Annotated in this window: 52 protein-coding genes (1 of these 52 running past the window's edge); 25 read left to right on the plus strand and 27 right to left on the minus strand. The window is 71.3% G+C overall.

Features of this window, described 5'->3' with window-relative positions:
- Together IO30_RS0112965 and IO30_RS0112970 are read left to right on the plus strand one after the other, a co-directional pair.
- A protein-coding gene (locus IO30_RS0112965) for a ferrochelatase (RefSeq protein ID WP_031142470.1) crosses the window boundary here: on the plus strand, positions 1 to 1137 show its 3' portion. The gene continues 21 nt to the left of window position 1, outside the view; only the last 1137 of its 1158 coding nucleotides appear in the window; its start codon lies off the left edge, out of view; it ends in the stop codon at positions 1135 to 1137.
- A gap of 56 nt (positions 1138 to 1193) precedes the next feature.
- Entirely contained in the window at positions 1194 to 1997 is an 804-nt protein-coding gene (locus tag IO30_RS0112970) for an inositol monophosphatase family protein (RefSeq protein ID WP_199921036.1), read from the plus strand.
- Positions 1998 to 2126: 129 nt separating this feature from the next.
- Here the strand turns inward: IO30_RS0112970 and IO30_RS0112975 are convergent, their stop codons facing one another.
- Positions 2127 to 2312 (minus strand): hypothetical protein, encoded by a 186-nt coding sequence (locus tag IO30_RS0112975; protein ID WP_031142473.1) that lies wholly within the window; start codon positions 2310 to 2312, stop codon positions 2127 to 2129.
- A gap of 245 nt (positions 2313 to 2557) precedes the next feature.
- On the opposite strand from IO30_RS0112975, the gene IO30_RS0112980 reads away from it, so the two are divergent.
- The 4 genes from IO30_RS0112980 (at position 2558) to IO30_RS0112995 (ending at position 6106) form a co-directional block, all read left to right on the plus strand.
- Positions 2558 to 3211, plus strand: coding sequence for a response regulator transcription factor (locus IO30_RS0112980; protein ID WP_030036265.1), 654 nt, complete (start codon positions 2558 to 2560; stop codon positions 3209 to 3211).
- A 5-nt stretch (positions 3212 to 3216) separates the two neighbouring features.
- Positions 3217 to 4476 (plus strand): sensor histidine kinase, encoded by a 1260-nt coding sequence (locus tag IO30_RS0112985; protein ID WP_031142474.1) that lies wholly within the window; start codon positions 3217 to 3219, stop codon positions 4474 to 4476.
- Positions 4477 to 4858: 382 nt separating this feature from the next.
- Complete coding sequence (locus tag IO30_RS0112990; RefSeq protein WP_031142475.1) at positions 4859 to 5155, plus strand: DUF4193 domain-containing protein; 297 nt, start codon at positions 4859 to 4861, stop codon at positions 5153 to 5155.
- 12 nt (positions 5156 to 5167) lie between these two features.
- The gene (locus tag IO30_RS0112995; protein WP_051859286.1) at positions 5168 to 6106 is read left to right on the plus strand and encodes a hypothetical protein; all 939 of its coding nucleotides are present in this window, start codon (positions 5168 to 5170) and stop codon (positions 6104 to 6106) included.
- A gap of 54 nt (positions 6107 to 6160) precedes the next feature.
- Here IO30_RS0112995 and IO30_RS0113000 read toward each other — a convergent pair whose 3' ends face one another.
- Positions 6161 to 6628 (minus strand): DUF3093 domain-containing protein, encoded by a 468-nt coding sequence (locus tag IO30_RS0113000; RefSeq protein WP_031142479.1) that lies wholly within the window; start codon positions 6626 to 6628, stop codon positions 6161 to 6163.
- Between the two features lie 58 nt (positions 6629 to 6686).
- Here IO30_RS0113000 and IO30_RS0113005 point away from each other — a divergent pair, with 58 nt between their 5' ends.
- From IO30_RS0113005 to IO30_RS0113035, 7 genes are all read left to right on the plus strand, one after another.
- Positions 6687 to 7271, plus strand: a complete 585-nt coding sequence (locus IO30_RS0113005; protein WP_031142481.1) for a PaaI family thioesterase — start codon at positions 6687 to 6689, stop codon at positions 7269 to 7271.
- Positions 7271 to 7816, plus strand: a complete 546-nt coding sequence (gene dut, locus IO30_RS0113010; RefSeq protein WP_031142483.1) for a dUTP diphosphatase — start codon at positions 7271 to 7273, stop codon at positions 7814 to 7816. The genes IO30_RS0113005 and dut overlap by 1 nt, the downstream gene beginning before the upstream one ends.
- 1 nt (position 7817) lies before the next feature.
- On the plus strand, positions 7818 to 8603 hold the full coding sequence (locus IO30_RS0113015) for a DUF3710 domain-containing protein (protein WP_031142484.1): 786 nt from the start codon (positions 7818 to 7820) through the stop codon (positions 8601 to 8603).
- 175 nt (positions 8604 to 8778) lie between these two features.
- Entirely contained in the window at positions 8779 to 11403 is a 2625-nt protein-coding gene (locus IO30_RS0113020; protein ID WP_078904660.1) for a sensor histidine kinase, read from the plus strand.
- The gene (locus IO30_RS0113025; RefSeq protein WP_031142486.1) at positions 11400 to 12086 is read left to right on the plus strand and encodes a response regulator; all 687 of its coding nucleotides are present in this window, start codon (positions 11400 to 11402) and stop codon (positions 12084 to 12086) included. The genes IO30_RS0113020 and IO30_RS0113025 overlap by 4 nt, the downstream gene beginning before the upstream one ends.
- 24 nt (positions 12087 to 12110) lie before the next feature.
- Positions 12111 to 12530: an OB-fold nucleic acid binding domain-containing protein gene (locus tag IO30_RS0113030; RefSeq protein WP_078904001.1), complete on the plus strand. Its 420-nt coding sequence runs from the start codon at positions 12111 to 12113 to the stop codon at positions 12528 to 12530.
- A gap of 3 nt (positions 12531 to 12533) precedes the next feature.
- The gene (locus IO30_RS0113035; protein ID WP_031142490.1) at positions 12534 to 13280 is read left to right on the plus strand and encodes a DUF3159 domain-containing protein; all 747 of its coding nucleotides are present in this window, start codon (positions 12534 to 12536) and stop codon (positions 13278 to 13280) included.
- Between the two features lie 101 nt (positions 13281 to 13381).
- On the opposite strand, the gene IO30_RS0113040 is transcribed toward IO30_RS0113035, so the two are convergent.
- Together IO30_RS0113040 and IO30_RS0113045 are read right to left on the minus strand one after the other, a co-directional pair.
- The gene (locus IO30_RS0113040; protein WP_031142492.1) at positions 13382 to 14044 is read right to left on the minus strand and encodes a potassium channel family protein; all 663 of its coding nucleotides are present in this window, start codon (positions 14042 to 14044) and stop codon (positions 13382 to 13384) included.
- The gene (locus IO30_RS0113045; RefSeq protein WP_031142494.1) at positions 14041 to 14709 is read right to left on the minus strand and encodes a potassium channel family protein; all 669 of its coding nucleotides are present in this window, start codon (positions 14707 to 14709) and stop codon (positions 14041 to 14043) included. The genes IO30_RS0113040 and IO30_RS0113045 overlap by 4 nt, the downstream gene beginning before the upstream one ends.
- Positions 14710 to 14918: 209 nt before the next feature.
- On the opposite strand from IO30_RS0113045, the gene IO30_RS0113050 reads away from it, so the two are divergent.
- The 10 genes from IO30_RS0113050 (at position 14919) to IO30_RS0113090 (ending at position 28955) form a co-directional block, all read left to right on the plus strand.
- Positions 14919 to 16997 (plus strand): APC family permease, encoded by a 2079-nt coding sequence (locus tag IO30_RS0113050; RefSeq protein WP_031142496.1) that lies wholly within the window; start codon positions 14919 to 14921, stop codon positions 16995 to 16997.
- Between the two features lie 100 nt (positions 16998 to 17097).
- Positions 17098 to 18429, plus strand: a complete 1332-nt coding sequence (locus IO30_RS0113055) for a class I SAM-dependent RNA methyltransferase (RefSeq protein WP_031142498.1) — start codon at positions 17098 to 17100, stop codon at positions 18427 to 18429.
- Between the two features lie 251 nt (positions 18430 to 18680).
- On the plus strand, positions 18681 to 19517 hold the full coding sequence (locus tag IO30_RS0113060) for a vWA domain-containing protein (RefSeq protein WP_031142500.1): 837 nt from the start codon (positions 18681 to 18683) through the stop codon (positions 19515 to 19517).
- The gene (locus tag IO30_RS0113065; protein ID WP_031142502.1) at positions 19514 to 20371 is read left to right on the plus strand and encodes a hypothetical protein; all 858 of its coding nucleotides are present in this window, start codon (positions 19514 to 19516) and stop codon (positions 20369 to 20371) included. The genes IO30_RS0113060 and IO30_RS0113065 overlap by 4 nt, the downstream gene beginning before the upstream one ends.
- A 2-nt stretch (positions 20372 to 20373) precedes the next feature.
- Positions 20374 to 22554, plus strand: coding sequence for a phosphotransferase (locus IO30_RS0113070; RefSeq protein ID WP_237403403.1), 2181 nt, complete (start codon positions 20374 to 20376; stop codon positions 22552 to 22554).
- 452 nt (positions 22555 to 23006) lie between these two features.
- Positions 23007 to 23243: a hypothetical protein gene (locus IO30_RS41880; RefSeq protein ID WP_051902190.1), complete on the plus strand. Its 237-nt coding sequence runs from the start codon at positions 23007 to 23009 to the stop codon at positions 23241 to 23243.
- Positions 23236 to 24534 carry an integrase gene (locus tag IO30_RS46350; RefSeq protein ID WP_209439893.1) on the plus strand — a complete coding sequence of 433 codons (1299 nt, stop codon included), beginning with the start codon at positions 23236 to 23238 and terminating at the stop codon, positions 24532 to 24534. Before IO30_RS41880 ends, IO30_RS46350 begins: the two co-directional genes overlap by 8 nt.
- The gene (locus IO30_RS0113080) at positions 24531 to 26399 is read left to right on the plus strand and encodes a hypothetical protein (RefSeq protein WP_078904661.1); all 1869 of its coding nucleotides are present in this window, start codon (positions 24531 to 24533) and stop codon (positions 26397 to 26399) included. Before IO30_RS46350 ends, IO30_RS0113080 begins: the two co-directional genes overlap by 4 nt.
- On the plus strand, positions 26396 to 28561 hold the full coding sequence (locus IO30_RS46895) for a hypothetical protein (protein ID WP_157853221.1): 2166 nt from the start codon (positions 26396 to 26398) through the stop codon (positions 28559 to 28561). The genes IO30_RS0113080 and IO30_RS46895 overlap by 4 nt, the downstream gene beginning before the upstream one ends.
- Positions 28551 to 28955: a hypothetical protein gene (locus IO30_RS0113090; RefSeq protein ID WP_031142509.1), complete on the plus strand. Its 405-nt coding sequence runs from the start codon at positions 28551 to 28553 to the stop codon at positions 28953 to 28955. The genes IO30_RS46895 and IO30_RS0113090 overlap by 11 nt, the downstream gene beginning before the upstream one ends.
- A 111-nt stretch (positions 28956 to 29066) precedes the next feature.
- Here IO30_RS0113090 and IO30_RS0113095 read toward each other — a convergent pair whose 3' ends face one another.
- Positions 29067 to 30299 (minus strand): hypothetical protein, encoded by a 1233-nt coding sequence (locus tag IO30_RS0113095; RefSeq protein ID WP_078904662.1) that lies wholly within the window; start codon positions 30297 to 30299, stop codon positions 29067 to 29069.
- An 80-nt stretch (positions 30300 to 30379) separates the two neighbouring features.
- Positions 30380 to 30694: a Ku family protein gene (locus IO30_RS0113100; RefSeq protein WP_031142513.1), complete on the minus strand. Its 315-nt coding sequence runs from the start codon at positions 30692 to 30694 to the stop codon at positions 30380 to 30382.
- A gap of 136 nt (positions 30695 to 30830) precedes the next feature.
- Here IO30_RS0113100 and IO30_RS0113105 point away from each other — a divergent pair, with 136 nt between their 5' ends.
- Positions 30831 to 31265 carry a hypothetical protein gene (locus tag IO30_RS0113105; protein ID WP_031142515.1) on the plus strand — a complete coding sequence of 145 codons (435 nt, stop codon included), beginning with the start codon at positions 30831 to 30833 and terminating at the stop codon, positions 31263 to 31265.
- Positions 31266 to 31298: 33 nt separating this feature from the next.
- On the opposite strand, the gene IO30_RS0113110 is transcribed toward IO30_RS0113105, so the two are convergent.
- The 12 genes from IO30_RS0113110 to IO30_RS46360 form a co-directional block, all read right to left on the minus strand.
- Complete coding sequence (locus IO30_RS0113110; protein ID WP_031142517.1) at positions 31299 to 31967, minus strand: hypothetical protein; 669 nt, start codon at positions 31965 to 31967, stop codon at positions 31299 to 31301.
- A gap of 279 nt (positions 31968 to 32246) precedes the next feature.
- The gene (locus IO30_RS0113115) at positions 32247 to 32702 is read right to left on the minus strand and encodes an SRPBCC family protein (protein WP_031142519.1); all 456 of its coding nucleotides are present in this window, start codon (positions 32700 to 32702) and stop codon (positions 32247 to 32249) included.
- A gap of 15 nt (positions 32703 to 32717) precedes the next feature.
- Complete coding sequence (locus IO30_RS40400; RefSeq protein WP_051859289.1) at positions 32718 to 33200, minus strand: HIT family protein; 483 nt, start codon at positions 33198 to 33200, stop codon at positions 32718 to 32720.
- Positions 33190 to 33906, minus strand: a complete 717-nt coding sequence (locus IO30_RS0113125) for a copper homeostasis protein CutC (RefSeq protein WP_031142523.1) — start codon at positions 33904 to 33906, stop codon at positions 33190 to 33192. Before IO30_RS0113125 ends, IO30_RS40400 begins: the two co-directional genes overlap by 11 nt.
- A gap of 5 nt (positions 33907 to 33911) precedes the next feature.
- Positions 33912 to 34583 (minus strand): HAD family hydrolase, encoded by a 672-nt coding sequence (locus tag IO30_RS0113130; protein WP_051902193.1) that lies wholly within the window; start codon positions 34581 to 34583, stop codon positions 33912 to 33914.
- A 40-nt stretch (positions 34584 to 34623) separates the two neighbouring features.
- Positions 34624 to 35718, minus strand: a complete 1095-nt coding sequence (locus IO30_RS0113135; protein ID WP_031142527.1) for a glycosyltransferase family 4 protein — start codon at positions 35716 to 35718, stop codon at positions 34624 to 34626.
- Positions 35715 to 36242: a dCTP deaminase gene (locus IO30_RS0113140; RefSeq protein ID WP_031142529.1), complete on the minus strand. Its 528-nt coding sequence runs from the start codon at positions 36240 to 36242 to the stop codon at positions 35715 to 35717. Before IO30_RS0113140 ends, IO30_RS0113135 begins: the two co-directional genes overlap by 4 nt.
- Complete coding sequence (dcd, locus tag IO30_RS0113145; RefSeq protein WP_031142530.1) at positions 36239 to 36769, minus strand: dCTP deaminase; 531 nt, start codon at positions 36767 to 36769, stop codon at positions 36239 to 36241. The genes IO30_RS0113140 and dcd overlap by 4 nt, the downstream gene beginning before the upstream one ends.
- On the minus strand, positions 36766 to 37752 hold the full coding sequence (locus IO30_RS0113150; protein WP_237403400.1) for a diiron oxygenase: 987 nt from the start codon (positions 37750 to 37752) through the stop codon (positions 36766 to 36768). Before IO30_RS0113150 ends, dcd begins: the two co-directional genes overlap by 4 nt.
- A gap of 20 nt (positions 37753 to 37772) precedes the next feature.
- Positions 37773 to 38828: a methyltransferase gene (locus IO30_RS0113155; protein ID WP_051902196.1), complete on the minus strand. Its 1056-nt coding sequence runs from the start codon at positions 38826 to 38828 to the stop codon at positions 37773 to 37775.
- Positions 38825 to 40057, minus strand: coding sequence for a cytochrome P450 family protein (locus IO30_RS0113160; protein WP_037893906.1), 1233 nt, complete (start codon positions 40055 to 40057; stop codon positions 38825 to 38827). The genes IO30_RS0113155 and IO30_RS0113160 overlap by 4 nt, the downstream gene beginning before the upstream one ends.
- Before the next feature lie 339 nt (positions 40058 to 40396).
- On the minus strand, positions 40397 to 40546 hold the full coding sequence (locus IO30_RS46360; protein WP_209439894.1) for a hypothetical protein: 150 nt from the start codon (positions 40544 to 40546) through the stop codon (positions 40397 to 40399).
- A 12-nt stretch (positions 40547 to 40558) separates the two neighbouring features.
- On the opposite strand from IO30_RS46360, the gene IO30_RS0113165 reads away from it, so the two are divergent.
- Entirely contained in the window at positions 40559 to 41050 is a 492-nt protein-coding gene (locus IO30_RS0113165; RefSeq protein ID WP_209439895.1) for a LuxR C-terminal-related transcriptional regulator, read from the plus strand.
- Between the two features lie 47 nt (positions 41051 to 41097).
- Here the strand turns inward: IO30_RS0113165 and IO30_RS0113170 are convergent, their stop codons facing one another.
- The 9 genes from IO30_RS0113170 to IO30_RS0113210 all read right to left on the minus strand — a co-directional run bounded on the left by IO30_RS0113170 (position 41098) and on the right by IO30_RS0113210 (position 54278).
- Positions 41098 to 42273 carry an NAD(P)/FAD-dependent oxidoreductase gene (locus IO30_RS0113170; RefSeq protein WP_031142540.1) on the minus strand — a complete coding sequence of 392 codons (1176 nt, stop codon included), beginning with the start codon at positions 42271 to 42273 and terminating at the stop codon, positions 41098 to 41100.
- 49 nt (positions 42274 to 42322) lie between these two features.
- Positions 42323 to 43873, minus strand: a complete 1551-nt coding sequence (locus tag IO30_RS0113175; RefSeq protein ID WP_031142542.1) for a SagB family peptide dehydrogenase — start codon at positions 43871 to 43873, stop codon at positions 42323 to 42325.
- Positions 43870 to 45534, minus strand: a complete 1665-nt coding sequence (locus tag IO30_RS0113180; RefSeq protein WP_031142543.1) for a SagB family peptide dehydrogenase — start codon at positions 45532 to 45534, stop codon at positions 43870 to 43872. The genes IO30_RS0113175 and IO30_RS0113180 overlap by 4 nt, the downstream gene beginning before the upstream one ends.
- An 11-nt stretch (positions 45535 to 45545) precedes the next feature.
- Positions 45546 to 47585: a TOMM precursor leader peptide-binding protein gene (locus tag IO30_RS0113185; protein ID WP_031142545.1), complete on the minus strand. Its 2040-nt coding sequence runs from the start codon at positions 47583 to 47585 to the stop codon at positions 45546 to 45548.
- Positions 47578 to 49605, minus strand: coding sequence for a hypothetical protein (locus tag IO30_RS0113190; RefSeq protein ID WP_031142547.1), 2028 nt, complete (start codon positions 49603 to 49605; stop codon positions 47578 to 47580). Before IO30_RS0113190 ends, IO30_RS0113185 begins: the two co-directional genes overlap by 8 nt.
- Before the next feature lie 172 nt (positions 49606 to 49777).
- On the minus strand, positions 49778 to 51031 hold the full coding sequence (locus IO30_RS0113195; protein ID WP_031142548.1) for a nucleotide disphospho-sugar-binding domain-containing protein: 1254 nt from the start codon (positions 51029 to 51031) through the stop codon (positions 49778 to 49780).
- A 27-nt stretch (positions 51032 to 51058) separates the two neighbouring features.
- Positions 51059 to 51943 carry an ABC transporter permease gene (locus tag IO30_RS0113200; protein WP_237403399.1) on the minus strand — a complete coding sequence of 295 codons (885 nt, stop codon included), beginning with the start codon at positions 51941 to 51943 and terminating at the stop codon, positions 51059 to 51061.
- A complete protein-coding gene (locus tag IO30_RS0113205; protein WP_051902199.1) occupies positions 51940 to 52953 on the minus strand; it encodes an ATP-binding cassette domain-containing protein in 1014 nt (337 codons plus the stop codon). Before IO30_RS0113205 ends, IO30_RS0113200 begins: the two co-directional genes overlap by 4 nt.
- Positions 52954 to 53000: 47 nt before the next feature.
- Positions 53001 to 54278, minus strand: coding sequence for a cytochrome P450 family protein (locus IO30_RS0113210; RefSeq protein WP_031142553.1), 1278 nt, complete (start codon positions 54276 to 54278; stop codon positions 53001 to 53003).
- Positions 54279 to 54427 lie beyond the last annotated feature (149 nt).

Raw genomic sequence — 54427 nt, forward strand, 5'->3', positions numbered from 1 at the left:
CCGCCCGGTGGGCCCGCCGCCCCTTACGACGCCCTGCTGCTGCTGTCCTTCGGCGGCCCCGAGGGACCCGACGACGTCGTGCCGTTCCTGGAGAACGTCACGCGCGGCCGCGGCATCCCCCGAGAGCGGCTCAAGGAGGTCGGCCAGCACTACTTCGGCTTCGGCGGGGTCAGCCCCATCAACGGCCAGAACCGCCGGCTGCTAGACGCGCTGCGCAAGGACTTCGCGGAGCACGGGCTGGACCTGCCGGTCTACTGGGGCAACCGGAACTGGGGCCCGTACCTCACCGACGTGATGCGGGAGATGGCCGCCGACGGCCGCCGCCGCATCGCCGTCCTCGCGACCAGCGCCTACGCCTCCTACTCGGGCTGCCGGCAGTACCGGGAGAACCTCGCCGACGCGCTGGCCGCACTGATGGACGACGGGGTCGCCGAGCTGCCGCGGGTGGACAAGCTCCGGCACTACTTCAACCACCCCGGCTTCGTGCAGCCGATGACCGACGGGGTGCTCGCCTCGCTGGAGTCGCTCCCCGCCGAGGTCCGCTCCGGCGCCCACCTGGTCTTCACCACGCACTCCATCCCCGAGACGGCGGCGGACGCCTCCGGTCCGGCCGAGGAGCACACGCAGGGCGGCGAGGGCGGGGCGTACGTCAAGCAGCACCTGGACGTCGCCCGGGTGATCGCCGACGCGGTACGGGAGCGGACGGGCACCGAGCTGCCCTGGGAGCTCGTCTACCAGTCGCGCAGCGGCGCCCCGCACATCCCCTGGCTGGAACCGGACATCTGCGACCACCTGGAGGCCCTGACCGCGGCCGGGGCCCCGGCCGCGGTCATGGTGCCCATCGGCTTCGTCTCGGACCACATGGAGGTCCTCTACGACCTCGACACGGAGGCGACCGCGAAGGCGGCCGAGCTGGGCCTGCCGATCGCCCGCTCGGCGACGGTGGGCGACGACCCCCGGTTCGCCGCGGCGGTCCGGGAGCTGGTGCTGGAGCGGGCCGCGGCCGAGCGGGGCGAGCCCGTGGAGCGGTGCGCCCTGGGCCTGCTCGGGCCGAGCCACGACCTGTGCGCCGTGGGCTGCTGCCCGGCCCGGGCGCCGCGTCCGGCGGCCGCGGGGGCGGACAGCCCCTACGCCTGAGGCGCGGCCCGCCGATCGGGCATGATCGACGGGACACCCCCGGAGGAGTGAGACCAGTGATCCCTGAAGAGCTGAAGGCCGAACTGCTGGAGGTCGGGCTGGAGGCGGCCCGGCTGGCCGGGGCCCTGCTGCGCGACGGCCGGCCGGCCGACCTCGCGGTGGCGGCGACCAAGAGCAGCCCGATCGACGTGGTCACCGAGATGGACATCGCGGCCGAGAAGCTGATCACCGGCCTCCTCGCGGAGCGGCGGCCCGAGGACGGGCTGCTCGGCGAGGAGGGCTCGGACGCGGCGGGGACGAGCGGGGTGCGCTGGGTGATCGACCCGCTGGACGGCACCGTGAACTACCTCTACGGCCTGCCGAGCTGGGGCGTGTCCATCGCGGCCGAGTACCGGGGCGAGACGGTGGTCGGGGTCGTCGAGGCCCCCATGCGCGGGGAGACCTGTCACGCCGTGCTCGGCGGCGGGGCGTGGCGTGGCACCGTACGCCTGGCCTGCCGGGAGGCCGCCCCCCTGGACCAGGCGCTGATCGGCACCGGCTTCGCCTACGTCCAGACCAGGCGGGCCCACCAGGCCGACGTGGCGCAGCGGATCATCCCGCTGGTACGGGACATCCGCCGGGGCGGGTCGGCGGCGCTGGACCTGTGCGACGTGGCGGCCGGGCGGCTGGACGGGTACTACGAGCGCGGGCTGAACCCGTGGGACCTCGCGGCGGGCGAGCTGATCGCCCGGGAGGCGGGCGCCCTGACCGGCGGCCGCCCGGGGGAGCCGGCCTCGGGGGACCTCGCCCTCGCGGCGAGCCCGGCGGTCTTCGCCTCCCTCCAGCCGCTGCTGGAGGAGGCCGGGGCCTGGCACGACTGACTCCGGGCGGGCCGCCGCACCGTGCCCGACGCCCGGCTCCCGCCGCCTCGCGCCGGACGTGCCGGGACCCCGGCTGCCCGAAGGGGCGGCCGGGGTCCCGGACGGATGATCAGCGTGCCAGGAGACCGGTCAGGAGGCCGGTACCGAGGCGGGTACGGAGACGGGAACGCCGTGCTCGGCGGCGAGGCGCTGGAGGTCCTCCAGCTCCGCCTGTTCCACTTCCGCGAGGAAGTCGTCGCCCGCCTCCCGGGCCTGCCTCAGGTCCGACTGCGTGGCCCTGATGCGCTGCAGGAGACCCGCGGTGAATGCGTCCATGGTGGGTTCGCCCCCTCTTCGTGGGTCGGCGGCGGCACGTGGCTCCGCCGTCAGGGAGTGGTTGGGGTGTGGTGACGTCCTCCCCGGCACCCTGGGCGCAGAAACCTCGTAGAGCCAGGGAATCCTCACTTCCGCCCCCTCCGCCCCCTACGAGTGACGCCTTACAGCCGGTTTACGGCTGAAACGGGCAGGATGGGCGGCGCACCACACGTCTGCCCTGCTGGGGCTCGGAGGAAGGAAACGACGTGCGCGTACTCGTCGTCGAGGACGAGCAGCTGCTCGCCGATGCGGTGGCCACCGGACTGCGCCGGGAGGCCATGGCCGTGGACGTCGTGTACGACGGCGCCGCGGCGCTGGAGCGCGTCGGGGTGAACGACTACGACGTGGTCGTGCTCGACCGTGACCTGCCCCTCGTACACGGTGACGACGTCTGCCGGAAGATCGTCGAGCTCGGCATGCCCACCCGCGTGCTGATGCTGACCGCGTCCGGTGACGTGAGCGACCGGGTGGAGGGACTGGAGCTCGGGGCCGACGACTACCTCCCCAAGCCCTTCGCCTTCACCGAGCTGACGGCCCGGGTGCGGGCGCTCGGGCGGCGGACCACCGTCGCCCTGCCGCCCGTGCTGGAGCGGGCCGGGATCAAGCTGGACCCCAACCGGCGTGAGGTGTTCCGGGAGGGCAGGGAGGTGCAGCTGGCGCCGAAGGAGTTCGCGGTGCTGGAGGTCCTCATGCGCAGCGAGGGGACCGTGGTCTCGGCCGAACAGCTGCTGGAGAAGGCCTGGGACGAGAACACCGACCCCTTCACCAACGTCGTGCGGGTGACCGTCATGACCCTGCGGCGCAAGCTCGGCGAGCCGCCGGTCATCGTGACCGTGCCCGGCTCCGGTTACCGGATCTGACCGGCATGGCCGCGATCCCGGCGCCACCCGCGGCGCCACCGAAACCGAACTGGGACCCCGGCCAGCCCGAGGGTCCCTTCCCTTGGCTGCGGCCGACGATCCGGATACGCCTCACGCTGCTCTACGGCGGGATGTTCCTGATCGCGGGCATCCTGCTGCTCTCGATCATCTACCTGCTGGCGGCCCAGGCGCTGCGCGAGGGCAACGCCCTGCCGTTCACGATCGTGAGCGGCGGCCCGATCCAGGTCACCAGCACCACCTGTCCCGGGCTCGCCAACGTCAACGGCAACGGCATGCTGACGAGCGAGGCCTTCCAGTCCGCGATCAGCCAGTGCGCCCTCGACCAGCGCCGGCACGCCCTGGACGACCTGCTCAGCCGGTCGCTGATGGCGCTGCTGGGCCTGAGCATCATCGCCTTCGCCTTCGGCTACGCGATGGCCGGCCGGGTGCTGTCCCCGCTGGGCAAGATCACCCGGACCGCCCGCCGGGTGGTCGGCTCCGACCTGACCCGGCGGATCGAGCTGGACGGGCCGGACGACGAGCTCAAGGAGCTCGCCGACACCTTCGACGAGATGCTCGACCGGCTGGAGCGGGCCTTCACCGCGCAGCAGAGGTTCGTGGCGAACGCCTCGCACGAGCTGCGGACCCCGCTGGCGATCAACCGGACCCTGCTGGAGGTGCACCTCTCGGATCCCGGAGCACCGGTGGAGCTCCAGCAGCTCGGCAAGACCCTCCTCGCCACCAACGAGCGCAGCGAGCAGCTGGTCGAGGGCCTGCTGCTGCTGGCCCGCAGCGAGAACCAGATAGTGGAACGCAAGCCCGTGGACCTGGCCGAGGTCGCCTCGCGCGCCATCGAGCAGGCGCGCGGCGAGGCGGAGACCAAGGGCGTGGAGATCCGCGGCGAGCGGGCCCTGGCCGTGGTGCAGGGCAACGGCGTGCTGCTGGAGCGGATCGCGCTGAACCTGGTGCAGAACGCGGTGCGGTACAACGTGCCCGACGGCGGCTGGGTGGAGGTCACCACGGAGGTCCAGCACGGCCAGGCGGTCCTCCTGGTCTCGAACACGGGTCCCGTTGTTCCCGCGTACGAGGTGGACAACCTCTTCGAGCCCTTCAGGCGGCTGCGTACGGAGCGCACGGGCAGCGACAAGGGTGTCGGGCTCGGTCTCTCCATCGCGCGCTCCGTGGCGCGCGCACACGGCGGAAGGATCCAGGCGACCCCGCGAGAGGGCGGTGGCCTCGTGATGCGTGTCACTCTTCCCTTGTGACACCTGCACGCCGTGTTCGCTGGTGGCTGAATCGGTGGTCCATGAAAATACTCGCCCCTGTGTGATCGATCACAGTGTCGAGTGTCGGCCCATGTGCGTTCAGTGACCCCGGGACGGCCGGAACGCCCGGGAAGTCCGGGTTTCCGGCCCCCCTGATGGCGGTAAATGCACGGGGTGGCGTTTGTGCAAGACGGCCCCCGGACCGTGTACGGTCCCGGTCGTCATCCCAGGCAATCGTTCCTCAGAACGTGCGGCTGGGTGTCGATTGAGTAACAGACCTTGATGTGAGGCAAAATCTCCGCCTCAGGTCGGGCACAAGTCCGGCCTCTCGCGCGTTACGTGCGCTGAGACACCGCTAACACCCAGAGGGGGAGAGCGAACAATGGCAACGGACTACGACACCCCACGCAAGACCGACGACGACGTCGACAGCGACAGCATTGAAGAGCTGAAGGCGCGACGCAACGAGAAGTCGTCCTCGTCCGTGGACATGGACGAGTTCGACTCGGCCGAGAGCCTGGAGCTTCCCGGTGCGGACCTCTCCAATGAGGAGCTGGCCGTCCGGGTCCTGCCCAAGCAGGCCGACGAGTTCACCTGCATGAGCTGCTTCCTGGTGCACCACCGCAGCCAGCTGGCACGCGAGAAGAACGGTCAGCCGATCTGCCGCGACTGCGACTGAGAGGCGTCGGCCGTGGCTGGCTCGACACCCTTCCGGAAGCGCCGCTTCCGGAAATCTGGTGAACAGGCGGAGGCGCAGGTGGCAACCACGGGCCCGGAAACGGGTCCTGGAGCCCCCGGCGTACCCGCCGTGCCCTCCGACACCGCCCCGGCGGTGCCGTCGGCCACAGAGGCCGACGAGGGGTCCCGGCACCGGTCCGGGGCTCGTCGGCTCCAAGCCGTCAAGAACGGTGTACGCAAGGGCGGCGAAGGTGCCAGGGCCGCCGCCCTGTACATCGCCGACCGGTTGATCGAGAACGCACCCCGCGTTCCGGTTCGGGACCTCGCGACCCTGCGCGCGCAGTTCCCGGGCCTCGCTCCCGATCAGCTTGCCGACAAGCTGATCGCGGGCGCCGCCAATGCCACGTCCACCGTCGGCGCGGGCATCGGCGCGGCGGCCATGCTGCCCGTTCCGCCCGCCATGCCGGCGGAGCTGGCCGCGGAGATCACCGGCGTCGCCGCCATCGAACTCAAACTCATCGCCGAACTCCACGAGGTGTACGGGCTGCGACCGCCCGGCGGCCTCAAGGAGCGCAGCCTCGCCTACCTGACCGCCTGGACGGAGGAGCGCGGGGTCGACCTGACCAAGCCCACGACGCTGAACGCGGCGCTCGGCGGTCAGATGAAGCGCGAACTGCGCCAGCAGATCATGAAGCGGATGTTCCGCAACCTGCCGAACCTCATGCCCTTCATGATCGGAGCGGCCGTCGGCGCCGTCATGAACCGCCGCGACACCCGCAAACTCGCCGAGAAGGTGCGGGAGGACCTGCGGAGCCGGTCCGTGGCCTGGGACGCACTGGGCGCCCTGCCGCCCCTGGAGCAGCCCTCCAAGCCCCTTCCCGAGGCCACCAGGGCCGCCATCGAGGGACGCGGGACCGGCGTGCTCGGCCGGTGGCCGCACAAGGACGGCTGAGGAGCCGCCCCCGTCCGTGCCGGGACGCAGCCGGCTCTCAGGCGGCCGGGCCTCTCAGGCGGCCGGGCCGGCCTTCGCCGCGAGCAGCGCCGCCCGCAGGGCCTCGGGCTCGCGGGTCGACACGTAGACGTACGGGGTCGGGTCGGCCGGGTCGGTCACCTCGACGCGCACCGCCGTCGGCACGTAGCTGCGCATGAGCATGAAGGCGCGCGTGTCCGCCTTGTAGGTGCGCCAGGCGCGCGACTCCTCCGCGTCCAGGACCTCCGGCTCGCCCAGGGCAGCCACCGGGATCCGCGCGTCCCCGGCCGCCAGCGCGCCGTTCACCACGCGCACGCGCGCGGACCCGTACGAACTCACCAGCAGCCCGGCCAGCGCCGTACCCCCGACCAGCCCGGCCAGCAGCGGCAGCGTGCCCAGCGGCAGCAGCATCAGCGCGCACGCGAGGCCGGTCAGTACGGCGATGCCCCACCAGGAGCGGGGGGCGGTCAGGCGTTCGTCGTGGTGCGCGGGGGAGAGCTGCATGCCGCCAAGCCTGCCACGAGGCGACCGGCGGGTAGCCGCGCGGGTAAGGTCTGCGGCTGTGAGTGGACGAAACACAGCGTTGACGCCCCCGGCCGACGCCACCGCGCCGGTGCGGCACCCCGACGCCCCCGCGCCCGGGGAGCTCCTCGGTGCGCACTACGAGCACTGTTTCGGCTGTGGCGAGGGCCAGTCGCACGGACTCCACCTGGAGGCCCGGGCCGGCGAGGGCGTGCGCGTCACCGCCGAGTTCACCGTCAAGCCCGCCCACCAGGGGGCACCCGGTCTCGCCCACGGCGGCGTCCTGGCCACCGCGCTCGACGAGACGCTGGGTTCCCTGAACTGGCTGCTGCGCGTCATCGCGGTGACGGGGCGGCTGGAGACCGACTTCGTGCGGCCCGTGCCCGTGGACACCGTGCTGTACCTGGAGGCCGAGGTCACCGCCGTCGCCGGCCGGAAGATCTACTGCACGGCCGTGGGCCGGATAGGCGGCCCGGAGGGCCAGGTCGCGGTGCGCGCCGACGCCCTCTTCATCGAAGTGAAGGTCGACCACTTCATCGACAACGGTCGGCCCGAGGAGATCCAGGCGGCCATGGCCGACCCGGACCAGGTCAGGCGCGCACGCGCCTTCGAGGTGAACCCCTGATGTCCCTGAACGACAACGCGAAGCGTCACGAGATCGACGTGCTGATCCGCCGGATCGACCCGGAGGTGCCGGTCCCGGCCTACGGTCACCCCGGCGACGCCGGCTGCGACCTCGTGACCACGGAGGCCGCCGAGCTGGAGCCCGGCGAGCGCGCCGTACTCCCCACCGGGGTGTCCATCGCCCTGCCCGACGGCTACGCGGCCTTCGTGCACCCCCGCTCGGGCCTGGCCGCCCGCTGCGGCCTCGCGCTCGTGAATGCCCCGGGGACGGTGGATGCCGGGTACCGTGGGGAGATCAAGGTGATCGTGGTCAATCTCGACCCGCGCGAGAGCGTCCGGTTCGAGCGTTTCGACCGCATTGCCCAGCTGGTTGTCCAGCGGGTCGAGAAGGTGCGCTTCCACGAGGTGGCGGAACTTCCCGGCTCGGCCCGGGCCGAGGGGGGTTTCGGCTCCACCGGCGGTCATGCGGCCGTGGCCGGATCCGGAGCTGGTCAGCAGGGTGGGAATGGCTACGCTTCGGTCGTAACCGACCGGGAAGGACAGTGACGTGTTCGGACGTCGCAAGAAGAACGACTCCGCCCAAGACGGCGGCGCGGCCGAGCAGGTCGTTGACGGCGTCAGCGCCGACGAGCTCGACGAGGCCGAGGGTCAGGACGGCGCTGCCAAGCCGCGCCGGGTGAACCTGCCGCCGGCTCCGCGGCCCGACGGCCCCTGGGACGTCTCCGAGGTCCTCGGGAACCCTGCCGACGGCCGGGTCGACCTGGGCGGCATCCTCGTACCCGGTGTCGAGGGCATGGAACTGCGCGTCGAGGTCGCCGGTGACGCGATCGTCGCCGCCACCGTGGTCCTGGGCGACAGCGCGGTACAGCTGCAGGCCTTCGCCGCGCCCAAGAAGGAAGGCATCTGGGGCGAGGTCCGCGACGAGATCGCCACGGGCATCACCCAGCAGGGCGGCATCATCGACGAGGCCGAGGGTCCCCTGGGCTGGGAGCTGCGCGCCCAGGTGCCCGTACCGCTGCCCGACGGCCAGACCGGCTACCAGCTGGTCCGCTTCGTCGGCGTCGACGGTCCGCGCTGGTTCCTGCGCGGCGTCATCTCCGGCCAGGGCGCGGTGCGCCCCGAGTCGGCCGGCGTGCTGGAGCAGATCTTCCGTGACACCGTCGTCCTGCGCGGCGACGGCCCGATGGCTCCCCGCGACCCGATCGTGCTGAAGCTGCCCAACGACGCCCAGATGGTGCCGGACGGCGTGCAGACCGAGGATCAGGAAGGCTCCCGCTTCGGCGGCGGCATGGGCCAGCTGGAGCGCGGTCCGGAGATCACCGAGGTCCGCTGACCTCGCACCGCCGCGCTCCCGGGCGGGGCGGACGTACGTTTTCGGCCGGTGGGCCCTCCTCCTACGGAGCGGGGCCCACCGGCCTTCGTCGTGCCCGCGTCAGGAAACCGTCAGGGATGCGCCGGGCGGCCCGTATCGGTGCGTGAACAGGGCGGACGTCCCCGAGAATGGGCGCATGGGACGCGGCAGGCTCAGGATCTATCTCGGCGCGGCGCCCGGTGTGGGCAAGACCTACGCGATGCTCTCCGAGGCCCACCGCAGGGTGGAGCGGGGCGCCGACTGCGTGGTGGGCTACGTCGAACACCACGGGCGGCCCCGCACCGAGGTGATGCTGCACGGCCTGGAACGGGTGGAGCGCAAGGAGCTCACCCACCGCGGTGCGGTCTTCACCGAGATGGACGTGGACGCACTGCTCGCCCGCAGACCCGCCGTCGCCCTCGTGGACGAGCTCGCGCACACCAACGTGCCGGGCTCGCGCAACGCCAAGCGCTGGCAGGACGTCGAGGAGCTGCTGAAGGCCGGCATCGACGTCGTGTCCACGGTCAACATCCAGCACCTGGAGTCACTCGGGGACGTGGTCGAGTCGATCACCGGGGTGCGCCAGCGGGAGACCGTGCCGGACGAGGTGGTCCGCCGGGCCGACCAGATCGAGCTCGTGGACATGTCCCCGCAGGCGCTGCGCCGCCGCATGGCGCACGGGAACATATACAAGCCCGACAAGGTCGACGCGGCCCTGTCCAACTACTTCCGCCCCGGCAACCTCACCGCCCTGCGCGAGCTCGCGCTGCTGTGGGTGGCCGACCGGGCGGACGAGTACCTCCAGCAGTACCGCGGCGAGCACGGCATCCGCTCCACCTGGCAGGCCCGTGAACGGATCGTCGTCGGGCTGACCGGCGGGCCGGAGGGGCGCACGCTCATCCGCAGGGCCTCCCGGATGGCGGCCAAGGGCTCGGGCAGCGAGATCCTGGCCGTGTACATCGCCCGCAGCGACGGGCTCACCGCGGCCTCGCCGAAGGAGCTCGCGGTCCAGCGGACGCTGGTCGAGGACCTTGGCGGAACGTTTCACCATGTGATCGGCGACCGCATCCCCGAGGCCCTGCTGGAGTTCGCCCGCGGGGTCAACGCCACCCAGATCGTGCTCGGCTCCAGCCGCCGCCGCTCCTGGCAGTACGTCTTCGGGCCCGGAGTGGGCGCCAGCGTGGCCCGTGACTCGGGACCCGACCTCGACGTCCACATCGTCACGCACGAGGAGGTCGCCAAGGGGCGCGGGCTGCCCGTGGTCCGCTCCGCCGCCCGCCTCGGACGGCCCCGCATCGTGGCGGGCTGGGTGGTGGGCGTGGTCCTGCCCGCCCTGCTCTGCCTGCTGCTCACGCACGTGGACACGGACCCCGGGCTCGCCAACGACATGCTGCTCTTCCTGGCGCTGACGGTGGGGGCCGCCCTGCTGGGCGGACTGTGGCCGGCGCTGGCCTCGGCCGCCTTCGGATCGCTCCTGCTCAACTACTACTTCGCGCCGCCGCTGCACCAGCTCACCGTGTCCGACCCCAGGAACATCGTGGCCATCGCCGTGTTCTTCGGCGTCGCCGTCTCCGTGGCCTCGGTGGTGGACCTGGCCGCCCGGCGCACCCACCAGGCCGCACGGCTGCGCGCCGAGTCCGAGATCCTCTCCTTCCTGGCCGGCAGCGTGCTGCGCGGGGAGACCGCCCTCGACGCGCTGCTGGAGCGGGTCCGGGAGACCTTCGCCATGGAGTCCGTGGCCCTGCTGGAGCGGGCGGGCGACGTCGAGCCCTGGCAGCAGGCCGCCAGCGTGGGCCCGAACCCCGTCGTCCGGCCCGAGGACGCCGATGTGGACATGCCCATCGGGGACCACATGGCACTGGCCCTGTCCGGGCGGGTGCTGCCCGCCGAGGACCGCCGGGTGCTCGGCGCGTTCGCCGCCCAGGCCGCCGTGGTCCTGGACCGGCAGCGGCTGGTCGGGGAGGCCGAGGAGGCCCGGCGGCTGGCCGAGGGCAACCGGATCAGGACCGCCCTGCTGGCCGCCGTCAGTCACGACCTGCGCACCCCGCTGGCCTCCATCAAGGCCTCCGTGACCTCCCTGCGCTCCGACGACGTGGAGTGGTCCGAGGAGGACCGGGCCGAACTGCTCGAAGGCATCGAGGACGGCGCCGACCGGCTCGACCACCTGGTGGGCAACCTGCTGGACATGTCCCGGCTCCAGACCGGCACCGTCACCCCGCTGATCAGGGAGATCGACCTCGACGAGGTGGTCCCGATGGCGCTGGGCGGCGTACCGGAGGACAGCGTGCTGCTGGACGTGCCGGAGAGCCTGCCGATGGTGGCCGTGGACCCGGGGCTGCTGGAGCGGACCGTGGCCAACGTGGTGGAGAACGCCGTCAAGTACAGCCCGGCGGGACAGGCCGTCCTGGTGGCGGCCAGCTTCCTCGGGGACCGGGTCGAGGTCCGGGTCGTGGACCGCGGGCCCGGAGTGCCCGACGAGGCCAAGGACAGGATCTTCGCCCCGTTCCAGCGCCACGGGGACGCACCGCGCGGGGCCGGGGTGGGCCTCGGCCTCGCGGTCGCCCGGGGCTTCGCCGAGGCCATGGACGGCACCCTGGCCGCCGAGGACACCCCCGGCGGCGGCCTGACCATGGTGCTCACCCTGCGGGCCGTGACCCGGGCCGCAGCCCCGTCCCCCGTAGCGGTGGACGGCGGGGGGCGCGGCGGCGGGGACGCCGCACAGACGGTAGAACGTGATCACGACCGTGATCGGACGACGCGACAGAAGGCAGGACCGCAATGACCCGGGTGCTCGTGGTGGAAGACGAGCCGCAGATCGTCCGAGCCCTCGTGATCAACCTGAAGGCGCGCAGGTACGAGGTCGACGCCGCCGCGGACGGGGCGAGCGCCCTGGAACTCGCGGCCGCCCGCCACCCCGACGTGGTCCTCCTCGACCTGGGACTGCCCGACATGGACGGGATCGAGGTGATCAAGGGCCTGCGCGGCTGGACCCGCGTGCCCATCCTCGTCCTGTCCGCCCGCCACACCTCGGACGAGAAGGTCGAGGCCCTGGACGCGGGCGCCGACGACTACGTCACCAAGCCCTTCGGCATGGACGAGCTGCTGGCCCGGCTGCGCGCCGCGGTGCGCCGGGCCGAGCCGCCCGCGGGCTCCGGCGAGGACGAGGTGGTCGTGGAGACCGATGGCTTCACGGTGGACCTCGCCGCCAAGAAGGCCGTGCGCGAGGGGCGCGACGTACGCCTCACGCCCACCGAGTGGCACCTGCTGGAGGTCCTGGTCCGCCACGGAGGCAAGCTGGTCAGCCAGAAGCAGCTGCTCCAGGAGGTCTGGGGGCCCTCGTACGGCACCGAGACCAACTACCTGCGGGTCTACATGGCACAACTGCGCCGCAAGCTGGAGGCGGACCCCTCGCATCCGCGGCACTTCATCACCGAACCGGGTATGGGATACCGCTTCGAGAGGTAGTGCGGGCGCCGGTACGCTTCCTGTATGAGTGCTGAACCGCGTCCCGGGAAGTCCGCCAAGCCGGTCAGGCCGGCGGGCCGGTTCCGCCGGATGATAGAGCGGCTGTCCACCTCGCAGGAGGAGCTGCATTCGGCGGAGCTGCAGGAGGACGCAGAGGCCGCGGGCTGCACGCGGATCTGCGACTGCCACGACCGTCAGATAGTGAAGGTGACCGGCACCCTGCGCACGGTCACCCTGCGGCCGCGGGCGGGGGTCCCCGCCCTGGAGGCCGAGCTGTTCGACGGCTCGGCCGCGCTGGACGTGGTCTGGCTCGGACGTCGCTCGATCGTGGGAATCGAGCCCGGCCGCCGCATGATCGCCTCCGGGCGCATCTCGATGAGCCATGGCCGCCGGGTGCTCTTCAACCCGAAGTACGAACTCAGACCGCTCGGACAGGAGCAGTAACCGGTGACGTCACTCGACAAACCGACCACCCCAGACCCCGCCACAGCGCCGGCCGACGACCAGAACGCGGTCACCCAGGCGGCGCTCTTCGACGCCTTCGGGGGCATCCGGGGCACCGTGGAGACGATGCTCCCCGGGCTGCTCTTCGTCATGATCTACACGATCAACAAGGACGTGAAGCTGTCCGCCATCGCGGCGGGCGCCGTCGCCGTCCTGCTGGTGATCGTCCGGCTGCTGCGCAAGGACACCGTCAAGCACGCCTTCAGCGGCGTCTTCGGCGTGGGCGTCGGCGTGGCCTTCGCCCTCTTCACGGGCAGTGCGAAGGGCTTCTACCTGCCCGGCATGATCTACGGCGCCGGCCTGGGCGTGGCCTTCACGCTCTCCGCGCTGCTGGGCTTCCCGCTGCTCGGGGTGATCCTCGGGCCGGTGTTCAAGGAGAACCTGTCCTGGCGCACCCGCAACCCGGGGCGCAAGAAGGCGTACACCAAGGCCAGTCTGGCCTGGGGGATCATCTTCCTCGCCAAGTACGCGATCCTCTTCCCGCTGTACTGGTGGGGGGACGCGACGCAGCTGGGCTGGGTCCTGATCGCGCTGAAGCTCCCGCCGATGGTGCTCGCGGTGTACTTCACCTGGGTGTTCCTGGCGAAGGCCCCGCCGCCGATCGACGTGATCGCGGAGTACGAGGCGCAGGAGGAGGCCGAGAAGGCGGCGAAGGCGGCCAAGGCGGCCACGAAGGAACCCGGCCTCTGACCGGACCGACGGCAGCGGACCGACGGCAGCACGAAGGGGGCGGGACGACCACCGGTCGTCCCGCCCCCTTCGCCGTGTCGCCGTGGGTCCGGGTGGGTCCGCTAGCGGCGGGCCTGGAGGAGGTCCTCCAGCTGCTCCTCGCGGGCCTGTGCGGCCACGAAGAGCAGTTCGTCGCCCGGCTCCAGGGTCTCCTCCGCGTGCGGGGTCAGGACCCGGTTGCCGCGGATGATCGTGACCAGCGAGGTGTCCTCGGGCCAGCTGATGTCGCCGATCTGGGTGCCGGCGACCGAGGAGTCGGGCGGCAGGGTCAGCTCGACGAGGTTGGCGTCGCCGTGGCTGAAGCGCAGCAGCCGTACCAGGTCGCCGACGCTGACGGCCTCCTCGACCAGGGCGGACATGAGGCGCGGGGTGGAGACGGCGACGTCCACGCCCCAGGACTCGTTGAAGAGCCACTCGTTCTTCGGGTTGTTGACGCGGGCCACCACGCGGGGGACCCCGTACTCGGTCTTGGCCAGCAGTGAGACGACGAGGTTGACCTTGTCGTCACCCGTGGCCGCGATGACCACGTTGCAGCGCTGGAGCGCCGCCTCGTCCAGCGAGGTGATCTCGCAGGCGTCGGCCAGCAGCCACTCCGCCTGCGGCACCCGCTCGACCGAGATGGCGGTCGGCGCCTTGTCGACCAGCAGCACCTCGTGGCCGTTCTCCAGCAGCTCGCCCGCGATGGAGCGGCCCACCGCGCCTGCCCCGGCGATAGCGACTCTCATGCGTGTGCCTCCTCGGGGCCCTCCGCGAAGGCCTCCTCGACCTTGTCGATCTCGTCCGTGCGCATCATCACGTGGACGAGGTCGCCCTCCTGGAGCACCGTCGCCGACGTCGGGAGCACGGCCTCGCCCAGGCGGGTGAGGAAGGCCACCCGGACACCGGTCTCCTCCTGCAGCTTGCTGATCCTGTGACCGACCCAGGCGGTGGAGGTGTGCACCTCGGCGAGCTGCACCGCCCCGCTGGGGTCGCGCCACAGGGGTTCGGCGCCGGACGGCAGCAGCCGGCGCAGCATCTGGTCGGCGGTCCACCGCACGGTGGCGACGGTGGGGATGCCCAGGCGCTGGTAGACCTCGGCGCGCTTGGGGTCGTAGATGCGGGCGGCGACGTTCTCGACGCCGAACATCTCCCGGGCCACCCGGGCGGCGATGATGTTGGAATTGTCACCGCTGCTGACCGCCGCGAAAGCTCCCGCTTCCTCGATTCCGGCCTCGCGCAGGGTGTCCTGGTCGAATCCGACCCCGGTGACGCGGCGGCCGCCGAATCCGGCTCCCAGCCTGCGGAACGCGGTGGGGTCCTGGTCGACGACAGCGACGGTGTGCCCCTGCTGTTCCAGGGTCTGCGCGAGGGCAGAACCCACTCTTCCGCAGCCCATAATGACGATGTGCACGGCCGTCCTTCCGGCTGTCAGCGCTCGCTGGTTCCCAGCCTCATTGCATGCTCTGGCATAACAGGGTCTCAGACCATGGCCCAAGCTACACACGGGCGGTCACGAGTGTGGCCTCTTGCGGTGCAGTCCGGGCACGAAATGCGAGGGGAATGTGCCGGGACGGGGTGCGGGGTTCGTCAGCCGGTTTTCGAACGCTTACGATCCTCTGCGTGTCCAAACTGACCGACGTGCCCAAACGGATCCTGATCGGCCGGGCGCTACGCAGCGACCGCCTCGGAGAAACCCTTCTTCCCAAGCGGATCGCGCTTCCCGTCTTCGCCTCAGACCCGCTGTCCTCGGTGGCATATGCCCCCGGCGAGGTCCTGCTGGTCCTGTCGATCGCGGGCGTGTCGGCGTACCAGTTCAGCCCCTGGATCGCCCTCGCGGTCGTCGTGCTGATGTTCACGGTGGTCGCCTCGTACCGCCAGAACGTCCACGCCTACCCCAGCGGCGGCGGTGACTACGAGGTCGCCAACACCAACCTGGGCCCCAGGGCCGGCCTCACGGTCGCCAGCGCCCTCCTCGTCGACTACGTCCTGACCGTCGCCGTCTCCATCTCCTCCGGCGTGGAGAACCTCGGCTCGGCCGTGCACTTCGTCATCGAGCACAAGGTGCTCTCGGCCGTGCTCATGATCCTTCTGCTGACGCTGATGAACCTGCGCGGCGTGAAGGAGTCCGGGAAGCTCTTCGCCATCCCGACCTACGTCTTCGTCGGCGCCGTCTTCGTCATGATCGCCTGGGGCGCCTACAAGGGGATCGTCCTCGACGAGTCCATGAAGGCGCCCACGGCCGACCTGGAGATCAAACCCGAGCACGAGGGGATCGCCGGCTTCGCCCTGGTCTTCCTGCTGCTGCGGGCCTTCTCCTCGGGCTGCGCCGCCCTGACGGGCGTCGAGGCCATCAGCAACGGCGTCCCCGCCTTCCGCAAGCCCAAGAGCAAGAACGCCGCCAGCACCCTCGCCCTGATGGGCGCCCTGGCCGTCACCATGTTCTGCGGGATCATCGGCCTGGCCATGGCCACCGACGTGAAGATGGCGGAGAAGCCCGCCACCGACCTGCTGGAGAACGGCACGCCCGTCGGCGCCGACTACGTGCAGCACCCGGTGATCTCCCAGGTGGCCGAAGCCGTCTTCGGCGACGGCAGCTTCCTGTTCATCCTGCTCGCCGCCGCCACCGCGCTGGTCCTCTTCCTGGCCGCCAACACCGCGTACAACGGCTTCCCGCTGCTCGGCTCGATCCTCGCCCAGGACCGATACCTGCCGCGCCAGCTCCACACCCGCGGCGACCGGCTCGCCTTCTCCAACGGCATCGTGCTCCTCGCCGGCGCCGCCATGCTGCTCGTGTGGATCTACGACGCCGACTCGACCAAGCTGATCCAGCTCTACATCGTCGGCGTCTTCGTCTCCTTCACCCTCAGCCAGATCGGCATGGTCCGGCACTGGAACCGGCACCTGCGCACCGAACGCGACCCGGCGGCCCGCCGCCGGATGCACCGCTCCCGCGCCATCAACACCTTCGGCGCCTTCTTCACCGGCATGGTGCTGGTCGTCGTCCTCGCCACCAAGTTCACCCACGGTGCCTGGGTGGCCCTGCTCGGCATGGTGATCTTCTACGGCACCATGTCCGCGATCCGCAAGCACTACGACCGGGTCTCCGCCGAGATCGCCGCCGCCGAGGGCCCCAGCGACGACAGCGTGCGGCCCTCCCGCGTCCACTCGATCGTCCTGGTCTCCAAGGTCCACAAGCCCACGCTGCGCGCCCTGGCCTTCGCCAAGCTGACCCGCTCCGACACCCTGGAGGCGCTCAGCATCAGCGTCGACCCGGTGGAGACCAAGGCGCTGCGCGAGGAGTGGGAGCGGCGCGGGATCAACGTCCCGCTCAAGATCCTCGACTCGCCGTACCGCGAGATCACCCGCCCGGTGGTGGAGTACGTCAAGGGCCTGCGCAGCGAGAACCCGCGCGACGCCGTCAGCGTGTACATCCCCGAGTACGTCGTCGGCCGCTGGTACGAACACCTGCTGCACAACCAGAGCGCGCTGCGGCTCAAGGGGCGGCTGCTGTTCACCCCCGGCGTGATGGTCACCTCGGTGCCCTACCAGCTGGAGTCCTCGGAACTGGCCAAGCGGCGGGCCAAGAAGAGGCAGGACTGGAACGCCCCGGGTGCGGTCCGCCGCGGCCCGGTCGACACCCCGCGCTCCGCGCCGCGCAGTGCCCCGCGCCCGCCGAAGGACCCTTCCGCCAAGCGCTGAGCTGGTTGGTGAACGGCCGGACGAGATCCACGTAAACTGGTGGGTCGGTCGTCCGGCCGTTCTTCACTTTGAAGCATTTGATCCTTGGAGTCTCCCCACCATGACCGAGCAGAACGAGAAGCAGTCACTGGTCGGGGAGGAGTACGAGGTCGAGGTCGGCCCCGTCGCACACGGCGGGCACTGCATCGCCCGGACCGAAGACGGCCGCGTCCTGTTCGTCCGCCACACCCTGCCCGGCGAGAAGGTCGTCGCGAAGGTCACCGAGGGCGACGCGGACTCCCGCTACCTGCGCGCCGACGCGATCACCGTGCTGGACGCCTCCAAGGACCGCGTCCCGGCCCCCTGCCCGTACGCCGGCCCCGGCAAGTGCGGCGGCTGCGACTGGCAGCACGCCAAGCCCGGCGCCCAGCGCCGGCTCAAGGGCGAGGTCGTCGCGGAGCAGCTGAAGCGGCTCGCCGGGCTCACCCCCGAGGAAGCGGGCTGGGACGGCACCGTCATGCCGGCCGAGGGCGACAAGCTGCCCGCCGGAGAGGTGCCGCAGTGGCGCACCCGGGTCCAGTTCGCCATCGACGAGGACGGCCTCGTCGGCCTGCGCAAGCACCGCTCGCACGAGATCGAGCCGATCGAGCACTGCATGATCGCCGCTCCGGGCGTCAGCGAGCTGGGCATCGAGAAGCAGGACTGGCCGCAGATGGCCACCGTCGAGGCCATCGCGGCCTCCGGCTCCGGCGACCGCCAGGTCGTCCTCACCCCGCGCCCGGGCGGCCGCCTGCCCCTGGTCGAGCTGGACAAGCCGGTCTCGGTGCTCCGCGTCGAGGAGAAGGACGGCGGGGTCCACCGGGTCCACGGCCGCCCCTTCGTACGCGAGCGCGCGGACGGCCGTACGTACCGCGTCGGCATGGGCGGCTTCTGGCAGGTCCACCCGCAGGCGGCCGACACCCTGATCAAGGCCGTCATGCAGGGCCTGATGCCGCGCAAGGGCGAGATGGCCCTCGACCTCTACTGCGGCGTCGGCATCTTCGCGGGCGCCCTGGCGGAGCGGCTCGGGGAGACGGGCGCGGTGCTCGGCATCGAGTCGACGAAGCGCGCGGTCGAGGACGCCCGGCACAACCTGGCCGACTTCCCGCGGGTCCGGATCGAGCAGGGCAAGGTCGAGCAGATCCTCCCGAAGACCGGCATCACGGAGTGCGACCTGGTCGTCCTGGACCCGCCCCGCGCGGGCGCGGGCAAGTCGACGGTCCGCCACATCGCAGGCCTCTCGGCCCGCCGCATCGCGTACGTGGCGTGCGACCCGGCCGCCCTGGCCCGCGACCTGGGCTACTTCAAGGACAACGGCTACAAGCTCCGCACGCTGCGCGTCTTCGACCTCTTCCCGATGACGCACCACGTGGAGTGCGTGGCGATCCTGGAGCCCATCGCCAAGGGCGCCTGACGGTTCGGTTCTGCGAAGCAGGCGCCTCCTCGGCCGGGTCGGGATCCCGGGCGGGGAGGCGTTGCTGTTCGGTCGGTGTCGCCGGTGGGCGCAGCCCGTTCTGGCCATGTCACCCGCACGCCGTGGTCTTCGCACTACGATGAGTTCGGGGGATCTTGGTGACTCGGTGTGCGTGCCGGTAGCCGGGGCGTCAGCATGTCGTGCGAGCTCCTCCGCCACCTGACCTCTTCGCAGTCCGCCAGGAGCGCAACGTGCCGTACACGGCCGAGATCAGCCGCAGCAATCCGACGAGCATCATCTTCCTCATCGACCAGTCGACGTCCATGAGTGACCCCATCGGTGGTGAAGTCCCGCAGCAGAAGGCCGATGTGGTCGCCGATGCCATCAACCGGCTCCTCACCGAGCTCTCGGTCAAGTGCGCCAAGGAAGAGGGCGTGCGCGACTACTTCCACGTGGCGGTCGTCGGCTACGGCGCCACCGTGGGCTCGGCGTTCGCAGGAGCCCTCGCCGGTCGGGACATCGTTCCGCTCAGCGAGGTGGCGGACAATCCGGCACGGGTGGACGAGCGAAGCAAGAAGGTCCCGGACGGTGCCGGGGGACTGGTCGAGACCACGGTCAACTTCCCGCTCTGGATGGATCCGGTCGCCCACGGCGGAACCCCGATGAATCGGGCCCTTCAGTACGCCGAGAGTCTCGTCGCCGGCTGGACCGAGCGATACCCGGCCGGATTCCCGCCGATCGTGATCAACCTGACCGACGGCGAGTCGACCGACGGTGACCCCACCGCGGCAGCCGAGGCCATCACTTCACATGCCACGGCAGATGGTGCGGCTCTGCTGTTCAACCTGCACGTTTCCGCAGCGGGTGGAACACCCACGGCGTTCCCCGACACGGCTGAAGGTCTTCCCGACAGCTACGCCCGGACCCTCTTCTCCATGTCGAGCCCGCTGCCGAGTCACATGCGCTCGTACGCCGCCTCGCAGGGCCAGCGGGTCAGCGAGACCACCCGTGGCTTCGTATACAACGCGGACATCACCACCGTCGTCCAGTTCCTCGACATCGGCACCCGCGCCACCGAACTGCGGTGACCGCCCGCCGCTCCTGTGTGTTCGTCACACACCTCGTCGCCCCCAAGCACGGGAGCACGGAGGCTGAATGCGAGGACGCCGTCGTCGTGCTCCCGAACTGTGCACACGACCACATGCTGCGGGAACCGCTCACCGCGGCCGTCTGTGACGGGGCTACGGAGAGCGCCCTGGCGAAGGACTGGGCCAAGCTGTTGTCGCGGACAGCCGCTGAGCACGCCATGGAACGGCCCGAGTTCTTGGCCGGCGGGACGTCCTTCGAGGAGTTCGCGGCGGCGGCCGTGGCGCAGTGGGATCCCTGGCTCGTGGGCTACACACAGGCGCGGCTCGACGAGGGGCGGCCGCTGAAGTGGTACGAACACACCAAGCTTGCAGAAGGGGCCTACGCCACCCTGCTCATGGTGCGCGTCGACCCGGAGGCGGGGCATGGAATCGACCACGACCACGTGTCCGAGCCTGCGTGGCGGTGGCGAGCCGCCGCCCTCGGAGACAGCTGTCTGTTCCATCTGCGCGACACCCAGCTGGTACGGGCCTTCCCTGTGGAGCGTGCCGAAGAGTTCGGCACGGCCCCCGACCTCTTCGGCAGCCGCAATCACGATGCAGCGCTCCTGGCCCGTCGCACCCGGGTCGCGGAAGGCGAATGCCGTCCCGGAGACCGGCTGTTCCTGATGACCGACGCGCTGGCAGCCTGGTTCCTGTCGACATCCGACCGGGACGCTGCCGCACGCCAGCTGATGGACTTCTCGGGGCCGGACGACCTGAAGGGTTTCACTGCCTGGCTGGACGGTCTCAGGGAGCAGCATCAGCTGCGGAACGACGATGTAGCGGTCGTGCGGATCGACTTCGAGGGGCGGTGACCGTGGGCTCACCAACCAGTCAGCAGCAGTTTCCCAGTGGAGCCGCCTACGCGGAGGCGCTGCAGCACACCCAACTGTGTTTTCGCCACCCCGAACTGAAGGGTGCACGGCCGGAACTGACCAAGCTCGGACTGCCCCGCGCCATCTCAGGGGCCTTTGCGAGCGTGTTCTCGCTGACGTCCGCCGTTACGGGGCAGCGGTACGCGGTGAAATGCTTCACCCGTCACGTTCCTGATCAGGAGCGCCGCTACCAGGCCATCAGCAGCCGACTTGCGGGGCTGGATCCAGCGGAGCTGTCACAGCCGTGGAATCTGGGCTTCGAGTACCTTTCGGACGAGATCAGCGTGGGCCAGGAGCGGTACGCGGTCCTGAAGATGGAGTGGATCGAGGCCGTCACGCTGTCCTCCTGGCTCGACGGAAACCATGCCGACCGGTTCGCCGTGAACCGCCTGGCCGACCGGTTCGAAGCCCTGATGCATGATCTGTCGGCACATCAGATCGCTCACGGTGACCTCCAGCACGGCAACTTGCTCGTCGCGAACGACGACACCCTCCGTCTGGTCGACTACGACGGCATGTACGTGCCGGCGCTGGCCGGCCTGGGCGGCACCGAACGGGGCCACCGCAACTACCAGTCGCCCCGGCGGGGCAATGACGACTTCGGCGCGGATCTGGACCGGTTCTCCGCATGGGTGATCTTCATGTCGCTCAAGGCGATCGCCGCAGACCCGGGGTTGTGGAGCCGGCTGCACGAACCCAGTGGTGAGTTCCTGCTGCTCACCGAGGAGGACTTCAAGAGTCCTGCCGGTTCCACAGGGTTGCAGACGCTCCTGGCCCACCCCGACCGGAACGTGAGCGGTCTCGCGGACCACGTGAGGTCCTTGGCCTTCCAGCCCCTCGACCTGCTGCCCCCGCTGGCCCGTGCCCTTCCGAAGCCGCGTGGCTCCGCCACGACGAGCCATGCCGCGCCGGCTCCTCCCACGGCCTCTGTCACCGGTACGGCTGGACTGCCCGGCTGGATGACCGGACATGTCCCCGCCCAGCCAGTGCCGACGCCGGTCGTGCCCGCCGCCGTTTCCCCGGTCGGTTTCCGCAGACGGACCGGCCTGGACATCTTCTCTGCCGTGATGTGGCCGTTCGCGCTGACCGCGACCGTTCTGATGATCGTCTTCGGGCTTTCCACGGCAGTGATCGGGGCGGGACTGCCTCTGGTCATTGCCGGTCTGATCACTGCCGTTGCCTGGGGCCGTCGCGAGGAACGGGGAGATTCCCGGGCGGTCCTGGCTCGGCTGGCAGACGAGTTGGACCAGCTCGACGACCCGGTGAAGGCAGCCGCGAAGCTTCGGAAGGAGCGGGCCAAGTTCGATGCGGCGGAGGTCGAGCGGAACACTGCTTACCCCCGTGCCCAGGCCAAGCTCACGGCCGAGTACCACGCCGAGCTGAAGGAGGCCGAGCAGCGCAAGACCCGCAAGCAGCAGGACATCGACAAGAAGATGGGCGGCCTCCAGGAGGAGCTCCGCAAGGCCTTGGCCAAGGCGCTGGCCGACAAGCAGTCCGCGTACGTCCGGGACCAGCTCGGCAGACGGCTCATTTCGCAGTCCCCGCCACACGGCATCGGGCCGACACTCGCCGCACGTCTCGCCGCGGCGGGCATCCGGACGGCAGCCGATTTCACGGGCTACCGGCCTGTGCAGAGCAGCCCGTACAACACCAGCACCGGGGCCGCGCTGGTGCTGCCCGGCGGCCGCCTCGTCAATGTGCACGGAATCGGTGAGGCCAAGGCCATAGCACTCGACGTCTGGCGCCGGCACGTGGTCGCGTCCGCCGTCGCCAAACAGCCGACTGCCCTCGGCACCGCGGAACGACAGTCGATCGAGCAGGGCATCACCCGTCGGAAGTCCCAGCTCACCGCCCAGAGGAAGGCTGCGGAACCCGAGGCGGAAGCCTTGCGGGTGCAGGCACGGAAGCGGTTGGAGCGCCACCAGGAACAGTTGGCGCGGGAGAACACCGTTGCCGGGGAACGAGCCCGGCAGCAGCGACAGGAGTTCGGCGTCCGCACGGTCGCCCTGCAACAGAACGCTGCACTCCACACGACACTGAGTGCGGCATCCGAGCAGGCCAGGCTCCGTCGGCGAGAGCTCTCGTACGCGCGCTACGTGCGCTTCCTCTACGTGGGGCGTTGAGCCACTGTCGGTTCTCCGGAGCGTGGGGCTTTCCGCTGTGACCAACTGCGCCTTGGAGGCCCGGGCATTGGCCGGAACGGCACTCTTTTTCGTCGTGGCTCGGCTGCCCACTCTGGTGCCGGAGGTTCAGGGCGCGGGCAGTGCAGAAGGGGGAGCCGCCATGGCCGGACCGTCGTACGTTGCCGTCCTGTCGGCGCGACCGCATGTGGTGGACGCCTGCTCGTGGCTCCGGCCGTACGTCCAGAACACGTTGACGCCGGTATGGAACCGCCTCCACGGGCCGAACTTCCGTCGGCGGAGCCTGCTGCGAAGGCCCGAGGCGCAACAGGCTGCGGCGTCGGCGGCCGCCCGGACAGCCGTGCGGTGACGGTTCGCTCTCCAGGAGGTCTCTAGCCACAAGCGACTGTTGCTGGGATGTCAGTGACTGTGAGTGGCTGTATGTTCACTCGTTGATGATCGATGAACTTGAGGTGGAAGCCGGGCCGTTGGCGCGGTGGCAGGTGCATTGGTGTGACCCGTGGCGGGAGGTGTCGTGGTACGCGGCCGATCCGGTGCTGGCGGGCCTGCCGACGCTGGCGGAGTGGGCGCACGCGCACGGTACGCAGCCGGGGCAGCCGGTGCTGCTGCGGGCCGAATGGGTGGTCGGTACCGGAGGTCAACGGGTTCTTCGCCTCGGCGCGGATGCGTAATGCGAGGGCAGGCACGCGGAGGAAGTATGCCTTCGCGGTCGCTGTCTGGCTGGGGTTTCTTGACGCGGCGGGCCGGGCCTGGCACGACGCCGACGAAGAGGACGTCGCCGGGTTCAAGTTCTGGCGGATGACCGCCGAGGCCAACGTCCGGCGGGTGGCCGGCGGGACGGTGCTGGACGACCTGGTCGCGATCAGCGCGTTCTACCGCTGGGCCGGGGTCCGGTTCGGAGTGAGCGATCCGGTGGCCCGACGGCAGGCTCCCGGCCCTGGCCCGGGCACGGTGACGGAATCGTTCGAGGCCGGCCCGCATCTCGTACGCGGCAAGGACGTGAAGTGGCTGGACCCGGCCGGCTACGCCCGCTGGGTCGACGTCGGGCTGCGCGGACTGGACCTGCGGGGTCGGGAGATCGACGGGTGGCGGGGGCGCAACAGCCAACGCGACTGCGCGTTCGTCGACGGGCTCTATGGCACCGGGCTGCGGCTGAGTGAGTGGGCCAGCGTCCTGTGCTTGGAGCTGCCTGCCGACGACGAGACCCGCACCTACTACACCTGCCGACTGGCGGAGGCATGCACCAAGGGCGGCCGTGGGCGCCGGTTCTGGATGCCGCGCAGCGTCCTGGTCGACGTCCTGGCCTACGAGGAAGGCGAACGCGCCGCAGCGGTCCGCCGGGCTCAGCGCGCCTGCCGCTACGAGCGGCTGCCGGGGCTGCTGCTGGTCGAACGCAGGACCCGCAACCGGCGGCTGGAGATGCGCGACACAGGCGGCCGACGGATCACCGCGTCGCTGGACTCGCTGGACCCCGGCGCCCGCGAGAGGCTGTTCCGCCGGACCGCCGCAGGACTGGAACCGCTGGCGGTCTGGCTGAACGAGGACGGCCTGCCGCGCGCGGCGCACGGCTGGCAGCACACCTTCGACACCGGCAACGAGCGGGTCGCCCGCGCCGGGCTCACCTCGTTCGAGGCCAACGCGCACATGATGCGGCACTCCTTCGCGCTGCGCTGGTACTCGGTCGGCCGACTGCTCTACGAGCGGCAGGTCGCGCACCTGAACGCTGAGGAGGTACGCGACTTCCGCGCCCAGTTCGGCGACACCTGGTATCTGGTCAAGACGTTGCTGGGGCACGCCGACGTGACCACCACCATGGATACCTACCTGGAACCCTTCCGCGACCTCGACGTCTCGCTGCTGATCGAGCACGCTCACGGTTTCGCGCTGTCGGCCCTGATGGCGTCCATGTTCGCCACGCACCCGCAGGTCCTGTCCGACCCGCTCGCCGGAGAGCCGTCGTGACCCGCGCTGCCGGGCGCCCGGCTGCGCTGCCGACACCCGGATACCAAGCGCCGCAACGGTTGTTCCTCGACGACGGCCAGTGCCTGGTCCGCTTCTTCCCCGAGCGCGGCGGCCCGCCCGTCGACTACGACTTCGCCGCCTTCCCCATCGCCCGCGAGCTGGTGGTGTGGCTGGCGACCGCCTTCGCCGGGGCGACCGGCCCGGCCGGGCGGCGCAGGACGACCTCCTCGGCCCTGAGCGCCTACGGTCTGCTGCGCCGCTTCGCACACCACCTGGCCTCGCTCAACCGCCCGCCAGCACATCCGGCGCAGCTTCGAGCCGCCCACCTGGAGAGCTTTCAGATGGCCGGTCTGGGAACGCCGAACCTCAACCGGGAGCTGCCGACGCTGCGCTCGGTGCTGCGGTTCGCACCCGAGGGCGCCGGGCAGGACTTCCTGGCGCGGTTGGCCAGTAAGGGCCTGGAGCGCAACTCCACGCCCGCCGCCAGCTACACCACGGCCGAGTTCGACCGCATCACCACCACCGCGCGCTCCCAGCTCAGGCGGGCCGCAGAGCGGATCTTCGCCGGGCGGGAATTGCTGGCCCGCTGGCGAGCCGGACAGGTCGACGCCGAAGCGGAGCCGCGAACCTGGCAGCACGGCGAGCTGCTGGATTACGTGGAGCGGCACGGCGACGTCCCGCGCAGGGACACCCGCTGGGGCCGGCAGCCCGGCATCTGCGTCCGTCCGTTCGGGGCGGGCCGACTGATGGCGGACCTGCACCTGACCTTCGCCGACATCGGCGCGGCCGGCGTGCTGCTGCTCTGCCTGACCGGGCAGAACTACAGCACGATCTCCACAGCCACGGCGACGCACCACCGCGCCGACGGGCACACCGGGACTACCGCGACCGCGGTGGTGGACCTGGTCAAGCCGCGCCGCGGCCGGGACCGCGCACACATGCCGACCGCGTTGTCCGGCAGCGCGCCCGGCGAGTCAGGCGGCATCGCGCACCGGCAGTTCGACCTGCACACCCCGTTCGGGGTCTACGCGCTGCTGGTCGATCTGGCCGGCCCGGCACGGGCGCACCTCGGCACGGATCAGCTCCTGGCCTTCTTCTGCTCCCAGGGAGTGGAGAAGGCCCGCGGATTCCGCACCGGCCTACCCAATGCGATCCTGGCCAGCTGGAGCCGTGGCGCGAACCTGAGCGCCGACGCCCTGGACGAGGACGGTCTTCCGATTCCGCTCGTGGCCGACAGCCGACGGCTGCGGATGAGCTGGCTGGAACGCCACCAGCAGCCGGTCGCACACACCGAACGGACTCTGGCGAACGAGTATCTGGCCCGCAACCGCGGCAACCTCGCCGAGTACCAGAAGGTCGTCGCCGACGTGCTGGAGGAGCAGCTGGCCGGCGCGAGGGCCGCACAGGTCATGCGCGTGCTGACTGCCGCCGACGTCGCCGAGGCCCGGCAGAGGCCCGAGGCCGTCGCCCGGCGCCACGGCCTGGAGACGGCCACTCTGAAGAAGCTGTTGGCCGGGGAACTGGACACCGTGCTGGGAGGCTGCACCGACCACCTCGCCAGCCCCCACAGCCCGGCGGGTGAGCCCTGCCGGGCCTCGTTCCTGCTCTGCCTGTCCTGTCCCTGCGCCCGCGCGACTCCGGCGCACCTGCCGGTGCTGATCGCCGTCCAGGACGGACTGGAGGCCCGCAGGCAGGAGATGACACCTCTGCGCTGGGCCGAACGCTTCGCCGGGCCCGTCGCGCAACTGGCCGACCTGCTCGCCAGCTTCCCCACCGCGACGATCGCCACGACCCGCACCGAAATCACCGCCGAGCAGCGCGCCCTCGTCGAGCGGTTCCTGACCCGAGGACTCGACCTGACATGATCCTCCCGAACACCACCCCGGCCCCATCTGCGCCTGCACTGCCCGAGCCAGACACACTCGTGCTGCTCAACCGGCCGTTGCGCCCCGGGACCGACCTCAGCACCCTGTCGGTCTTCGCCGACCAGCGCTGGCGCCTTTCACCCGCCGTCTTCGAGGGCCACACCACCGCGTTCTCGATCGACTTCAGCCCCATCACGGCACCGTTCCTGCATACGGTCAAGACGCTCACGTGGTTGCTGCTCAACCACACCAGCGCCGGCGTCTCCACCTTCTACTTCCGTCCGCGCACGTTGGCGATCACCACCATCACCTGCATGTTCCGCAGCCTCCGGCTGTTCACCGACTGGCTCTACGGGCGCGGCCGGACATGCTTCGGCGAGGTGTCGCTGGCCGACCTCGATGACTACGCCGCGCACGTCAAAGCAACCGAGACCAGCCATGGCCAGCGCGAAGACCGGCTCTCGATCGTGAACCGGGTGTGGTCCTACCGGGACCTGCTGCCCGGGGCCGACCGGCTGCCGCAAACACCGCCCTGGCGCGGCGAGCGAATCCAGGACATCCTCCAGCAGCGGCGCGCCATCCGCGAAGAGAACCGGACGCCCCGGATCCACCCCGAGACGATGTCGGCGCTGCTGGCCTGGTCCCTGCGGTTCGTGGAGACCTTCGCCGAGGACATCACCGCGGCATTCAGCGAACACCTTGTCCTCAGCGAGCGCAGCGGCCGCAGCCGCGGGGGCCGGGCCATTCCCCCACCGCGGCGCCCGAAGGGCGCGCTGACCGACGACCTGCGCGTCCTGCTGAGCGATTACCGCGAGCGGGGACGTCCGCTTCCCGGCATCCGGGACAACGACGGCACGCTCCGGGTCAACCTCTCGCATCTGGGAAAGGTGCTCGACACCGCCCGCGGCGCGCTGGACAACCCCAGCAACCGCGCCGTTTTCGCCGAGATGGGGCTGCCCGTCATCGAGGGCACGCCGCTGGACGCGCCGGTCACCGGGCGGTTGGACGGCCAGCCCTGGCACGACGGGGCCATCGAATACACCGAGGCCGGGTTCCTGGCCCGGCACCTGAGCACGGCCTGCTTCATCGTGATCACCTACCTGTCGGGGATGCGGTCAGGCGAAGCCCTCAGTCTGAAACGCGGCTGCGTCGAACGAGACCACGCCCACGGCCTGGTCCTCCTGCGCGGCAGACACTGGAAAGGTGTCCGCGACGCTGCCGGCGACAAGATGCCCGAGGGTGAGATCCGGGCCGATCCGTGGGTTGTCACCGAGGCCGTCGCCACCGCCGTCGCCATCCTGGAACGGCTCCACACGAGCACCTGGCTGTTCCCGGCGACGTTGTTCACCGACGGCCGCGACAGCGCGACCATCCTGCGCAGCCGCGTCGGCGGCTCCCGGTCGGAGACCCGAATCAACCACGACATCGCCGAATTCCTGACCTGGGTCGAGACCTACTGCACCGAGCACGGCCGCAGCGACCGCATCCCCCCCGACCCGGTCCACCCGGTCATCTACTCCGCTCGCCTGCGCCGCACCCTGGCCTGGTTCATCGTCCGCCGGCCACGAGGCCTGGTCGCCGCCGCCATCCAATACGGACACCTCCGCGTCCAGATGACCCTCGGCTACGCCGGAAACTACGCCTCCGGCTTCCCCGACGACCTCGCCTTCGAAGACTGGCTGGCCCGGCTGGACACCCTCGCCGACGCACACCAGCGCCTACGTGAAGGCGAGCAGGTCAGCGGCCCAGCAGCCGAGACCTACCGGCACCGCGTCCAAGCCGCCACTCGCTTCGCCGGCCGAGTCCTGCGCACCAAGCGGCACGCCACCACCATGCTCGCCAACCCCGACCTCCAGATCTTCCCCGGCAAGGGCATGACCTGCGTCCTGGACCCCAAGCGAGCAGCCTGCCGCCTGCACAGCGAGGAGGACAGCACCCGCCGCACACCCGACCTCGACGATTGCCGCCCGAACTGCGTCAACATCGCACGGACCGACCGCGACATCGAACAAGTCCTCGTCCAGATCGAGCGGCTACGGCCGCTCGTCGACGACCCGCTGGCCCCCGCGTTCCGACACACCCGCGAACAGCACGAGCTCGACCGCCTGGAGCACATCGTCACCGCCCACGACCGCACCGGAGAACCCCACGATGGCCACTGACCGCGACGCCGAACGCGACGCCATCACAGCAGCGATCCAGCGGCTGCTCGACGGACGTCCCACACGGTCCACCGGCGCGCTCACCACGCTGCAACTCGCCGCCGAGGCAGGCGTCAAGCGCTGGGTCCTCACCCACAAGCACGTCGACCTGAAAGAAGAATTCGTCCGCCGGAAGTCCGAGGCGAACGGCATCCCGCCCGCGTTCCAACACCTGCACGCCCGCGCCATCGACGCCGAAGCCGCCGCCCAGGCCCTGCGGGAGGACAACGACCGGCTTCGCGAGCGCGTCGCAGTCTATGCCCAGGTCATCCACGAACTCCGGACCGAGCTGGACAGGCGCACCGACCGCACCACCCACCGCAGCCCTGTCCGGAGCCTGCCGACCAGGGCCTGAAGGGCGAGGCGACATGGGCTGTTGAGCGCGTCCTGTGAACGAGTCTTGTAGTCGACCCGTTCTGCCAGCTCCATGCTCAGCTTCGGTCTCCTCCGCGTCACGCAGGCAGTTTCAGCTCAGGAGAGGATTGCCTCTGAGGTTCGCTTCCCCGCACGGCCAGGGGCCCTCGGTCAGGGGCCCCAGCGGTGTACGGAAGACCAGGACCTCGTTGTCCAGGGAGACGACGACACTGCCTTCGCTCAGCAGTAGCGCACGACCGATAACCGCTCGGCTGTCGTCCATGGCGAACAGCTCGTGTCCGGCGAGATCCGTGTCCACAGCGAGCAGCTTGCCGTCTCGCCAGAACACCGCGGTTCCCTCGCAGTCCATCGCGGGGTAGGACGTGTAGTAACCCGTCAGTGGCGGCCCGTCCACAAGGCTGTTGTCCGGTGCGAGCCGCCGGAAGCGTGATCGCGAAGGCAGGCCGTTTTCGAGCTCCGGACCGCAGACGCCGCCGTTCTTGCCGACGAGCATTGCCCCATGGCTGGCCCAGCGCGCGGTTTCGACGCCGTCCCGGCCGAACCGGCCGGTCGTGAAGGCACCGTAACCCTGGGATCCGAGCAGGAACTGGCCAGGGCCAGCTATCGCCTTTCGGCCTGTGGGAGCGGGAGCGGTGACCGAGATGATCGCGCCACTGTCCAGGTCGAGGAAGAACGTCCTTCCGATGCCACCCCGTGTGTCGGTGAAACTGGCTGCGATCCGGTCGGCCGATACGAGCAGTGGCTCCCAGTGATCAATGCCGATCTCCTCCGGGACCCAAGGTTTACGCGGCCGGATCTCCCATCCGGTCCGGTCTCCCATCTCCACCACACCCGGGAACGAGACCGCACCGAGCGCAATCGGCGTGGACCAGAGGCACTCCCCCTCTTTCGTGTACCGGGCCACGCGAGGCTCCGGTACAGAGGTGGGTCGGCTTCGGTGGCTACGGACCGTGCGGGAGCCGCTGACCCAGGAAATGACGAACCCGTCGTCGAGGAGGACGAATGCGCCGATCTCCTCATCGGCGTGGCACTCCGGGCGGACGGTGGGCCCAGTGGAACCGTCCGGCAGAACACCTTCCAGGAGCTGACCGTCGCGGTCTGGGTAGGCGAGCCACAGTGCGCCGTCCGTGGCCAGACGGGATTGCGGCTTGCCTGTCCCGGGGTAGGTCCGCTGCCACTCCACCTTGCCTGAAAGGTCGACCCGCGTGATGACGGTCGCCAGCGGATTCGGGCCGTAGCCGGTGACGGTCAGTGGCCCGGAGGGGTCGGATGCGGCCACAGCGCGGATCTGGCCCGGCATGGTGAAACGCGATGAGAGGGTCATGCGTCCGCATCTTGCCGCATGGTCTCCGTCCGCAGCGGTTGGGCCCTCTGCAGCGCTCGTCTGGAACGCTCAGGGGCCAACTACGTTGCACAGGGCGCGCCGGCAAGTGTGCGGGCGACGCTCTCGTCGACCGCGGCGTCCGGGACCGGGCGCCGGAGGTCGAGCGGATTTCGTCGGGCCAGCGCATCGCGTGGAGGACAAGGACATCCCCCGAGGGTGCGCAGCAGGGCCAGGCATTCGCGGCCGCGGAAGCCGACTTTGGCGACGGCGCCCTTGCTGGAGCGGGCCAGGGCGGTGCGCAGGAGGATGTAGGGCTTGGCGGCGGGGCCGTTGGCGGTGACGTAGTAGGAGGCGCCCGCGGCTATGGGGTCGATGGAGGTGCACAGGGACTTCACTCGGGTCTCTCTCCGTCCGGGCGCTCCCGCTTCAGGTCCGCACCCGAGGGCTGGGTTGTCGGCACCTCGCTCTTCGTGATGCGATGTACCCGGCCCTTGCTGTGGGCCCGCTGGCTCGCCAGGCGAGAATGTGGCCGTGTCTACCTACTACGGCTCTTCCGCCCGCCGCCTCATGATCGCCGCCCTGATCCCGCTGGCCGCCGACGCGGCTGCTCAGCAGGCGTGGTTGAAGTCGTTCCCCATCGCCACGGACGACCTCCTGTACGACTTCGACAACGCCCTACCGGTCTTCGCGCGCGAAGAGGCGGACGAGATCGACGCGGCAGCCGTGATGGAGGAGCTCCGCACGATCGAGGATCACTTCCGGGAGATGTGCGGGGACCGGCCGGCCGACCCCTGGACGTACGAGGCCCTGGCCAAGGATCCGGCCTGGGCGGCGGTACGTGCACTGGCGCGCGAGATCCTCTTCGTCCTCACCGGCGACCGCACCCTGCCCATGCCCCACATCAACTTCATCCCCGCGGCCATCGACACGGCGACACCGCCGCCGGTCGACCACCTCGCCCCGTAGTGCGGGAGGGCCGTCGGAACCCGGTGCGCGGAGTCAGCCTCCGTGGAGGCCCCATTCGTCCAGGCCGCCGTAAACGTGCGCTTCGAGGCACTGCGGGGCATCGAGGCCCATGGCCTCGCCGCGGTACACGGCGATGAGGGTGTCCTCGCCCCGCCACCAGCCGTCGGTCACGCCCTGGACCTCGGGCACCGGTTCGAAGCTGTCGAGATCTAGTGCCTCCACGGCCCTGCCCGTGACCCTGGTGATGGTCGTGGCCCAGCGACGTGCGTGGGCGGCTAGGGCCAGGGCTTCCACCCACCCCTCCGTGCTGGCGTGCAGGGGTGTCCAGCGGTCGGCGTCGATGCCGAACGCCCCGTCGGGGCCGATCATGAACCCGTAGGCCATGGACACCCTGCCGTCCCCCGCCGAGAACGACCAGCCTTCTGCGGACGACCCTTCGGGACAGTCCGCGCTCAGGACGCGTGGACCGCCTTCGTAGAACGGAGCCGGCGGCAGGGCGAGACCGCCCCAACGGTCCTGGAACGCGGTGGCCCGGTCGATCTCGGCAACGGGGATTCGGCGCTCGATCCACACATCGCGGTGACGCCGGATGTCGGACTGGTGAACCCGGAGGCCCTCCACCTCGACGAACCGGTGAGCCCGGTGGCTCAGATCGACAGGCGCGACCGGGAGAGGCGAAACGTGATCGCCCGGGGAGGACAGCAGCTCAGAGTGGCGGGCCCCGCAGCACGAACAGGCGCACCCGAGATCGTTGGTCACAGGACGGAGCCTACTGACCGGCTCGGCATCTCCCGACCCTGGGTGCCAACTAGCGCGCTCGATCGCCAACTAGCGTGCCCAAGCGCCACCTATCGCGCTCAGTCACACGTCCCTAAACCGGCTTGGTCTGGGGAGCTACAGACGAGCCGTGATCGATTGATGTTCGGCAACAGCTCGGAATAGGCGAGAGAACGGGAGGGCGGCATCGTTTGTGGTGCCGGGCTAGCTGCGGGCGCTGCGGGAGAGCCAGGGGGTCAGGTTGAGGTTCGTGATGAGTTCCTTGTAGGTCTCGTCGCCGGGCAGGGGCACGATCAGCCACTGGCCCGGCGGGAAGAACCGGCCCTTGGTGTAGGCCAGGCCGCCGTAGACGGAGCGGAGGAACGCAGGGACGGCGTCGCGCGGGACGTCGTGGAACTCGACGTGGTCGACGGTGATCTTCGCGTCGTCCTCGGGGAAGATCCGGACGCTCACGGCCGGGACGCCGGACAGTTCGACGAACGCCTCGTGCGGGAGCGAGCCGTCGGGGTCCAGGGTGGTGAAGAGGCCGGCCGAGGTGCGGCGTGAGGTCTGGTCGGCCCCGATGTCATCGGTGACGGTGAGCGCCAGGCCGTGGTCGTCCGCGATCGCGCGTATCGCCCTGACGGCGGCTTCGGTGGTCGGCAGGTGGGGGTGTGCCATGGTCGTGATTCTTCCTCACTGGGGGTGGACCGGAACCGGAGGGGGTACCGGTCCGGGGTGTCGGGCGGGCGTGGCGCCCCCCTTCGCGGCAAGGATTCGTCTTCGCGTGCGCGCCAGGGCGGCGGGGTCGGCGCGTTCCGCCGTCCACGGGCGGTGGAGGTGGTCGGACTCCCGTCGGGGGACCAGATGGACGTGCAGGTGGAAGACGTCCTGCCAGCCGGCCGGGCGGTTGGCCTGGAACAGCGTCAGACCGTCCGAGGGGAAGGCTGCGTCGAGGAGCGCGGCCATCCGGTGGGCCGTGCGCATCACCGAGGCGGCATCGTCCTCGGAGACCGCCCAGATGTCCGCCGCGTGGGCCCGGGGGATGACGAGGGTGTGGCCTTCCATCACCGCGGTGTTGTCGAGGAAGGCCACGGTCGACTCGTCCTGGAACAGGATCTCGGCGTGGAGCCGCCCGGCGACGATCTCGCAGAAGTCGCACGTCACCTCAGCGGCCACGGGTGCGCAGCTCCTCGGGATCGGTTTCGATGAGGCGCCGCCACCGCAGGACTGCGGCGCGGTCCACCGGGCTGTCCCAGCCGTCACGGCGGACGGACGTGCCCACGTGGAAGGCGCCGACCCCGTGGGCGCGCAGCGTCGGGACGTGCTCCGGCATGAGTCCGCCGCCCGCCATGATCGCGGCCGAGTAGCCGGGTTCGCCCCGCCGGTCGGCTTCCGCCGTCACCACGGCGAGACCTTCCTCGACCCCGGCGACGCAGCCCGCCGTCAGGACGGTGTCCAGTCCGGGAAGCCCGGCGACGGCACGGCGCACCGCGCCCCGGTCCGCCGCGTGGTCGAGGGCGCGGTGGAACGTCCAGGGGGAGCCGGGAACCGACGCGAGGACGGCGGTGACCGCGGGCAGGTCCAAGGCTCCGTCCGGGGTGAGGAACCCGAGGACGAAGGCATCGGCCCCCGCGGCCTTCAGCGCTGCGGCGGTTTCGCGGATCCGGTCCACGTCAGCGGCCTGGAACCCGCCCTTGTCCCGCAGCATGATCCGCAGGGGGACGTCCACGCAGTCACGGACGCGGAGGAATTCCGTGAGGGAAGGGGTCATGCCGTCGGCGGCCATGTCGGTCGCCAGTTCCAGTCGGCCGGCGCCGCCCGCCACGGCTTCCACGGCCTCGTCCGCGGAGGTGACGACGACCTCAAGTACCGTCTCCTGCACGGCCCTCAGCCCTCCGACCCGGCTACGGCACCGGCCACCGGCCCGAACTGCGGCGGCCAGGCGATGCCGGTGAGGTCGGCAACGACGAGGTCCGCGGCGCCGAGCGCCGCGGCGTCGTGTCCGGCGGCGATGGCGACGCAGCGGGCTCCGGCCGCCTTGGCCGCGGCCACCCCTGCCGGTGCGTCCTCGAACACCACGGTGGCCGACGGCTCGACGCCCAGGGCGGCGCAGCCGGCGAGGTAGCCCTCGGGGTCGGGCTTTCCGCGGGTCACGTCGTCGGCGGTGACCATGACGTCGAAGAGGGAGAGGGCGCCGAGGGCGCCGAGCTCGCCGCTCGCGTACTCCTTGGTTCCCGAGGTGACCAGTCCCACCGGAACGCCTGACGCGCGGAGCCGGGCCACGAGTTCGAGGGCGCCGGGGACGGTCGCCACGGCGGGCATGTCGGGGAGCGTGGTGTAGTGCAGGGCCTCTGCGAAGAGGTCGTCGACCGTTCGGCCTGGGAAGCCGTGCACGTGGTCGCGCAGGGCCTCCCTGCCCGGGCGTCCGGCGAAGCTCCTGATGGTGGCCTCGTCGTAGGGGACTCCGTTGTTGCGGAACAGCCGTGTCCAGGCCTCGCGGCTGCGCGGCTCGGTGTCGATCAGCGTGCCGTCCAGGTCGAAGAGTGCGGCAGCGTACATGCGGGTCCTTCGGTGGCAGGGGAGTGGGGGAGGGGCTCGGTCAGCGCAACTGTTCGGTGAGCCGGCCGAGTTCGTGTGCGGTTCTGGACAACGGGAACCGGGACGCGTTCCGGTGGCCGGCGCTGCGGAGTTCTTCCAGGGCGCTGCGGTCCGAGGCCAGCCGGACCAGGGCGTCACGGGTGCGGCGGGGAGCGCCGGTGAAATCCAGCGGGAGGGCCGAGTCGCCCAGGGCGTCGGTCAGTCCCGGCACGGCCTGGTAGGCCACGGGCAGTCCGCAGGCCTGCGCCTCGACGGCCACGAGACCGAAGGCCTCCAGCTTGGCCGACGGGATCACCAGCAGGTCGTGCTCGGCGAACGCGGCCCACAGGTCCGGTCGGCTCAGCCACCCCAGGTAGCGGACGGCGGACGTGTCCATGGCCTGGGACAGGCTCTGGAACTCCCCAAGCGGTGAGGCCATGCTGAGCCGGATGCCCGGGGCCCCGGACACGGCCGTGACCAGTTCGGCAGCGCCCTTCTCCGGGGTCAGCCGGCCCGCGTACAGGACGCGCAGATCACCCTCACGGGAGACCGTACGGGCGGGCGGACCGGTCAGGAGCCGGTCGGGGACGCCCCAGGGGACGTGGACGATGCGGGAGGCCTCGACCGGGGTCAGCAGGCGGAGCCGGTCGGCCATCGCGGCGGTCGGCACCACGATGGTGCGGGCGGCCGCGGCGACCTGCCCCAGGACGTCCAGCTGCGTGGGGAACTCCTCGGCGAAGAGGAGGTCCGTGCCGTGCACGAGCGCGATCGCGGGGTGCTCCGGATACCCGCGCAGCAGCGCGGGAGCGGCTCCGAAGGCGAGGTGCTGCAGGTGGAGGACATCCTGCTCCCCCGGAGGGAAGTGCCGGGTCAGGGCACGGGTGAGCCGCTCGACGTAGGACCAGAACCCTGCCCCGTTCAGCTGCTTGCCCGGTACGTCGAGCAGCGTGGGCCGTGCTTGGCCGCCGGGGGCGGGACCGTCGTCCGGGCCGAGCATGAACGTACGGGCGGGCAGGGGTGCCGACGGTCCCAGGTAGAGGTCCTTGAGCAGCTCGACGCTGCCCCCGGGGCTGCCCCAGGGCAGGTCGAGGCCGGTCAGCACCTGTGTCCCGCTCACCGGAGCTCTTCGTACAGCCGCGAGATGTCGATCCCGCTCGTCCGGGTGTACTTGTGGCCGAGGTGCTGGTAGCTGGCGGCCGCACCGGCGGTGGACATGAAGACGATCTTCCCGAAGGGCATGAACGGGTAGACCCGGACCGGGCGGGCCACTCGGATCTCCAGGGTCCACCGGATGGCGTGGCCGACGTGTCCCAGCGGGGCGGACACGTGCACCCAGATCCCCAGCGCGCCGAGGCTGCGGTCGCCGTTGATCATCTGCGCGTAGCGCTCGGAGTGGGTGCGCTCAAGGGTGACTCCGAGGTAGAGCTGTCCGGGCTGAAGCACCATGCCCTCGGTGGGGATGACGTGTTCGGTGACCCGGGTCGCGGCCGCCGCGTCCAGTTCGTCGCCCTCGCAGATCCGGATGCGGTCACCCAGGTGCCAGTCGTAGGCGTTCGGGGAGATGCGCTCCGGGTCGAAGGGCTCGATGGCGATGTCGCCGTCCCGCACGGCGGCGGCTATGGCTTCGCGGGTGAGGATCACTTCGCGGACACCGCCACGTCACGCCAGTAGCGGGACTCCTGGGGGCCCGTGGCGGACTGGTACTTGCCTTCGTAGAGGTCGACCCGTCCCAGTGAGACGAAGAACATGATCTGACCGATCTTCATCCCGGGATAGACCCGCAGACGCCTGACCGGCGAGAGCATCAGGGTCCACTGCCCGTGGAAGCCGATGTCGCCGATCGGCGCGGTGATCTCCACGAACAGCCCGAGCCGGCCGACCGACGAGCGCCCGAACAGGAGCGGTACGTAGAGGTCTGACCCGACGCGCTCCACGGTGTGCCCGAGGTAGAGCTCTCCCGGCTCCAGGACGTAGCCCTCCTCCCCGATGGTGATCTCACGCGTCGGGTTCGGGAGGTAGGGGTCGATCACGTCGCCGGTGTACGTGAGCAGCTTGTCTCCGAGGCAGACGTTGTAGCTGTTGGGGTTGACCTGGTCCGGGTGGAACGGCGAGATGGCGATGCGCCCGTCCTCTGCCGCGGCGCTGATCTCGGGGCCGGTGAGGATCATGCGGCGCTCCCCGCGGTACGGGGCTGCCCGGCGTCGAAGTCGAAGGCCACCCTGCCTTCGATGTCCAGTTCGCGGCACAGGCGGCGTACTCCGGAGAAGTCGGTCACGAGCAGTTCGGAGAGCTGCCCGGACCCGTCGCGCCTGCAGTCCTCGATGATGTCCCTGGCCTTCGGTACTCCTGCGAACTCCAGCACCTTCAGCCACCAGTCGTAGTCCTCCGCGCAGAAGGCGTTGATACCGGAGGGCAGCGCCGCCACGAAGAAGTCCTGCTGTTCCCTGTTCAGATGGACGTAGACGTCCTTCATGATCTCGACCATGACCGGACCGTGCGCCGATTCGTCGCGCGCGTGGAGCCGTGCGATCAGGGAGTGCAGCGGCTGGACGGTGGTGTCCCCGGCCATCAGGTCGAGGAACGCGTTGACGCTGACCTCACCGACCGTGGTCCACAGCAGGTAGAGGATGTCCGCCTGCCAGCGCTCGGCGGACGCGTCCGCGGCTTCGTACAGCAGGCGGTTGGTGACCGGATGGGCGCCCTCGGGCTCGGCCTTGATCTGCCGTGCTTCCCGGGTGCGCTGCATGCCCAGCATGTGCATGTAGGTGTGCCACACCTCGTCGATGTGCGACTGCCGCACGATCTCCTTGACCTCGAAGCGGTCCACGCCGGGGAACACCGCGTGGCCGAGCTTCTCGAAGGTCGGATTGACGACGTGTTCCTCCGCCGCGACGACGCGTTCGTTGTACGCGATCCAGCCGAGGGTGTTCACCGTGCGGCGCTTGCTCTCGGCGACGCTCCGGAAGTCGGGGTGCGCGCTGAACGGCATCAGGGACTCCGGGTAGTCCAGCAGTTCCGGGTCGTACTCCTGTGCACCGGTGATCCGCTCCATGTCGGTCCGTACGGTGGCCCGCCTGGGCCAGGCCGCGGCGAGCCGGCGGAGGGTGCTGGGTCCCACCGACTCGTGGGTTTCCTCGATGGTTCTCAACACTCTGGACTCTTCCTTCCCTGTCATCGGCCTTCACCGCTTCCCGCGGCTGCCGGGCGCGCCTCGATCGTCCGGTACCCGTTGAACCCGACCGGATCGCCGATGCCCGTCAGGCGCAGGCCCGAGGCCTCCAGGAGTCGGGTGAACTCCTCTTCGGTCCGCTCCCGGCCACGGGTGAGGACCATCAGGTTGAGGTCGCTCACGGCGAGGAAGGGATCGGTGGTGGTGTCCACGACGGCGGGCGCGACGACCTCGACGACGAGGAGACGGGCCGCGTCGTCCATGGAACGGCGGCAGTTGCGCAGGATGCGCACGCACGCCTCGTCGTCCCAGTCGTGCAGGACGCTCTTGATCACGTAGAGGTCGCCGCCCCCGGGCACCGATGCGAAGAAGTCCTGTGCCCTGACCTCGCACCGGTCCTCCACGCCGGCGGCGGCGAGGGCCGTGGGCGCGCCGGACACGCCCTCGGGGGTGTCCACGAGGATGCCGCGCAGTGCGGGGTGGTGGCTCAGGATCCCGGCGAGCAGGGCGCCCGAGCCGCCGCCGACGTCCACGACCGTCTTCACGCCGTCGAAGTCGTACGAGCGGGCGAGGGCCCAGGACTCGGCGCTGCCGCTCACCGCCATCGCGGCATGGAACTCGGCGGACAGTTCGGGGTCGGAGGCGAAGTGGTCGAAGACCGAGCCGCCCGTGACCGTCTCCACGGAGGGACGTCCGGTGTGCACCGAGTCGAGGAAACACCCCCAGGAGGCCCAGACCGCCTCGTCGAAGTAGGGCATGAGCATGGGACGCACCGAACCGGGCACGTCCGAGCGCAGCGGCGCTCCGGCCGGGGTCAGCCGGAAGAGGCCGTCCTCGGCCTCTTCCACCAGGCCGAGGGAGGCGAGGCCGCGCAGGAGCCGGCGCAGGGACGGGGCGTGCGTGCCGGTGAGGTCCGCCAGGCCCTCCGTCGTGAGCGGCCGGTCCGCCAGCAGGTCGGGGAGCCGGAGGCGGGCTGCGGCATGGATCATCTGAGCGGGGATGAAGCCGAAGGCGAGACGGTAGAGGTGGGCCGCCGCCATCGGATCGCTGATCGTCACGTACTACTCGTTTCAGGGAACACGGGCTCGAAGGAGATGGGGAGTGCGGTGAGGCCGCACAGGATGCTGATCTGTCGCCAGCGCAGTTCGTCCGGGTGCCCGGCCAGGGCAAGGCCGCGGAACCGTTCCAGCAGGGCGCCGAGGGCCGCCGTGGCGAGCATGCGCGCCAAGGGCGCACCGAGGCAGAAGTGGATGCCGTGCCCGAAGGCCAGGTGGGGGTTGTGCTCGCGGCGGACGTCGAGCGTGTCCGGGTCGGGGAAGACGGCGGGATCCCGATTGGCCAGGGACAGGCCGATGTTGACGACGGACCCCCGGGGGATGAGGGTCCGTCCGATGAGGGTGTCCTCGACCGCCACGCGCAAGGACGACTGCCCGGCGGAGCCTTCGTAGCGCAGCAGTTCCTCCACGGCGGCGGGGAGCAGCGACGGGTCTTCCTGGAGCAGGCGCAGCTGGCCGGGGTGCAGCAGCAGGCTCAGCAGTCCGTTGCCTATCAGGTTCGTGGTCGTCTCGTGCCCGGCGACCAGCAGCAGGACGGCCAGGCCGACGAGCTCGTCGTCGGTCAGGCTGTTGTCCTCCTCCTGGGCCGCTACGAGCGCGCTCAGCAGGTCGGGCTGCTGGTCGGGGGAGGCGTGGGAAGGGGACGCGTTGCGTACCTCCACGCGTTTGGCGGCGATCAGCCCGGTGAAGTACTGCCGCAGCCGACGGGAGCGCTCCTCCCGGGTACGCGGCCCGGTGACGGCGGACGTGGAGAGCATGCGCTGTGCCCAGGTGCGGAAGGCGTCCCGGTCCCCTGTCGGCACTCCGAGCAGCTCGCAGATGATCAGTACCGGAAGCGGAAAGGCGAGGTCGGCGATGACGTCCGCACGGCCCGAGGGCCCGAGGCGGTCCAGGAATTCGCCCACGACCCGCTCGGCCTCGGGGGCCAGGGCCGCGATCCGGCGCCGGGTGAATCCGTGGGAGACCAGGCGGCGCAGCCGGGTGTGGTCCGGGGGGTCGTTGTTCGCCATCGGGGAGTACCCGTGGGGGGCGTCGACCGCGTGCTCCAGGCGGCGCGGGTCGTTGGAGAGTCCCGGTGAGCCCAGTGCCTGACGGGCCTCGGCGTAGCGGGAGATCAGCCAGTAGGAGAATCCGCTTTCCTCCTGCACGAAGCGCACCGGCGGCTGCGCGCGCATCATGCTGTGGACGGTCTCGGGTTCCGTGAGCAGCCGGTACGGGCTGAAATCGAGCAACGGAGCGAGATCCGGTGGTATTTGCACCTGTACCCCCTGAACTGGCTGAGGGACCCACCCTCGCACCGGGGTGGGAAAGTGTCGTCCGTCCGCCGACCAGTCTTGCTTCCCAGACTGTGGGTTGAGAGCGGTGCGGGGCTTCCTCCTTCACGCCTCCGCTTGTCGTGTGCAACACCAGGTCATTGACTAGAACTTGTACTTGGATGTCGGTAGTCTCTGAAAGTGGTCCAGACCAGTCATGGCCGCCGATTCTTGTGCGGACCTGGCAGGATTCATGCATTCATGGGGGAATGTCGCGCTGTGGCAAATGAAATTGAGGCTGACTGTATCCGGGTCCTTCTATGTGACCCGAACCATCTGATGCGGGTCGGCCTGGCGAGCGTCCTGGAACGCGAACCGGACATCCGCATCGTCGGAGAGGCGCTGCACACGAGGGAAGTCGAGGTTGCGGTACGTGAACTGCGCCCGCACGTCGCGCTGATCAGCCATGATCCGGATGCCATGGACGGCATCGCTATCGCAACGGCCCTGAGGAGAACGGTCGGCGTCGCCATGCCCGGCGTCCTCATGCTCAGCTCCGGGACCGAGGACGAGGAACTGCTCTCCGCCCTGCGCGGCGGAGTGAGGGGCCTGCTTCCGGGGAACTGCGACCCGCGGTCGATCCCCGGGGCCATCCGGGACATCGCGGGAGGCGCGATGGTGTTCAAGTCGCCGCCCGCGGTCCAGCTCATCAGACTTCTGCTCAACCGGTCGCCGCAGATGGCCCCCGCGACCTCCTCGCAGCTCTCGCTGCTCACCAGCCGGGAACGGGACGTGCTGTCGCTGGTGGCCAACGGCCACTCGAACCTGGTGATCGCCAAGATGCTGTCCCTCAGCGAAGCCACCGTCAAGTCGCACCTGTACCACCTGTGCCAGAAGCTGGGGCTGCGTGACCGCACCCAAGCGGTGATCCTGGCCTATGAGACGGGACTGGTCAGAGCCTCCGCCGCCTGACCGCCCGGGGTGGCTTCCGATGCCCGGACTGCCGGTGGAAGCCACCCTCACCCCGCGGCCGGAATCAGCAGTGCCGGGTCGACGTGGCTCACCGCGACCGACAGGAAGGCCGCCGTGGAGGCGGCGTCGGAGGCGATCCACCGCGTGAAGTCCAGCCGTTCCGGGGTGACCTGGAGCCGTGCGCTGTCCAGAGCGGTCCGGTAGCGAGGTTCGAGGAGCCCGCGCTGCTCCGTCGCGTACCGCTCCAGGGCGCCGGCCGTCGCGAGGTCGTCGTGCAGCTGCGCCCCTACCGACCCGGCCAGGAGCGCAGCCTGCTCGAAGGCGTCACTGATCCCGGTTCCGGTGATCGAATCCTTGTGGCACGCCGCGTCCCCGACCAGTGCCCAGCCGGGTCCGGTGCTCCTGCGGAAGAAGTTGAGCTGACTACCGGTGCCGCGCAGCCGCTCCACCCGCCGCGCCGAAGCGGCGCGGCCGACGAGGTCCGGGGCGGTGGACCGCAGGGCCTCCAGGTACGCCGCGGCGGGGTCACGTCGCGTCTCCCGGAACTCCTCCTGCGGGAAATAGGCTGCAACCAGGGTCAGTTCGTCATGCGTACCGACCACGCCTATCAGCCTCCCGGTCCGCTCGTACACCTCGAACTGCGCGGCCAGCCCTTCCCAGTAGCCGTAGTACACGCAGGTCCGCGGGGAGTCCTCGCGCACCACGCCGGCCCCGAAGTGCCCGGCCATCGTCGAGCGCATGCCGTCGGCGCCGACCACCAGCCGGGCCCGGACCCGGCCGGTGGAGCCCGAGGCCGCCCGCCACGTCACTCCCGTCACCCGGCCGCCCTCGGCCAGTACGCCGGTCACGGTGCATCCCTCACGGAACTCGGCCCCGGACTCGACGGCGGCATCGATCAGGAGGCTGTCGAGGACGAAGCGGCGCGGCGCGTACACCGCGTCGATCCCCTCCTCGACCGGGACGGGTCCCTCCAGCCTCAGGTCCCCGAGCGTGTACGAGATCCGGCGCACCGGCGGGCAGCCCGTTTCCGCCAGCCGGCCGAGCAGCCCCCACCGGTCGAGCAGTCGCAGACCGGGCCGGTGGATGTGCTGGGTGGACAGGGTGTCGCTCGGGAACCGCATCCGGTCCAGGAGGAGGACCCGGTAGCCGGCCCGGGCGAAGAGCATCGCCGTCGAGGCCCCCGCGCTGCGGGCGCCCACGACCACGACATCGTAGAGATCCATCGGTCGGTGTGTCCTTCCGTCTGCCAGGAGCAGGGTTCGGTCTTCGTGCTCACGCCCGGAGCGGCAACTGGGGATCCGCACGCTCCGCGCACCGGGGGCCCACGGTGACCGCGACCAGGGGCTGGAGGGGTCCGGCGCCGAGGCCGAGGGCGCGGGCCATGGCGTCCAGGCCGAAGTCGCAGTGCACGTGGCTCTCCAGCCCCATGGCGGCCGCGGCCAGGGCGAGGCGTTGGGCGAGCGCACCCGCCGCGATGTTCCGGGTCCGGTACCAGCGGTCCCCGAAACGCTCGATGCCCGTCCGTAGATCGGCGCAGGGGACCAGGGTCGCCGTGGCGGTGCGGCACTCGTCCGCCAGCATCGGGCTCTTGGCCGCGTGCATCACCTCCCGTACGGCGTCCGCCGAGCGGGTGCGGACCAGGGCGTGTCCGGTGGCGTCGTAGAGATGGGCGCCCGTCTCCACACCGGGGACGCGCTGTACCACGGCGGCCAGTTGGACGTCCGGGCTCCCGGCATCAGGCGGGCTGCCGGCGGGCAGGGGGCCGGCCGCCGCGGACAGCAGTGCTGCCAGGGTGCGCTCCGGTACGGGTCCGGGCCGGTAGCCGTAGACGGTGCGGCGGCCGGGGAAGCCTTCGGCCAGGTCCAGTACGGCCGTCTGCAGGGCGTGCCGGGGGGACCCGGGCGGCGGCGACCAGGCCGGGAGACGGCCCGCGCGGCCGGGCGCCGCCGTCCGGATCGCGGCGTGCAGCAGCGCGGCCTCCGCCAGGTGCGGGACCTCGCTCAGGGAACGCGGTCCGGGCACGGCGGCGGGCACGTGCCCGTCCCACGGGGCGCGGCCCTCGGGCGGGCCCGGCGTTCCGTCCGCCCGGTGCAGCGTGACCACGGCGAAGACGCTCTCGGCGGCGGGGGAAAGCCCCAGGACCTCGTCCAGGCCCCGGTCGTCGTAGTGCAGGTGGACGGTGGCGGTCAGCCCCGCCACCCCGGCGGCGGCCACCGCTTGAGCCACGACGACACCGACGTCCAGGCTCTGGAGCCGGTAGCCGAACGCCCCGTACTTGGCAGCGTTGCGCCACATCACGCTGCTCAGGAGCAGGACGAACTCTGCTTCCCGGGCCGGCGGATCGCTCAGCAGACCGAGGAGCCGGGCCCGGCCGTCACCGTCGCGCAGGCGTTCCAGCGCATGATGGACCGGGTCGTAGTGGGAGAGCCCGGCCGTGAGACCGTCCACCGGGCCGTGGGCGACGTAGACCTCCACCGGGTACCGGGACCCCGAGGCCGCGGCCGTACGGCCGGGGGAGAGCAGGACGCGTCGTTCCCCCGGTGTGCCGGGGGCGGACAGGCCGAGCGGCATCAACCCGCTCATCCAGCGCATCCTGGTCAGCCCGTTCGTCTGCCGCAGCAGCCGGGACAGGCGCGGGAGCGCGCTCCCGTACGGCGTCGCGCCGTCATCGGGCGGCAGGTTCAGCCGGGTGGCCGACGGGTAGCGCTTGTGGACCGGCGGGAGGCGGGCCGGGTCCGCGGCGGGCAGGGCGTCCGGCGGCTGGTGGCCGGAGCCGAGGAAGCCGAGAGCCGCCTCCCCGACGGGCGGAGCGGGTGTGGTCATGCGCAGTGCACCTCGTTCTGTACCGGCTCTCCACCGGGGTGGAGGCCGGGGCGCCCGGGACCGTGCGCCGGGGGCGACAGCCGGGGAACCGGCATCAGATAGCGTTCGTCGGGCCCGGGCGTCCCGAGCGCGATCTGGAACAGCGGCTCGTGCCCGGGCGGCAGGCCGAGGGCCCGCGACACGGTGCGTGCCGCGTAGCCGTTGTGGATCCTGGCGGCGAGGCCCTCGGCGGCGCTCAGCACGCACAGGCGCTGCGCGACGACCCCGGCCTCGTGGTGGAGGACCCGGAAACCCCTGTCCCCGAAGGCCGCCTGCGCGTCCTCACGCGGGGCGGAGAGGAACACCACGGCCCCCACCGACCGGTAGTCGATGTTCGCGGCTTCCGTGCCGAGCTGCGAGGGGTGGACGTCGCCGGCGGGGCCCACCGGGTGGAGACCGTCCGCCATGACCCGGTGGATGCCGTCCGCGAGACCGCTCACGTCGACCGCCCACAGGTGCACCGTGACGGGCGGCGCATCGCCGTCCGGCACGGCATCGGACACCCAGGGGGCGAGCACGGGGCCGACCGTACGGAGCAGGGCGGCCAGCGGCAGGGGACGGCGAGCCGGTTTGAACGCGGGGCTGCCGGAGGTCCGCCGCCGCAGGCAGTCGGCGAGCTCGGCGCCCCCCACCGGCGCCCGCGGCGGCGCCGGGGGAGGTGTCCCCGCAGGCAGCAGGGAGAAGTCAGCCGTGCTGGTGAGCCGGGCAGCGCCGTCGGCCGCGGTCAGTCCGGCCAGCCCGTGGAGACCGGTCGGCGCGGCCGCGGGCCGGCCGGGCGGGGGGCCGAGCAGGGCGGACAGGGCCGGTTCGGCATGCGTTGCCGCGCTCCGCCGGACCGGCCGGGGCCCCTCGGCCCGCCTCGGGTACAGCGGGAGGACGGCGGCGATGCTCTCCTGAGGGCCCTCGGTCCCGAGGAGGCGGTCCAGCGTTCCGTCGAGGAACTGGTGGTGCAGATGCGCCTCGGCACCGAGGGTGCCCGCGACCATCATCACGTTCCCCGCCACCAGGCCGGTCTCCTGAGCACACAGCCGGTACGCGTAGTCGCCGTACCGGAAGGCCGTCCGCCAGAACACGGTGGAGAGGATGAGCACCCCGAGGGCGTCCTCGATGTCCGCGCCCATCGCCTTGCCCAGGACGCTCCGGTGGTCGCCCGGGCGCAGTCGTACCAGTGCGTGGTGCGCCGGATCGTAGGCGTGGACACCAGCGGGGAGCCCCTCGTGGCCGGGGGTCCAGAGGTAGGCCTCGACGGGCGCGAAGCACCGGGCGGAGGGAGCCGCCCGGTGGTAGGGCCAGCGGGCGGTCGGGCCGAACTCGGTCCGCAGTACGCCACAGGAGTAGTGCAGCAGGGCCGAGTGGAAGGCGGCGGTGGGCGCGGCCGCCGGGCCGTCCGGCCCTGCTGCGGAGCCGAACGCGCCGCTGATCGCGCCGAGTTCCCCCGCGGGTTCCGGCAGGGGATACCGCGGGAGCGAGCCGTGGCGGGCGAACCTCGCGGGCTCCGCGGAACCGCCCTCCCGGCCCCCCGGCCCGCTCGCCGTCATGGCGGCGTAGTCGTGGAGGGACCGGTGCCAGTAGCGCGTGCCGGGGGAGGGGGTGGTCCCGTCCGGTCGTTCCGTGACCGTCATCCGTGCAGTCCTCAAGGGAAGGGGTGGGGATGGGGGTTGATGTCCTCGGGTGTCAGGACCTTGTCCCGGTAGCCCAGTTCGAACGGGACGTCGAGCAGCCGTGGCAGGCCGTCGACGCGCCGGTTGCGGTGTCCGAAGGTCATCGGCAGGGTGCCGGGCACCATCACCTTCACGCAGGCGAAGCCGCCCGCCCGGTGCTCGGGCGTCGTCTGGTCCACGACCAGGACGTCCAGCCCGTGGCCGAGGTAGCGCTGCACCATCTCGTCCAGGTCGGAACGCAGGTCGGTGTGGGCGGGCCACTGCCACTGCCGCGCGAAGTCGGAGAACGGCCGCGCCTCGCGGTCGGAGAGGAGGAAGCCGAACCGGTCGAAGGCGTCCTGATGGCTGTAGAGCACGGAGTGGTCGCCCATCACCTTCACCAGCGACGGGTCCGTCACCATGCGGGCGGCCCGGTCCCGCTCCGCCGCGTCGTAGAGCTTCGCGTGCTCCAGCAGGTGGCCCATTTCGTGCAGGACGTTGATCACGGCCTTCTCGGGCTGCAGTGCCGAGCCGCCGGCGCACAGCACGCGAGGCCGCCCCGGGTCATCGAGGGTGTCGAGGCCCACCGCCCAGAAGCAGGGGATTCCCTGCTCCAGCGTTGCCGAGTACAGCTGGATCGCGTACCCGGTCCGGTGACGCAGATGCTCGATCATCATCGGGATGGAACGGTCCCGCGCACTGGCGGGGTCGATCCGCGGGATGGGCATCCGGCCGTACCAGGTCATCAGGAAGGCATCGCGCTCCGCCACTTCGAGCAGGCCGCACAGGATCGCCTCCTCCAGGCAGCCGCCCATGGCGCAGCCGTTGGATATCTCGTAGACGAACCGGGGGTCCTCGTGGCTGTGCGCGGCGTAGTAGGCATACCGTTCCGGCACCAGTACCGCTTCTCCGCGGGCGAAGGAGTACCCCCAGACCCACGGCATCACCAGGTCTTCGTCGTACCGGACGTAGGGGAACCCCGGCAGTTCGTGGCGGTCGTCCGGGTAGAGGCCGAAGGCGCGCGGATCGACGGCGCGGTCGCCCAGCTCGCGGCGGCTCGCCGTGACCGAGGTCCGGTGCCCTCGCGGCTGCTCGCCGCCGAAGCGTTCGAGGGCCTCGAGCACGGCGGTGATCCTGGAGGACCGGTAGTCGGTCGTACGGCCCCAGCCGTGCTGGGAGTTGTTGCCGCGCAGGGAGCTCAGGGGTGCGACGGCACGCGGCAGCGGTCCGCCGCGTTCGTCGTCCACCGAGGGGACCACGCCCGCCACCCGGTCGACGTACAGGTCGTACAGTTCCCGCTCGCGCGCCACCACGTTCTGCACCCGGAAGACATCGGGCGCGGGCTTCGGGCGCGGGCGCGGCACCACGTGGGCCGCCGCGGGACCGTCGACGGGCAGGCCGCCGCAGTCCTCGCAGAGGGAGCAGGGCAGGTAGCGGTGGGAGCTGATGGCGAGCGAGGCCAGCCCGACCCGCAGGAACACGTCGCCCGGCCGCCGCACCCCCGCGCTGTCCACGGGGTCGGCCGTGAGGTGCGACGGCTCACCGGAGACGGCGGATTCCACGAGAGAGAGCGCGAGTTCGGCGGCCGTGGACGCGGCCGCCCGGGTGAGCATCCGGGAGCGCCGGGCCGCCAGCTCGGCCCCGTGCCGGGCGCGGAGCGTCTCGTGGTGCTGCGCCTGGTCCCGCGCGAGTCGGCGGCGCCAGTCCGCACAGGTCGGGCAGCCGGTGCCAGGGCCCGAAGCCACCGGTCCGACGTGGATGGCATCCGCATCGGTGACGACGGGAATCCAGGGGATGCCGGCGGCTTCCGCGGCCTTGCGCACACCGGCGTGGTGGTCCGTGGCCGCGGTGTCGCCGGGAACCAGGACCGCCTGGCACGCACCGAGTCCGGCGGGGAGCTCGGCGCCGTCCGGGCGTACGACGTCGTACCGGCGTGCCGCGAGGAGGGTGGCGACGGCCGTGTCGAGGAGCCCGCCGTCACCCAGGACGGCGATCGTCCGCGTGGTGACCGGGTACGGGATCGGTTCAGACATCGAGCAGCACCACCCTGACGAGGTGCGGCAGTGCGGCTCGGACGGCCGGGTCGGCGTCGAGCGGCACCGCCACCGCTTCGGATCCGCCGGCGCGCAGCGCCGCGACGAGCGGGCCCCAGCGCACCGGTTCCGGGGGCCCGTCCGCTCCGGACGGGATCTGCAGGTTCACCGCGGGTGAGGGTGCGTACTCGGGCTGGCCCGCGTTCTTGGCCTGCCAGGCCAGGAGGAGGCGGCCGAGCCCTGCCTCGACGGCTTCGGCCGCGGTGATCCCGGCGCCGTACTCGACCAGGAGGCCGGTGCCGGTGCCGGTGCCGAGCTGGAAGGCGTACGCGTGGACGCCCGGCGGGGTGTCCACGCAGAAGGCGCCGAGTTCCTCGCCCGATGCGTCCAGCAGGTCGAGGAACCGCCGGGAGACGGCGGTCAGTTCGAGTTCTGCAGGACGCCGCCGGTCCGCCGGCCCGTGAGCGGCGCCCCTCCGTGCCGTGCGCAGGACGTGGTCGAGCAGGCCCTGTTCCACGGCGGCCGCCCAGGTGCGTCCTGCGGCCGTACCGGCGGGAGAGACGTCCGCGTCGGCCGCGTCGGCCGGCTCGCCGAACACGGCCTCCGCCGGCACTGCCCTGTCCGCACCCGTGGACAGGACGGTGCCCGTCACGGCGCCGTTGTCCGCCGCCGCGCCGGGGGAGCGGACGGCGTGGGAGGCGAGTGCGTGCCGCAGGGCGGCATCCTGCGCCTGGGGGAAGTCGGTTCCCGCACCCCATACGTCGAACGGCCGGTCCGGCCGGGCCGGATCGGTGACGGAGACCCGGACCACGCGCAGCGGGAACTGCTCGTAGTGCGCCTCCGACACCGGCCCGAGCAGCCCGAGCCGGGCATCGGTCAGGGGGACGACCCGGGCGGCGAGTTCCGCCGCCTCCACCGCCGCACCGGCACCGCGCTCCCGCGCGGACCGGGGACTTCCGGACCCCGCCGAGGTCCCGGGGACCCCGGGGTGCGGCGTCAGCTCGTGGACGGAGGTCTGGAGGGACTCCAGGTCGAGGCGTACGACACCGGCCGCCGGCCGCTCCCGCTCCTCGCCGTCCGCGACGGACCCGGCGACGCCGGTGAGGTGCTCGAACGCGCGGAACACCAGATGGTTGGCCACGATGCCGGGTACGGGACCGGTGAGGAAGCCGGACCCCTGCGCGCCGTCGTCCAGCCGGTCGCCGAGCCGGAGCCCGAGGCTCTCCCACCGCGTGGCCGGCCGGTCCGCCGCGCACACCGGCCCCACCCACGCCTCGTCGGAGCACAGGGTGACGGGAACGAACGCCGTCCCCAGCTCGGCGCAGATCCGGTCGAGCGAGCGCAGGAGGGCGGTGTCGCTGTGGTCTGCCGCGTACAGCACCAGACCGGCCGCCGCGACCGCGTCGCGCAGCGCCACCGGATCGGCCGGGTCGAGCGGCTCGGTCTCCAGACGCTGTCGGGGATCGCGGTCCCGGGCATCGGCCTCCAGTCCGCTCAGACGGTCCGGCAGGGCCTGGTCCTGCGGTCCCTGCCGGACGGGCCGCGCCGTCAGCCGGGCCACCCCGGTCAGCAGGGCGCCTTCGACGGCCGCGGCGAAGACCGTGCCCGCGCCGATGACCACGGTGCGGGTCTCGCGGTAACGCTGGAAGCGCAGGGCGGGCGAGGTGGCGAAGGACTCGACGAACGCGATCTCCGACGCGTAGGTGTCCAGCTCGTCCTGTGTCAGGGAATGGGCCAGGTCCTGGCTCACGTCGCGGACCAGTCCGGCCTCGTGGAGCGCGCCGACCAGCTTCTCCACCATCTGCCGCGGGGCGGGCGGCAGGCTCGCGGTCAGATCGGCGACGCTGTGCGCGCCGTTGAGGTGCGGGGAGAGTCTCTCCAGCCAGGCGTACGTGGAGGCGCCCAGGAAGGACACGACCTCACTGCCGTTGGTCAGGAGGACACCGTCGCCTTCGGCGTTCGGTGTGAAGAAGATCCCGGTTCTCATCCGCGGATACATGGCCGCGATGGTGCTGTGCATGATGGAGGGCTCCGCATTTCGGCTGGTCGTGACGGTCGTGCCCGTGTCGGATCGTGAAGTCCGATCGTGTCAGCGCCTTCGGCCCCGGGTCGTCCGTCCCGGGACTGCTTTCCTGTCTCCGCCACGGACACCCGGGTGGGGCCGGACTCCGACTGGAGTGGGGTCGCCCGACTCAGATCCGCTGGTGAAGGCCGGTCAGTCTCTCCAGCACGGGGACGAGTGCGGACGGTCCGGGCAGCATCGCCAGCTCCTCGCGCAGCACCCGCGCTCCTTCGCGGACCGCAGGGGTCCCCAACAGGCCCGAGAGCGCGTCGCGCAGGGTCCGGGCGTCGCACCGGGCAGGGTCGAGGACGCGTCCCGCGTTGCGGCGTTCGAGATAGTCCGCCGTCGCCTCCTCGTCCCAGAACCGCGTCGGCACGATCAACTGGGGGACGCCGTGTGCCGCGGCCGCCGCGAACAGCGAGCTGCCGCCCTGGTGGACGACCGCGGCGCACCCGGGGAGCAGTTGGTTGAGCGGCAGTCGGTGCGGGAGCCTGAGCCTGTCGGAAGCCGCGGCGCCCGGGACGGTGGCGGGGCCGCCCGTGGCGACGAGTTCCACGTCGAGTCCGGAGAATGCCGCGAGCAGGTCGGGGAAGGAGGGCCCGCCCGCCGGGTCCGCATCAGGGTCGCGGCCGTCGCTCTCCCAGGCCAGGCAGACGCGCGGCCGGACGGGCTTCGTGTGCAGCCAGTCGGGCACGGGCCCGCCCCCGTCGTACGCCGCCCAGCGCATCGCCTCGTAGCTGACGTCCGGCGCGGGCAGTCTCACGCCCGGGGGCATGGGGTCGATCGTCCACTGGCCCAGGAGCAGCTCCTCCTCGTAGGGCAGCCCGTACGGCTCCAGCAATTGCTGCATCACCTCCTCCAGAGGATCCGGCCAGCTCCCCTCAGGCGCCTGCTCCTGGTACCGCTGGGAACGCTGCCGGAGCCAGGCGATGTTGTCGCGGCCCCACAGCAGCCGGGCGTGCGCGGCTCCGCTCAACCGCGCCGCGACGGCCGCCGGCAGACAGAACGGGTCCCACAGGACCAGGTCCGGCCGCCAGCGCACGGCCACTCCGGTGAGTTCCTCCAGGAGGGGACGCAGACCCGCGAACACCCGTGTCATCCGGTACCACTTCGGCCCCCAGTCGGGGCAGTGGGCAGAGGCGACCGCCAGGTCCCCGCCCGCGTGGCCGAGCAGGGCCGGGTTGCGGCCGAAGTCCGTCAGACGGGCGAGGTCCGCCGCCCGGCCGACGGGGACGGCCGCCAGTCCCGCCTGCGTCACCGGCCCGGTCATGTCCGGGTGGGTGGCTATCCGTACCTCGTGGCCGGCGTTCTGCAGGGCCCAGGCGAGCGGGACGACGGGGAAGGTGTGGGCCGAGGTGGGGAAGACGGCGAACAGGACGCGCACGGGGAATCCTTCTGGAGCTGCGGGTGGTCAGTGCTTGGGTGCGCGGAAGGCCGACACCGCAAGAGGGCCGAAGACGGCGAGGAGCAGCAACGACCAGCCGAGCGTGGCGGCCACGGGATGCGCGAGCGGCCACGCGGCGTCGGCGGACGGGGTGACCGGATTGCCGAACAGCTCCCGGGTCGCGGACACCACGGCACTCACCGGGTTCCATTCGGCGACCGGACGCAGGCCGGACGGAAGACCGTCGGACGGCACGAAGACGTTGGAGACCATGGTGAGCGGGAAGGTCAGCATGCCGATCAGGTCCGCGGCGGACCTGGACGGCAGCACGAGGCCCAGCCAGATGCCGAGCCAGCTGAACGCGTACCGGGCGAGCAGCAGCAGGGCGAGTCCTGCCGCGACGTGTGCCGCGGTGGAACCGGGACGCCAGCCGACCAGGAGACCGCACCCCGCCATGACCAGCAGGGTGATCAGTCCGCCCAGGCTCTCGGCCAGCGACTGGCCGACGGGCACCGCCGTCCTGCTCATCGGAAGGGAGTGGAACCGGTCGGTCACTCCCTTGTCCTTGTCGTCGGCGACGGCCGATGCGCTCGCCGCGATGCCGAAGACCACCATCTGCGCCAGCATGCCGGGGATCAGGAAGTCCACGTAGGAACCGCCTTCAGGAACACGCATGTTGCTGCCGAGCACGTAGACGAAGAGCAGGGTGAACACCAGGGGGAGCAACAGGGCCATGACGGCGCGCTCGGGGGCGCTGCGCAGATGGATCAGGTACCGCCGGGTGATCGTCAGGGCGTCTCCGCAGGCCCAGCGCAGCCGTACGGGAAAGGGCTCCTTGCGGACCGTACCGGCCGCTGGGGCACCGGGGCGGCCGGCCGCGGGCGGGGCCGCCGTAGCCTGCCGGGTGCTCACGCGGCCTCCTCGGCGCGGCCGGGGGTGTTCATCAGGCTGATGAACACCTCGTCCAGCGTCGGGCGCCGCAGGGCGAGGTCCTCCACCGCGATGCCCGAAGCCTCCAGCTCGCGCAGTGCCGAGGCGAGCGCGGTGGTGCCCGGACCCGCGGCCCGGCCGGTGGCGAGGGTGACCCGGCGGAGCTCGCTGTGGACCTCCACCGGTCCGGCCCCCGTGCGGGACAGCGCCTCGGCGGCGGGTGCCAGCTGGTCGGCGTGGCGGACGGTGAGGTCGATGTACGCGTGGCCCAGCGACGACTTGAGGACCGAGGGCGTGCCTTCGGCGATCACCCGGCCCCCGGCTCCGTCCGGGCTCGCCAGTACGGCGATCCGGTCGGCGAGGTGGTCCGCCTCGTCCAGGTACTGGGTGGTGAGCAGGATGGTGGTGCCCGCCCGTACGAGCTCGCGGACGCTGTCCCAGAGCCCGTAGCGGCTCTGCGGATCGAGTCCGGTCGTCGGCTCGTCGAGGAAGATCACCGCAGGTGGGACGATCAGGCTCACGGCCAGGTCCAGTTTCCTTCGCATGCCTCCGGAGTACGTGCGGACGGGGCGGCGGGAGGAGTCCTGGAGGCCGAACCGTTCCAGCAGTTCCTCGGCGCGCCGGCGGACGGCGGGGCCGCGCATCCGGTGCAGCCGGGCGAACATCTCCAGGTTCTCCAGCCCGCTGATCAGCTCGTCCACCGAGGCGTACTGGCCGGTGAGCGCGATGTTCCCGCGCACCCGGGCGGGGTCGAGGACGACGTCGGTCCCGGCCACGTGGGCGTGGCCGCCGTCCGGCCGGGACAGGGTCGCCAGGATACGGACGAGGGTGGTCTTGCCCGCTCCGTTCGGCCCGAGCAGGCCGCAGACGGTGCCCGGGGCGACGGTCAGGTCGACTCCGTCCAGGGCGGTCGTCGTGCCGAACCGCTTGCGCAGGCCTCGGACTTCGACCGCTGCCCCGGACGGCGGGTCGCCGGTGACGTGGGGGAACACGGGTTCCTCCTCTGACGGATGAGTAGGGGTGAGGCGGTGGTGGACGATCACGCCGACGGCGCCAGGCGTACCGGGAGGGTGAGCAGGCCCCGCATGTCACCGATCGGGCGCCACGCCTGCGGCTGCTCCGGGTCGGCCAGGACGAGGTCCGGGTAGCGGTCGAGCAGGGCGGTGAGCACCGTCTCCGTCTGCAGCCGGGCGAGCGGGGCGCCGATGCAGAAGTGGATGCCGTGGCCGAAGGAGAGGTGCGGGACGGGGGTGCGGGTGACGTCGAGGCGGTCCGGCGCGGAGAAGACCTCGGGGTCCCGGTTGGCGGCGGCGAGGGCGACGCTCACGATGGACCCTGCCGGGATCACCACCCCTGCGAGTTCCACGTCCTCGGCCGCCACCCGCAAGGTCGTGCGGGCCAGCGAGGTCTCGTAGCGCAACAGTTCGTCCACGGCCGACGGTACGAGTTCCGGGTTCCGGCGCAGCACGGCCAGCTGACCGGGGTGGCGGAGCAGGGCGTCGACCGCGTTGCCGATCAGCCCCGTCGTCGTCTCGTGCCCCGCCAGCAGCAGGAGGACCAGGAGGCTGACGAGTTCGTCGTCACTGAGCTGCTGCTCCTGTGCCTGCGCCGCCACGAGGGCGCTGAGCAGGTCGGGCTGCTCGTCCGCGGGCAGGCCGGTGCGCACGAGGGGCCGCCTGGCGGCGACCAGGGAGGCGAACCACCGGTGGAGGCGGCGGGTGCGTTCCGCCGGCCCCGCTGCGGGCGTGGCGCCCCGCCCCGACACCGTCAGCATCTGCGTGGCCCACTTCAGCAGGGCGCCCCGGTTGCCGTGCGGTACACCGACGAGTTCGCTGATCACCAGGACGGGGAGCGGGAAGGCCAACGAGGCCATGAGGTCGACGGGTGCGCCCGCCGCGGCCCGTCGCCCTTCGCTCTCGGCCATGGCGTCGAGCAGTTCGTGCGTGAGCTTGTCGACGGCCGGGCGCAGCGCTGCGACGCGGCGCGGCGTGAAGGCGCCGGAGACCAGCCGCCGCAGCCGCGTGTGGTCCGGCGGGTCGCTGTTCACCAGGGGGAGGAAGAAGCTTTCAGCGCCGGAGACCCCGTATCCGGCGGCGCCGAGAGCATCCGCCGCGCGCTGCGGATCCTTGGAGAGCCGCGGGTCCCGGAGCGCCGCCTTGGCCTCGTCGTGCCGGGTGACGAGCCAGTATGCGAGCCCCTGGGGGTTGCGCACCAGGCGGGGTCCGGGAGTGTCGCGCAGACGGCCGTAGTGCCCGTGCTGGTCCGCGAAGAAGGCCGCCGTGTCGATCTCGGCGGGACGGCTCGCCGGTCCCGTCACGTGCGGGTCTCCGTCCGCGCGGTGGGTGCAGGGAGCAGCGATTCGAGGAAGTCCGCGGCGGCGGGTGCGCCGCCTGCGTGGGTGATGTGGTCTCGCATGGTGTGGGCGTGGTCGCGGTAGGGGGTGTGGGTGAGGACGTGGTGGGCGGT

This window comes from Streptomyces xanthophaeus, from assembly GCF_000725805.1.
In the GTDB taxonomy this organism is placed as follows: domain Bacteria; phylum Actinomycetota; class Actinomycetes; order Streptomycetales; family Streptomycetaceae; genus Streptomyces; species Streptomyces xanthophaeus.

Bases quoted from the DNA above. Each gene is read 5' to 3' on its own strand.
- IO30_RS46350 (WP_209439893.1), top strand. From the start codon at position 23,236: ATGCGTAATGCGAGGGCAGGCACGCGGAGGAAGTATGCCTTCGCGGTC.
- IO30_RS0113115 (WP_031142519.1), bottom strand. From the start codon at position 32,702: ATGGCACACCCCCACCTGCCGACCACCGAAGCCGCCGTCAGGGCGATA.
- IO30_RS0113190 (WP_031142547.1), bottom strand. From the start codon at position 49,605: ATGCACAGCACCATCGCGGCCATGTATCCGCGGATGAGAACCGGGATC.
- IO30_RS0113130 (WP_051902193.1), bottom strand. From the start codon at position 34,583: ATGTACGCTGCCGCACTCTTCGACCTGGACGGCACGCTGATCGACACC.
- IO30_RS41880 (WP_051902190.1), top strand. From the start codon at position 23,007: ATGATCGATGAACTTGAGGTGGAAGCCGGGCCGTTGGCGCGGTGGCAG.
- IO30_RS46895 (WP_157853221.1), top strand. From the start codon at position 26,396: ATGATCCTCCCGAACACCACCCCGGCCCCATCTGCGCCTGCACTGCCC.
- IO30_RS0113095 (WP_078904662.1), bottom strand. From the start codon at position 30,299: ATGACCCTCTCATCGCGTTTCACCATGCCGGGCCAGATCCGCGCTGTG.
- IO30_RS0113185 (WP_031142545.1), bottom strand. From the start codon at position 47,585: ATGTCTGAACCGATCCCGTACCCGGTCACCACGCGGACGATCGCCGTC.
- IO30_RS0113040 (WP_031142492.1), bottom strand. From the start codon at position 14,044: ATGAGAGTCGCTATCGCCGGGGCAGGCGCGGTGGGCCGCTCCATCGCG.
- IO30_RS0113165 (WP_209439895.1), top strand. From the start codon at position 40,559: ATGGACGGCATCGCTATCGCAACGGCCCTGAGGAGAACGGTCGGCGTC.
- IO30_RS0112990 (WP_031142475.1), top strand. From the start codon at position 4,859: ATGGCAACGGACTACGACACCCCACGCAAGACCGACGACGACGTCGAC.
- IO30_RS0113170 (WP_031142540.1), bottom strand. From the start codon at position 42,273: ATGGATCTCTACGATGTCGTGGTCGTGGGCGCCCGCAGCGCGGGGGCC.
- IO30_RS0113020 (WP_078904660.1), top strand. From the start codon at position 8,779: ATGGGACGCGGCAGGCTCAGGATCTATCTCGGCGCGGCGCCCGGTGTG.
- IO30_RS0112975 (WP_031142473.1), bottom strand. From the start codon at position 2,312: ATGGACGCATTCACCGCGGGTCTCCTGCAGCGCATCAGGGCCACGCAG.
- IO30_RS0113180 (WP_031142543.1), bottom strand. From the start codon at position 45,534: ATGACGGTCACGGAACGACCGGACGGGACCACCCCCTCCCCCGGCACG.
- IO30_RS0113025 (WP_031142486.1), top strand. From the start codon at position 11,400: ATGACCCGGGTGCTCGTGGTGGAAGACGAGCCGCAGATCGTCCGAGCC.
- IO30_RS0112985 (WP_031142474.1), top strand. From the start codon at position 3,217: ATGGCCGCGATCCCGGCGCCACCCGCGGCGCCACCGAAACCGAACTGG.
- dcd (WP_031142530.1), bottom strand. From the start codon at position 36,769: ATGATCCTCACCGGCCCCGAGATCAGCGCCGCGGCAGAGGACGGGCGC.
- IO30_RS0113000 (WP_031142479.1), bottom strand. From the start codon at position 6,628: ATGCAGCTCTCCCCCGCGCACCACGACGAACGCCTGACCGCCCCCCGC.
- IO30_RS0113090 (WP_031142509.1), top strand. From the start codon at position 28,551: ATGGCCACTGACCGCGACGCCGAACGCGACGCCATCACAGCAGCGATC.
- dut (WP_031142483.1), top strand. From the start codon at position 7,271: ATGTCCCTGAACGACAACGCGAAGCGTCACGAGATCGACGTGCTGATC.
- IO30_RS0113030 (WP_078904001.1), top strand. From the start codon at position 12,111: ATGAGTGCTGAACCGCGTCCCGGGAAGTCCGCCAAGCCGGTCAGGCCG.
- IO30_RS46360 (WP_209439894.1), bottom strand. From the start codon at position 40,546: ATGGCTGATCAGCGCGACGTGCGGGCGCAGTTCACGTACCGCAACCTC.
- IO30_RS0113055 (WP_031142498.1), top strand. From the start codon at position 17,098: ATGACCGAGCAGAACGAGAAGCAGTCACTGGTCGGGGAGGAGTACGAG.
- IO30_RS0113175 (WP_031142542.1), bottom strand. From the start codon at position 43,873: ATGACCACACCCGCTCCGCCCGTCGGGGAGGCGGCTCTCGGCTTCCTC.